At 72.2% G+C, this 57480-nt stretch carries 49 protein-coding genes and 1 pseudogene (2 of these 50 running past the window's edge); 24 read left to right on the top strand and 26 right to left on the bottom strand.

What is annotated here, in order from left to right; genetic code table 11:
- Positions 1-309, bottom strand: the beginning of a protein-coding gene (locus GA0074692_RS10935) for an alpha-mannosidase (RefSeq protein ID WP_091642785.1). The gene continues 2736 nt to the left of window position 1, outside the view; the window shows 309 of its 3045 coding nt (coding positions 1-309); its start codon is at positions 307-309; the stop codon falls past the left edge of the window.
- A gap of 189 nt (positions 310-498) precedes the next feature.
- Positions 499-1239 carry a LacI family DNA-binding transcriptional regulator gene (locus GA0074692_RS10930; protein WP_218106622.1) on the bottom strand — a complete coding sequence of 247 codons (741 nt, stop codon included), beginning with the start codon at positions 1237-1239 and terminating at the stop codon, positions 499-501.
- A 210-nt stretch (positions 1240-1449) separates the two neighbouring features.
- On the opposite strand from GA0074692_RS10930, the gene GA0074692_RS10925 reads away from it, so the two are divergent.
- Positions 1450-2169: a beta-N-acetylglucosaminidase domain-containing protein gene (locus GA0074692_RS10925; RefSeq protein ID WP_091642781.1), complete on the top strand. Its 720-nt coding sequence runs from the start codon at positions 1450-1452 to the stop codon at positions 2167-2169.
- Here the strand turns inward: GA0074692_RS10925 and GA0074692_RS10920 are convergent.
- The gene (locus GA0074692_RS10920) at positions 2122-2670 is read right to left on the bottom strand and encodes a TetR/AcrR family transcriptional regulator (protein WP_176738390.1); all 549 of its coding nucleotides are present in this window, start codon (positions 2668-2670) and stop codon (positions 2122-2124) included. The two genes, GA0074692_RS10925 and GA0074692_RS10920, sit on opposite strands and share 48 nt — an antisense overlap.
- 133 nt (positions 2671-2803) lie before the next feature.
- On the opposite strand from GA0074692_RS10920, the gene GA0074692_RS10915 reads away from it, so the two are divergent.
- Positions 2804-4354: an MFS transporter gene (locus tag GA0074692_RS10915; protein WP_091642777.1), complete on the top strand. Its 1551-nt coding sequence runs from the start codon at positions 2804-2806 to the stop codon at positions 4352-4354.
- Between the two features lie 43 nt (positions 4355-4397).
- On the opposite strand, the gene GA0074692_RS10910 is transcribed toward GA0074692_RS10915, so the two are convergent.
- Complete coding sequence (locus GA0074692_RS10910; protein ID WP_091642773.1) at positions 4398-4655, bottom strand: hypothetical protein; 258 nt, start codon at positions 4653-4655, stop codon at positions 4398-4400.
- Positions 4656-4709: 54 nt separating this feature from the next.
- Positions 4710-6110: a short-chain fatty acyl-CoA regulator family protein gene (locus tag GA0074692_RS10905; RefSeq protein WP_245730265.1), complete on the bottom strand. Its 1401-nt coding sequence runs from the start codon at positions 6108-6110 to the stop codon at positions 4710-4712.
- A gap of 240 nt (positions 6111-6350) precedes the next feature.
- Here GA0074692_RS10905 and aceA point away from each other — a divergent pair, with 240 nt between their 5' ends.
- The 3 genes from aceA (at position 6351) to GA0074692_RS10890 (ending at position 9951) form a co-directional block, all read left to right on the top strand.
- The gene (aceA, locus tag GA0074692_RS10900; protein ID WP_091642769.1) at positions 6351-7622 is read left to right on the top strand and encodes an isocitrate lyase; all 1272 of its coding nucleotides are present in this window, start codon (positions 6351-6353) and stop codon (positions 7620-7622) included.
- Positions 7619-9235 carry a malate synthase A gene (gene aceB, locus GA0074692_RS10895; RefSeq protein WP_091642764.1) on the top strand — a complete coding sequence of 539 codons (1617 nt, stop codon included), beginning with the start codon at positions 7619-7621 and terminating at the stop codon, positions 9233-9235. Before aceA ends, aceB begins: the two co-directional genes overlap by 4 nt.
- 119 nt (positions 9236-9354) lie before the next feature.
- Positions 9355-9951: a hypothetical protein gene (locus tag GA0074692_RS10890; protein ID WP_091642760.1), complete on the top strand. Its 597-nt coding sequence runs from the start codon at positions 9355-9357 to the stop codon at positions 9949-9951.
- A 119-nt stretch (positions 9952-10070) separates the two neighbouring features.
- Here GA0074692_RS10890 and GA0074692_RS10885 read toward each other — a convergent pair whose 3' ends face one another.
- Both GA0074692_RS10885 and GA0074692_RS10880 read right to left on the bottom strand, forming a co-directional pair.
- Positions 10071-10664, bottom strand: coding sequence for a bifunctional 4-hydroxy-2-oxoglutarate aldolase/2-dehydro-3-deoxy-phosphogluconate aldolase (locus GA0074692_RS10885; RefSeq protein ID WP_091642758.1), 594 nt, complete (start codon positions 10662-10664; stop codon positions 10071-10073).
- A gap of 272 nt (positions 10665-10936) precedes the next feature.
- The gene (locus GA0074692_RS10880) at positions 10937-14671 is read right to left on the bottom strand and encodes a S8 family peptidase (protein WP_091642754.1); all 3735 of its coding nucleotides are present in this window, start codon (positions 14669-14671) and stop codon (positions 10937-10939) included.
- A 310-nt stretch (positions 14672-14981) separates the two neighbouring features.
- Between GA0074692_RS10880 and GA0074692_RS10875 the strand changes: the two genes are divergently transcribed.
- The gene (locus GA0074692_RS10875) at positions 14982-15944 is read left to right on the top strand and encodes a LuxR C-terminal-related transcriptional regulator (RefSeq protein ID WP_141725231.1); all 963 of its coding nucleotides are present in this window, start codon (positions 14982-14984) and stop codon (positions 15942-15944) included.
- Positions 15945-16109: 165 nt separating this feature from the next.
- Entirely contained in the window at positions 16110-16637 is a 528-nt protein-coding gene (locus GA0074692_RS10870) for a P-loop NTPase family protein (RefSeq protein WP_091653231.1), read from the top strand.
- 58 nt (positions 16638-16695) lie between these two features.
- Here the strand turns inward: GA0074692_RS10870 and GA0074692_RS10865 are convergent, their stop codons facing one another.
- Both GA0074692_RS10865 and GA0074692_RS10860 read right to left on the bottom strand, forming a co-directional pair.
- A complete protein-coding gene (locus tag GA0074692_RS10865; protein ID WP_091642746.1) occupies positions 16696-17142 on the bottom strand; it encodes a hypothetical protein in 447 nt (148 codons plus the stop codon).
- Positions 17143-17273: 131 nt separating this feature from the next.
- Positions 17274-17726 carry a glutaredoxin domain-containing protein gene (locus GA0074692_RS10860; RefSeq protein WP_091642742.1) on the bottom strand — a complete coding sequence of 151 codons (453 nt, stop codon included), beginning with the start codon at positions 17724-17726 and terminating at the stop codon, positions 17274-17276.
- 278 nt (positions 17727-18004) lie between these two features.
- On the opposite strand from GA0074692_RS10860, the gene GA0074692_RS10855 reads away from it, so the two are divergent.
- From GA0074692_RS10855 to GA0074692_RS10845, 3 genes are all read left to right on the top strand, one after another.
- Positions 18005-19207, top strand: coding sequence for an RNA ligase RtcB family protein (locus GA0074692_RS10855; RefSeq protein WP_091642740.1), 1203 nt, complete (start codon positions 18005-18007; stop codon positions 19205-19207).
- The gene (gene prfH / locus GA0074692_RS10850; RefSeq protein ID WP_091642736.1) at positions 19204-19911 is read left to right on the top strand and encodes a peptide chain release factor H; all 708 of its coding nucleotides are present in this window, start codon (positions 19204-19206) and stop codon (positions 19909-19911) included. Before GA0074692_RS10855 ends, prfH begins: the two co-directional genes overlap by 4 nt.
- A 179-nt stretch (positions 19912-20090) precedes the next feature.
- Positions 20091-21464 carry a glycosyl hydrolase family 18 protein gene (locus GA0074692_RS10845; protein WP_091642732.1) on the top strand — a complete coding sequence of 458 codons (1374 nt, stop codon included), beginning with the start codon at positions 20091-20093 and terminating at the stop codon, positions 21462-21464.
- Between the two features lie 53 nt (positions 21465-21517).
- Here the strand turns inward: GA0074692_RS10845 and GA0074692_RS10840 are convergent, their stop codons facing one another.
- Complete coding sequence (locus tag GA0074692_RS10840) at positions 21518-21823, bottom strand: amphi-Trp domain-containing protein (RefSeq protein WP_091642729.1); 306 nt, start codon at positions 21821-21823, stop codon at positions 21518-21520.
- A gap of 108 nt (positions 21824-21931) precedes the next feature.
- Complete coding sequence (locus tag GA0074692_RS33910; protein WP_176738389.1) at positions 21932-22108, bottom strand: DUF2071 domain-containing protein; 177 nt, start codon at positions 22106-22108, stop codon at positions 21932-21934.
- A 240-nt stretch (positions 22109-22348) separates the two neighbouring features.
- On the opposite strand from GA0074692_RS33910, the gene GA0074692_RS10830 reads away from it, so the two are divergent.
- The gene (locus GA0074692_RS10830) at positions 22349-24049 is read left to right on the top strand and encodes an amidase (protein WP_091642726.1); all 1701 of its coding nucleotides are present in this window, start codon (positions 22349-22351) and stop codon (positions 24047-24049) included.
- A gap of 93 nt (positions 24050-24142) precedes the next feature.
- Here GA0074692_RS10830 and GA0074692_RS10825 read toward each other — a convergent pair whose 3' ends face one another.
- Both GA0074692_RS10825 and GA0074692_RS10820 read right to left on the bottom strand, forming a co-directional pair.
- Positions 24143-24331 carry an acyl carrier protein gene (locus tag GA0074692_RS10825; RefSeq protein WP_218106620.1) on the bottom strand — a complete coding sequence of 63 codons (189 nt, stop codon included), beginning with the start codon at positions 24329-24331 and terminating at the stop codon, positions 24143-24145.
- An 84-nt stretch (positions 24332-24415) separates the two neighbouring features.
- On the bottom strand, positions 24416-24619 hold the full coding sequence (locus GA0074692_RS10820; protein WP_342672865.1) for an acyl carrier protein: 204 nt from the start codon (positions 24617-24619) through the stop codon (positions 24416-24418).
- 409 nt (positions 24620-25028) lie between these two features.
- Between GA0074692_RS10820 and GA0074692_RS10815 the strand changes: the two genes are divergently transcribed.
- Positions 25029-27989 (top strand): tetratricopeptide repeat protein, encoded by a 2961-nt coding sequence (locus GA0074692_RS10815; RefSeq protein ID WP_091642719.1) that lies wholly within the window; start codon positions 25029-25031, stop codon positions 27987-27989.
- 43 nt (positions 27990-28032) lie between these two features.
- Here GA0074692_RS10815 and GA0074692_RS10810 read toward each other — a convergent pair whose 3' ends face one another.
- The 7 genes and pseudogenes from GA0074692_RS10810 to GA0074692_RS10785 all read right to left on the bottom strand — a co-directional run bounded on the left by GA0074692_RS10810 (position 28033) and on the right by GA0074692_RS10785 (position 40447).
- The gene (locus GA0074692_RS10810; protein ID WP_091642715.1) at positions 28033-28776 is read right to left on the bottom strand and encodes a YqjF family protein; all 744 of its coding nucleotides are present in this window, start codon (positions 28774-28776) and stop codon (positions 28033-28035) included.
- Between the two features lie 118 nt (positions 28777-28894).
- Positions 28895-29851 carry a hypothetical protein gene (locus tag GA0074692_RS36470; protein ID WP_218106619.1) on the bottom strand — a complete coding sequence of 319 codons (957 nt, stop codon included), beginning with the start codon at positions 29849-29851 and terminating at the stop codon, positions 28895-28897.
- A 55-nt stretch (positions 29852-29906) separates the two neighbouring features.
- Positions 29907-30155, bottom strand: coding sequence for an acyl carrier protein (locus tag GA0074692_RS10800; RefSeq protein WP_091642710.1), 249 nt, complete (start codon positions 30153-30155; stop codon positions 29907-29909).
- Complete coding sequence (locus GA0074692_RS10795) at positions 30155-33319, bottom strand: non-ribosomal peptide synthetase (RefSeq protein WP_218106618.1); 3165 nt, start codon at positions 33317-33319, stop codon at positions 30155-30157. The genes GA0074692_RS10800 and GA0074692_RS10795 overlap by 1 nt, the downstream gene beginning before the upstream one ends.
- 26 nt (positions 33320-33345) lie before the next feature.
- Positions 33346-33720: a class I adenylate-forming enzyme family protein gene (locus GA0074692_RS35935; protein ID WP_245730659.1), complete on the bottom strand. Its 375-nt coding sequence runs from the start codon at positions 33718-33720 to the stop codon at positions 33346-33348.
- 123 nt (positions 33721-33843) lie between these two features.
- Positions 33844-34850 (bottom strand): annotated as a pseudogene (locus tag GA0074692_RS10790) (class I adenylate-forming enzyme family protein); the annotation flags it as partial.
- Positions 34851-34861: 11 nt separating this feature from the next.
- Entirely contained in the window at positions 34862-40447 is a 5586-nt protein-coding gene (locus GA0074692_RS10785) for a non-ribosomal peptide synthetase/MFS transporter (protein ID WP_245730264.1), read from the bottom strand.
- Positions 40448-40710: 263 nt separating this feature from the next.
- On the opposite strand from GA0074692_RS10785, the gene GA0074692_RS10780 reads away from it, so the two are divergent.
- Together GA0074692_RS10780 and GA0074692_RS10775 are read left to right on the top strand one after the other, a co-directional pair.
- A complete protein-coding gene (locus GA0074692_RS10780) occupies positions 40711-42135 on the top strand; it encodes a condensation domain-containing protein (protein WP_141725230.1) in 1425 nt (474 codons plus the stop codon).
- Positions 42136-42143: 8 nt separating this feature from the next.
- Positions 42144-43514, top strand: coding sequence for a condensation domain-containing protein (locus tag GA0074692_RS10775; protein WP_091642702.1), 1371 nt, complete (start codon positions 42144-42146; stop codon positions 43512-43514).
- Positions 43515-43658: 144 nt separating this feature from the next.
- On the opposite strand, the gene GA0074692_RS10770 is transcribed toward GA0074692_RS10775, so the two are convergent.
- Positions 43659-44858, bottom strand: coding sequence for a nucleotide disphospho-sugar-binding domain-containing protein (locus GA0074692_RS10770; RefSeq protein WP_176738387.1), 1200 nt, complete (start codon positions 44856-44858; stop codon positions 43659-43661).
- 138 nt (positions 44859-44996) lie between these two features.
- Between GA0074692_RS10770 and GA0074692_RS10765 the strand changes: the two genes are divergently transcribed.
- The 4 genes from GA0074692_RS10765 to GA0074692_RS10750 all read left to right on the top strand — a co-directional run bounded on the left by GA0074692_RS10765 (position 44997) and on the right by GA0074692_RS10750 (position 47585).
- Positions 44997-45863, top strand: a complete 867-nt coding sequence (locus GA0074692_RS10765) for an LLM class flavin-dependent oxidoreductase (protein ID WP_091642695.1) — start codon at positions 44997-44999, stop codon at positions 45861-45863.
- The gene (locus GA0074692_RS10760) at positions 45860-46558 is read left to right on the top strand and encodes an SDR family NAD(P)-dependent oxidoreductase (RefSeq protein ID WP_091642691.1); all 699 of its coding nucleotides are present in this window, start codon (positions 45860-45862) and stop codon (positions 46556-46558) included. The genes GA0074692_RS10765 and GA0074692_RS10760 overlap by 4 nt, the downstream gene beginning before the upstream one ends.
- 179 nt (positions 46559-46737) lie before the next feature.
- On the top strand, positions 46738-47091 hold the full coding sequence (locus GA0074692_RS10755) for a metalloregulator ArsR/SmtB family transcription factor (protein WP_091642687.1): 354 nt from the start codon (positions 46738-46740) through the stop codon (positions 47089-47091).
- Complete coding sequence (locus GA0074692_RS10750) at positions 47088-47585, top strand: SRPBCC family protein (RefSeq protein ID WP_091642685.1); 498 nt, start codon at positions 47088-47090, stop codon at positions 47583-47585. The genes GA0074692_RS10755 and GA0074692_RS10750 overlap by 4 nt, the downstream gene beginning before the upstream one ends.
- Positions 47586-47852: 267 nt before the next feature.
- Here GA0074692_RS10750 and GA0074692_RS10745 read toward each other — a convergent pair whose 3' ends face one another.
- A complete protein-coding gene (locus GA0074692_RS10745; protein ID WP_141725228.1) occupies positions 47853-48575 on the bottom strand; it encodes a hypothetical protein in 723 nt (240 codons plus the stop codon).
- 148 nt (positions 48576-48723) lie between these two features.
- On the opposite strand from GA0074692_RS10745, the gene GA0074692_RS10735 reads away from it, so the two are divergent.
- The 3 genes from GA0074692_RS10735 (at position 48724) to GA0074692_RS10725 (ending at position 51278) form a co-directional block, all read left to right on the top strand.
- On the top strand, positions 48724-49605 hold the full coding sequence (locus GA0074692_RS10735) for a response regulator transcription factor (protein ID WP_141725227.1): 882 nt from the start codon (positions 48724-48726) through the stop codon (positions 49603-49605).
- Between the two features lie 214 nt (positions 49606-49819).
- A complete protein-coding gene (locus tag GA0074692_RS10730; RefSeq protein WP_091642672.1) occupies positions 49820-50515 on the top strand; it encodes a hypothetical protein in 696 nt (231 codons plus the stop codon).
- A gap of 202 nt (positions 50516-50717) precedes the next feature.
- Entirely contained in the window at positions 50718-51278 is a 561-nt protein-coding gene (locus GA0074692_RS10725) for a DUF4240 domain-containing protein (protein ID WP_091642669.1), read from the top strand.
- 55 nt (positions 51279-51333) lie between these two features.
- On the opposite strand, the gene GA0074692_RS10720 is transcribed toward GA0074692_RS10725, so the two are convergent.
- Positions 51334-51792: a GNAT family N-acetyltransferase gene (locus GA0074692_RS10720; protein WP_091653224.1), complete on the bottom strand. Its 459-nt coding sequence runs from the start codon at positions 51790-51792 to the stop codon at positions 51334-51336.
- 113 nt (positions 51793-51905) lie between these two features.
- On the bottom strand, positions 51906-53207 hold the full coding sequence (locus GA0074692_RS10715; protein ID WP_218106617.1) for an MATE family efflux transporter: 1302 nt from the start codon (positions 53205-53207) through the stop codon (positions 51906-51908).
- A 242-nt stretch (positions 53208-53449) separates the two neighbouring features.
- On the opposite strand from GA0074692_RS10715, the gene GA0074692_RS10710 reads away from it, so the two are divergent.
- The 3 genes from GA0074692_RS10710 (at position 53450) to GA0074692_RS10700 (ending at position 56119) form a co-directional block, all read left to right on the top strand.
- Positions 53450-53920 carry a hemerythrin domain-containing protein gene (locus tag GA0074692_RS10710; RefSeq protein WP_091642664.1) on the top strand — a complete coding sequence of 157 codons (471 nt, stop codon included), beginning with the start codon at positions 53450-53452 and terminating at the stop codon, positions 53918-53920.
- 563 nt (positions 53921-54483) lie between these two features.
- The gene (locus tag GA0074692_RS10705; protein WP_091642659.1) at positions 54484-55545 is read left to right on the top strand and encodes an IS110 family RNA-guided transposase; all 1062 of its coding nucleotides are present in this window, start codon (positions 54484-54486) and stop codon (positions 55543-55545) included.
- Between the two features lie 19 nt (positions 55546-55564).
- Complete coding sequence (locus GA0074692_RS10700) at positions 55565-56119, top strand: hypothetical protein (RefSeq protein WP_141725226.1); 555 nt, start codon at positions 55565-55567, stop codon at positions 56117-56119.
- A 30-nt stretch (positions 56120-56149) separates the two neighbouring features.
- Here GA0074692_RS10700 and GA0074692_RS10695 read toward each other — a convergent pair whose 3' ends face one another.
- Complete coding sequence (locus GA0074692_RS10695) at positions 56150-56974, bottom strand: shikimate dehydrogenase family protein (RefSeq protein ID WP_091642651.1); 825 nt, start codon at positions 56972-56974, stop codon at positions 56150-56152.
- Positions 56971-57480: the 3' portion of an ROK family protein gene (locus GA0074692_RS10690; protein WP_091653216.1), read on the bottom strand. Its footprint extends 429 nt past the window's final position; only the last 510 of its 939 coding nucleotides appear in the window; its start codon lies beyond the right edge, outside the window — the gene reads right to left on this strand; the stop codon is at positions 56971-56973. Before GA0074692_RS10690 ends, GA0074692_RS10695 begins: the two co-directional genes overlap by 4 nt.

Raw genomic sequence — 57480 nt, 5'->3', positions numbered from 1 at the left:
GGAGCGGAAGCCCGGCCCGGCCTTCTCGAAGCCGAGGTCGACGAGGAGTTCGACCCGCCCGCCGCGCATCCGCGCCGGCACCTCGCCGGTGAGGCGGAACCAGGTGGTGCTCCAGGCCGGCCCCCACGGCTGACCCACGGTGAACGGCTCGTACGCCAGCGCCAGCCCCTCGCCGGCCGGCACCGGCTCGCCGGGCAGGTGCGCCGCCTCGACGCGTACCGGCTCGACGTCCCGGTAGATGGCCGGGACGAGCCGCTCGTCGAGGGCGCGTTCGATCCGCTGGGTCAGGCTGGACAACGACCGGTGCATCCGGAACTCCGCGAGGGGTGTTGGGAGACCGCGATGTGGAATCGTGGCCGCACTCCGACCAATGGGCGCATGTCTATTGCATGCGGCGCGGAGAGTCAACGGTCTGGGCGAGATTGATCCGATGCCTTCGATGTCTTGCCGGACCGGCCGCCGGGGCCCGCGATGCCTTGTTCGGGCGGGGCGCCCGGCTCAGTGCGGGTGACCGGGTGGTGGCGCGGTGGACCCCCGCGAGGTCACCGTTGCCGAGAGCAGCACCGTCCGGGCCGGCGCGAGCGGGGAGCGGATGCGGTCGAACAGTTGGGTGACGGCCGCCTCGCCGAGGGCCGCCGGGTCCTGCGCCACGGCGGTCGCGCCGGGCCGGACCAGCCTCATCCACGGCACGTCGTCGAACGCCACCAGGCTGAGCTGGTCCGGGATCGACAGGCCCCGCTCCGCGGCGGCCCGCCAGACCGCCTCCGCCAGGACGTTGTTGGCCGCGAAGATCGCCGTCGGCGGCTCGGCCCGACCGAGCAGGACGTGGGCCTCCTTGCGGGCCGCCTCGACGTCCCACCCGACCCGCACCACCAGCGAGTCGTCGGCCGGGATTCCGGCGGCGGCGAAGGCCGCCCTCATCGTGTACTGACGGTTGCGTGCCTGCTGGCTGATACCGGCGGCGAGCCCGGCGTAGAAGGGGTTGTTCAGGTCCGAGACCAGCACCCCGATCGACCGACTGGCCTGCTGGCGGAGGTGGCGCGCCGTCGCGTCGGGCACATAGCCGAGCTTGCGGGCCACCTGCCGTACCCGGTCCCGTACCGGCGGCGCCACGTAGCCGCGACCGCTCAGCGCCCGGGACACCGTCGACCGGGACACCCCAGCCGCGTCGGCGACCTCCCGGATGGTCGGCCGCCCCGCCGGGTCGACTCCGGCGGGCGTCGCCAGCCCACTGCTCACCCGATCACCCGTCCGCCCGTCGGTCCTGCCACTGCCCACCCACCAGCGCCTTCGCTCCGGAAGCGTGCCGACGCCGCGACCGGCGGCCACGTCACCCGGGCAAGTCTGCGCCCGGGGGCGGGCGGGGCGCAATTCGGGCGGGCACCCGCCAAGATCAGCTCCTGATAACGTTCCCCCACGCCTGCCGCCCCGCAGCCCCGCGATCCGGCGCTGTCGCTGCGGGGCACCGTCGAAGGGTTCTACGGTCCACCCTGGACGCACGCGGAGCGCCTGGCCCACCTCGAGTTCTCGGCCCTCGTCGGCCTCGACACGTACGTCTACGCGCCGAAGAACGACCCGTACCACCGGTCGCGCTGGCGGGAGGCGTACCCGGCGGAGGACCTCGCACACCTCGCCGAACTGGTCGAACGCGCCCGCGTGCTGGGCATCCGCTTCGTCTACGCGATCAGCCCGGGGCTCGACATGCGGTTCGCCGACCACGGGCTGGTCCCGCTCGGACTCGCCCGGGCGAGCGCCGTCCTGCTCCTGCACGACCGGGTGCGGATCGTGGCCCCGGACGACCCGCTCGCGGCCGGGTTCGACGGCCACGTGCCGGTCTACCGGGGACCGGGAAAGCTCACCGTCGCCGACGTCGGGCCGCAGGCCAGGGTGGTGGCCCGGGTGGCGGACGAGGACCGGGCGGTCCTCTTCCACTACCCGGCCGGTATCGACCTGGCCGACGGGACAACCGCGCCCGCGTCCCGGATCGGCATCTTCCTCGGCGCGGACGCGGCAGCCCCGTGGCTGGTCACCCCCGAGGGGCACGCGATCGTGACGGCGGCCGTGGACGTGCTGCTGGCCGGGATCTCCGGACCGGCCGTCCCCGCGCCGCGCGGGACAGGGTCAGAGGTTTACGAGGGGGCCGTCGTCGCGGCTGAGTGCCAGAAGTAACTCTCGGGCATGTTGTAGTTCCTCGGGATCGCTGCCTCCTTCGTAGAGGCCGGCGATGGCTGCGCCGTCCGCGGCGCGGACGATGAGCAGGGCTCGTTGAGGGTGTAGCCCGTCGGCGTCGAACGCTTCCTTCCACCGTTGCTTGTCGCGTTGCAGCACCTCGGCGACGCCGGGGACGGTGGACAGGGTGGCGGCCAGCACGGCCTGCTCGGGGACGGTTGATCCGTCGAGGAGGTCGTCGAAGGTGGCGTTGACGTAGCCGCGCACGAGGCGTCCGGGAGCGTGGTCGCGGGGGTCGACTGCCGCGTACACGGCGGCGGTGAACTGCTCGGCGAGGTCCTCGGCCAGGGCGAGTAGCAACTGCTCCCGGGAACGGAAGTGGTGCAGCAGGCCACCCTTCGAGACCCCGGCCTGCCGGGCGATCGCGTCCACGCTGGCACCCGAGCCGTGTGTGCCGACCACCTTCGCGGCGGCGTCCAGCACCACCCTGCGAGTTCTCACCGTGTCGCGTTCTCGACCTTCCACGGCAGCCTCCGGCCTGTCCGAAGCAGTGGAACCCTTCCACCGCTGCGTCGATCTTAAGAGTCGACCATATGGTTTGCTCAGCCGACCATATGGTCGGTAGCGTGGAGGTATGACGTCCGCGATGCCATCCCCGCCGACCGGCGCCACGCCCGACACGTCCCACCAGCCGGCCCGTGCCGGAGCCCAGCAGTGGGCCGCGCTGGGGGCGCTCACCCTGGCGGTGATCCTGTTGGCTGTGGACGGCACCGTGCTGGCGTTGGCGATGCCGGCCCTGACCGCCGACCTCGGAGCCACCTCCACCGAGGTGCTGTGGATCGGTGACGCCTACTCCTTCGCCCTGGCGGGCCTGCTGATCAGCATGGGAACAGTGGCCGACCGCATCGGCCGTAGACGGCTGCTGCTGATCGGTGTGGCCGGGTTCGGTTCCGCCTCGCTGTTGGCGGCCTTCGCGCCGACCGCCGGTTGGCTGATCGCCGCCCGGGTCCTGCTGGGCGTGGCCGGGGCGACGTTGATGCCCTCGACGCTGTCGATCGTGCGCAACCTGTTCACCGACCCGGTCCAGCGCACCCGCGCCATCGCGGTGTGGTCGGCCGGCGCCTCCGGCGGCGCGGCGCTGGGTCCGCTGGTCGGGGGTGTCCTGCTGGAGTACTACTGGTGGGGATCGGTCTTCGTCATCAACCTGCCGATCATGGCGCTGGTGCTGATCAGCGTCGCGCTGCTGGTGCCCGAGTCGCGTAACCCCACTGCCGCCCGCTTCGACCTGGTCAGTGCCGCGCTGTCGGTGGCCGCGATCGTGCCGCTGGTGTGGGCGGTCAAACACACCGCCCAGAACGGCGTCGACCAGGCCGGCCTGCTGGCCGCCGCGCTCAGCGTGGGCGCCGCGCTGGTGTTCGTACGCCGCCAGCGCACCCTGCGGACGCCCCTGGTGGACGTCACCCTCTTCGCCCGGCCGGCGTTCACCGGCACCATCCTCGTCTCGCTGATCACGATCTTCGCCTTCAGCGGGCTGCTGTTCTTCTTCTCCCAGTACCTACAGTTGGTCCGCGGTCACTCGCCGCTGCAGGCCGGGCTGCGGGAGATGCCCGCCACGCTGGCGTCCATCGCCGTGGTCGTCGTCGCCGTCCGGGTGATCGGCCGGCTCGGTGTCGGACGTGCCCTGGCCGCAGCGCTGCTGGTGGCCGCCGCAGGGCTGGGCGTACTCGCGATGGCCGAGGATGCCCCCGGCTACGCCGCCCTGGCCTCGGGCCTGATCCTGGTCGGACTGGGGATCGGGATGGCCTTCACCGCCTCCACCGACGCGATCCTGAGCGCGGTTCCCCGCGAACGGGCCGGAGCCGCCTCGGCGATCTCCGAGATGTCCTACGAGTTGGGCGTCGCGCTGGGCATCGCCCTGCTGGGAACCCTGCACATCGCGGTGTACCGCGCTGGTCTGCCCGACCTGTCCGGCCTGACCGGCCCCACCCGCGAAGCGGTCACCGACTCGCTGGCCGCTGGCACCCAGGCCCTCAGCGGCACCGGCGGGCAAGGCGTCCAGGTTCTGGCAGCCGCCCGCGACGCCTTCGCCCACGGGATGCAGATCACCTCGGTTATCGCCGCGGTCCTGCTGGTGGTGTCCGCACTGATCGCCTGGAAGGCCATCCCCTCCGGTCGGCGTTCCTAACCTGCGACCGGCTAAGACCGGGTCGGCGGCGTAGCGGTGGCGGTCAGGCGTTGCCCTGCCGGTGGATTCGCCGCTCCCGGGTGACCTTGGAACGGCCGTGGTCCCGTTCGCTTCCCGAGGTTCCGGTCGCCGTCCGGTCGTGTCGCTGGTGCGGGGAGTTCTCGATCCCGGAGCCCTGGCGGCCCGGCGCCCCGCTACCCGGGTGGCGCCGTCCGCGAACCGACTCGCCGCCGCTGTCGTGCTTGTTGTCCTTGTGGCTGCCCATGGCCGGCGCGTACCCGGTCGCCTCCGGGATAGTCACCGCCCGGCTCGGCGACCGGGGGGGCGGCCGTCCCGGTCCCGCCTCTCGTACCGGTCAATCCCGCAGCGGGTACGGGATGAAGGTGCTGCGGTTCTCGTCCAGGTCGAGCTGCCGGCTGATCGGTGGGGCGGCCCGCTGCGGGCAGCTCATCCGTTCGCAGGTCTTGCAGCCGGGGCCGATCGGCGTGGCGGCCTCGGCCGCGTGCAGGTCCATCCCGGCGGAGTAGACCAGCCGCCCGGCGTGCCGGGTCTCGCAGCCCAGCCCGATCGCGTAGACCTTGCCCGGTTGCCCGTAGCCACCGTGATGGCGGGTGATCGTGCGGGCGATCCACAGGTAACGCTGGCCGTCCGGCATGGCGGCGACCTGGGTCACCACCCGGCCCGGCGCGCTGAACGCCTCGTAGACGTTCCACAGTGGGCAGGTGCCGCCGGTGCGGGAGAACGGGAAGCCGGTGGCGGACTGGCGTTTCGACATGTTGCCGGCCCGGTCGACCCGGACGAAGGAGAACGGCACGCCGCGTGCCCGGGGACGCTGGAGGGTGCTGAGCCGGTGGCAGACCGTCTCCCAGCCCATCGCGAAGTGCTCGGTGAGCAGTTCGATGTCGTACCGGCGACGCTCGGCGGCGGTGAGGAACTGCTCGTACGGCAGGATCAGCGCCGCGGCGAAGTAGTTCGCCAGACCGACCCGGGTGAGGATCTGGGTCTGGGTGTCGTCGAACCCCTCCTCCTCGACGATCTCGTCGATCACGTCGGCGAACTCCAGCAGCGCGATCTGCGCGGCCATCCGCATGGCCTCCTGCCCGGAGCGCAGCGACGTGGACAGGTGCAGGGTCTGGGTCTGGGGGCGGAAACGGTGCAGCTCACCGCCGAGGGAACCGGCGTCGTCCCGGGAGACCCGTATCCCGTGCCGCTGCGCCAGCCGGTCCCGCAGCACCGCGCGGACCTCGCCGCGCCGCAGCCCGATCTGCCCGGCCAGTCGCTCGGCCGCCTCGTCCAGGTCCGGTACGTAGTTCTGCCGGCGGTAGAAGAACTCGGTCACCTGGTCGTGTGGGCTGCGGCCGACCCGTCCCCGGTCGCCGACGAGTTCGGCGAGCTGCTCGTCCACCTGCTGGTAGCGGCGGTGCAGCTCGATCACGGCCTCGGCCACCTCGGGCAGCCGGCCGGCCAGTTCGGTGAGGTCGGCGATGCCGGCCCGACTGCTGAGCGCCTCGCGTAGCCCGGCGACCAGCCGTGGCGTGTCGTGCGGCGCGAAGACGGTCGGGTCGACGCCGAACACCTCGGTGATCCGCATGAGCACCGGGACGGTCAGCGGCCGGGTGTCGTGTTCGATCTGGTTGAGGTAGCTCGGCGAGATGTTCAGCAGGCGGGCCAGTTCGGTCTGGCTGAGCGCGCGGTCCTCGCGCATCCGGCGCAGCCGGGCGCCGGCGAAGGTCTTGTCGATCGCCCCCACCTCCATACTGGATCGGCCGCGATTCGATCACATTAACACCACTGTAAAGCAGAAGATTCGCAACTTAACAAGATGGCGTGGAGACTTTTCAATAATTGGCTGATTTCGTCTCTCGCCGATCCGCCCGGAGCTGTGTGACCGTGGGCGTACACCGGTTCACCAGCGCCGATCCGTTCGGCCCGCAGCGCGCCAGCGTCGACTCGCGGCACACGGTGTCCGGCAGCACCGACACGGAGGGACGAGAACATGAACACCGCAGTCGAGCAGTTGCGCCAGGAATGGGACACCGACCCGCGCTGGCAGGGAGTGCGGCGCAGCTACCGCGCGGAGGACGTGGTCCGACTGCGCGGCGCGATCCAGGAGGAGCACACCCTCGCCCGGCACGGGGCGAACCGCCTCTGGCGGCTGCTGCACAGCGAGGACTACGTCCACGCGCTCGGCGCGCTCACCGGCAACCAGGCCGTGCAGATGGTCCGGGCCGGCCTGAAGGCGATCTACCTCTCCGGCTGGCAGGTGGCGGCGGACGCCAACCTCGCCGGGCACACCTACCCCGACCAGAGCCTCTACCCGGCCAACTCGGTGCCGGCGGTGGTGCGCCGGATCAACAACGCCCTGCTCCGGGCCGCCCAGATCACCACCGCCGAGGGAGACGTCAACGGGACCGACTGGCTGGCCCCGATCGTCGCCGACGCCGAGGCCGGGTTCGGCGGCCCGCTCAACGCGTACGAGCTGATGACCGCGATGATCGCGGCCGGCGCGGCCGGCGTGCACTGGGAGGACCAGCTCGCCGCCGAGAAGAAGTGCGGCCACCTCGGCGGCAAGGTGCTCATCCCCACCGGGCAGCACATCCGCACCCTGGAGGCGGCCCGGCTCGCCGCCGACGTCGCCGGCGTGCCGTCGGTGGTCATCGCCCGGACCGACGCCCAGGCCGCCACGCTGCTCACCACCGACGTGGACGAGCGGGACCAGCCGTTCGTCACCGGCGAGCGGACCGCCGAGGGCTTCTACCGGGTCCGCAACGGCGTCGAGCCGTGCATCGCCCGCGGCCTGGCGTACGCCCCGCACGCCGACCTGATCTGGATGGAGACGAGCACCCCGGACCTCGAGGTCGCCCGCGGGTTCGCCGAGGCGATCAAGGACCAGTACCCGGACCAGCTCCTGGCCTACAACTGCTCGCCGTCGTTCAACTGGCGCAAGCACCTCGACGACGCGACCATCGCCAAGTTCCAGCGGGAACTCGGCCACATGGGGTACAAGTTCCAGTTCATCACCCTGGCCGGCTTCCACGCCCTGAACTACTCGATGTTCGACCTGGCCCGCGGTTACGCCAGCGACGGCATGTCCGCGTACGTCTCGTTGCAGGAGCGGGAGTTCGCCGCCGAGGCGACCGGCTACACCGCCGTCAAGCACCAGCGCGAGGTGGGCACCGGCTACTTCGACCTGATCAGCACCGTGCTCAACCCGGCCGCCGAGACCACCGCCCTGCGCGGCTCCACCGAAGAGGAGCAGTTCGCGTGAGATACGAGATCATCGGTCCGCTGGCGGACCGCTTCGACGAGGTCCTCACCACCGAGGCGCTGGAGTTCCTGGTCGCGCTGGACAGCGAGTTCTCCGCCCGCCGGGTGGCGCTGCTGGACACCCGCCGGGCCCGCCGGGCCCGGTTCGCCACCGGCCAGCTTCCCGACTTCCTCCCGGAGACCGCGCACATCCGCGCCGACCCCACCTGGCAGGTGGCACCGCCCGCCCCCGGACTGGTCGACCGCCGGGTCGAGATCACCGGGCCGACCGACCGCAAGATGACCGTCAACGCGCTCAACTCCGGGGCCCGGGTGTGGCTCGCCGACTTCGAGGACGCCACCGCCCCGACCTGGCACAACGCCATCGGCGGTCAACTCAACCTGATGGACGCCCTGGACCGGCGGATCGACTTCACCGACCCGCGCGGCAAGCGGTACGCCCTCGGCACGGAGTTGGCGACGATCGTGGTCCGGCCCCGGGGCTGGCACCTGGTGGAGAAGGGCATCGCGGTGGACGGGCGGCCGATCTCGGCCAGCCTGGTCGACTTCGGGCTCTACCTCTTCCACTGCGCGCGGCGGCAGCTTGACGCCGGGGCCGGGCCGTACTTCTACCTGCCGAAGCTGGAGTCCCACCGGGAGGCCCGGCTGTGGAACGACGTCTTCGTCTTCGCCCAGCATTACCTGGGCCTGCCGCAGGGCACCATCCGGGCCACCACGCTGATCGAGACGATCACCGCCGCGTTCGAGATGGAGGAGATCCTGTACGAGCTGCGTGAGCACTCGGCGGGACTCAACGCCGGCCGGTGGGACTTCATCTTCAGCGTCATCAAGAACTTCGGGCAGTGGCCGGACTTCGTCCTGCCGGACCGGTCGGAGGTCACCATGACCGTCCCGTTCATGCGCGCCTACACCGAGCTGCTGGTGCGGACCTGCCACAAGCGTGGCGCCCACGCCATCGGCGGGATGGCCGCGTTCATCCCGAGCCGCGACCCGGCGGTCAACGAGACCGCCCTGGAGCGGGTGCGGGCGGACAAGCAGCGGGAGGCCGGCGACGGGTTCGACGGCTCCTGGGTGGCCCATCCGGGCCTGGTCGGCATCTGCCGTGAGGTGTTCGACGCGGTGCTCGGCGACCGTCCGGACCAGCGGGACCGGCTCCGCGACGACGTGCAGGTCACCGCAGCTGACCTGCTGGCCGTCGACAAGACGCCGGGGCAGGTCACGGCCGTCGGAGTCCGGTCCAACGTCGCGGTGGCGCTGCGCTACGTCGACGCCTGGCTCGGCGGCACCGGCGCGGTGGCCCTGTGGAACCTCATGGAGGACGCGGCGACCGCCGAGATCGCCCGCTGTCAGGTGTGGCAGTGGCTGCACCACGGCACGCCGCTGGCCGACGGCGGCTGCGTGACCGAGCAACTGGTCCGATCGATCCTCGCCGAGGAACTGGCCGCGCTCTGCGAGGGGCGCGACGACGCCGGTCGGGACCGGGCCGAGGCGGCGGCGCGGATCTTCGAGGACACCGCGCTCGGTGAGGACCTGCCGGCGTTCTTCACCACCGAGGCGTACGCCCGGCACCTCGGCCCGTCCAAGGTGCCCGGGGGTCGCCCGACCGCTGGCTGACCGGGAACCCGGGCGGCGGGAGGAACCGGGGAGGGCGCGCCGCCCTCCCCGGTTCCGCGTGGAGCGGACGTCGCAGCGGCGGTCGGAAGTGTCCGCCGGCTGTGGCAGCATCCGGTGCCATGATCGAGACCACTGGGCTGTCGATTCCCGACCCGTTGCCCGAACGGGTCGGGCACGTCGGCGGCATCGAGTCGTTGGCCCTGGACGGCGTTCGTTACTACTTCGGCTTCGATTTCAGCAGTGACCTGGTCGTCTCACCGCTGATCGACGACCCGGCGGTGATGGCCGCGTTCGCCAGCCGGCACCTGCGGCAGACCACCGGCGCGCACGACGCGGCGTACTGGGCGGAACTGGTCGGTTGGGCCACGGAGGAGTCGAGCCTGGTGCCGACCGAGGAGGACCGGCGGTTCACCACGGACGGCGTACGCGCGAACCGGCTCACCCCGGACGACCATCTGCTCTACCTGCTGGCCGCCGCGACGACCTGGGACGGCTCGCTGGCCGGCTCGCCGCAGGCCGGCCCGGCGTACGCGCGGTTGGGGTTCGCCGAGGACGAGCTGCCCGACTGCCTCGACCACTGTGTGGCCGTGATCCGCGCTGACGGCCCGGACGCCCGACCCGACGAGGTGACGGTGGTCAGCGCCTACCTGGAGCACGCGGCGGGTCGGGTCCCCGGTAACTGGGGCCTGCTGTTCGGTCCGCTCCTGCCCGCCTGACAGAAACCCCGCCTGACAGAGACCCCGCCCGCCGGCGGCGGCACCCCGACGTGCGATCCGGTGCCGTCGCCGGGCCGGTCGGCCCGTTCCCGGCCCGGTCGGGCCGAGTTGCCGGCCCGTCAGGTCAGGGCGGCCATGATCTCGGCGAGGCCGCCGGGGCGGGTGAGCGCGTTGCCGATGCCCAGGCACCGGGCCCCGGCGGAGCGGAACTCGGCGGCGTTGGCGGCGGTGACCCCGCCGGTGGCCACCAGGAGCGCGTCGGGGAACGGGCCGCGGATGTCCCGCAGCCAGGACGCGCCGAGCGAGCCGGCCGGGAACGCCTTGAGCCATCGGCAGCCGGCCCGCATCGCCTGCTGGACCTCGCTGGCGCTGCCGACGCCGGGCAGGTGCGGCAGCCCGGCCGCGACGCTGGTCCGCAGCACGTCGAGATCCAGACCCGGGGCGACGGTGTAGACGGCGCCGGCCGCCTTCGCCAGGGCCACCTGTTCCGGGGCGATCACCGTGCCCGCGCCGACGACCTCGCCACGGGCCGCACCGGCCCGGGCCACGGCGGCGAGGGCGTCCAGCGCCTCGGGCGTCTGGATCGGCACCTCGACGGCCCCGATGCCGGTGTCCCATACGGCCTCGGCGAGCGTCACGGCCTCGGCGGGCGGCACCCCGCGCAGGATGGCCATGATCGGCCGGTCACCCAGGATCTCGTCGAACGTCGGCATGCTGGTCCTCTCCGGTCCGCTGGGCATCGGAGAGCGGCGATCCACAGTCTGGCCGCTGCCTCCCCTATGCGCCGCCGTCGCGGTTTTTGTGGAAGTGGCTTGCATATTACGGGAGTGCGTCCCGTAGAGTGCAAGAGGCCGGTGGATAGTTGACGCGACCCTGCGAACGGGCGTGCGCCGGGCGGGAACGCCCGGCGCACGCGTGTTCGGGTGTCTCGGAGTCCCAGTCGGATAGGTCGACGGGTCCGTCCGACTGGTCGGTCAGTGCGACGTCACCGCGCCTCGAGCCCGAAGGCCCGCTCGACGGTCTGGTCGACCGAGTGTCCCGTGGCGTCGGTCGCCGTGGTCCGCAGGCTCACGTACCCCGACGACGTCGCGCCGGCCGGCACGGTGAAGGTGGCCGTGTAGGCGCCCGCGTCACCGGTCGACTTCAGCGGAAGCCGGGTCCACGTCTTTCCGCCGTCGTACGAGGCCCGCACCGTGACGTCGACGACGGCGGCACCGTCGGCGCGCCACGGGCGAGCGGTGACCGTCAGGGTCTGCGGGATGCCGGCCCGTACCCGGTTGTCCAGCCCGGCGTCGATGTCGTAGCCGACCTGCGGCATCGAGATGGGGCTGTTGGACGCTGTGCTGCCGCCCGCCTCGAACGTCCACTTCGTGGTCGACCGGGTCGCGAAGCCCCAGCCGGGCAGGGAACGGGACGCGGCCAGGACCGCCTCGTACCGCGCCTTGTCCGTCGGGATCGTGAAGTTCCCGTACCAGTAGGTCGCCCGGCCGACCGTCTCGCCGTCCCGGGACAGGGTCAACGAGTACTCGTCGCCGAGGTCCGCGAACTCGATGTGCGTCGGATCGGTGTCCGGGAACGGCCGCGCCGCCAGGGTCAGCGACGCCCGCCCGCTCCAGCTCTGGTAACCCTGGGCGAACCAACCCGGCTGGTTCTCGACGATCTGCGGGCTGCTCACCCTGAGCCAGTCCACCGTGTGGTGGCTGCCGGGCTGGTAGGACCGGTAGGTCTGCTCGTAGGTCAGGAACTTCGCGTCACCGAGGGCCAGACCCTTCTGGACCTGGGTGCGCGGGTCGGCGCTCACCCACTGTTCCTGCACCGCGCCGAGGCGGGTGGGCACCTCGCTCGTCACCCAGTAGTAGCTCGAGGCGCGACGGTTCCAGAAGACACTCGTCCCGGTGGTGTCCTGACGGGCGTGGTTCCGGGCCGTGATCCGGGCCGTGTCGAGCTGGTCGACCGACTGCCGCAGCGGCCCCTCGGCGACCGAGGCCAACGGCGTGACCAGGCTGTACGCGAACGGGCTGTACGGCGTGCCGGCGAGCTTGACGACGACGTCGTCCCGCGTCGCGGCGAGGCGGGACAGGGCCGCGCCCTGCTCGCCGTAGAGGGCGAAGGCCGGCAGGGAGCGCGAACCGGCCTGGGCCACCAGCCGTCCCGGGCGGCCGTTGCCGATCGCCACGGCCTTGGCCCCCCGGGTGGCGGCGGTCTCGATGACCTGGGCGATCGGTACGTCCGAGCGGGCCGCGAGCACCAGCTTGCCGCGTACGTCGACCCGCCGGAACTCCTCGGCGGTGCCGGTCCCGACGTCGGCGAGTTCCAGGGACGCCTGGCCCTCGAACCGCTGGGCGCCGTCGAGTTGCGTCGGGGTGAGGGTCAGCCCCTGCCCACCCGCCACGGTCGCGGTGAGCTGCGGCGCGACCAGGGTGGAGTGAATCGTGATCTCCTGGGAGCCGGTGGACGGGGCCGCCGACGGGAAGAGGTGGACGTGCTTGACGTCCGGCGAGACGAGCGTCATCCAGTCGTGATAGCCCCGGTTCTGCTGTACGCGGAGGTAGCCGATCGCGCTGCCGAGGCGCTCGGTCGGGCGGCCGGCGTCGACGACCACCTCCGCCGCCGTCCGCGCGTCGAGGAGGTAGCCGGTGTCGCCGTTGGTCAGGTCGACCTGCGGCCGGTACGACATGGCGACGCTCTCGATCCACGCGCCCGAGGTGTCCGACGTGTAGATGGACGTGATGATCGTGTAGACGCCCGGCTTGACGCGCGCGGTGGCGACCCCGTTGACGAACTGCGCCCGGGTGGGGGCGGCGGCCGCCGACTCGTTGAGCAGGACCACCTGGCTCGGGCCGCCGGCCTTGGCGCCGTCCCGTCCGACACCGGTGATCCTGACCTCGTGCAGGACCGGCTCGAGGTAGACCGAGAACGGCACCCGCAGACTGGCGGTCGAGTCGCTCGAGACGGCGGTGACGAACCCGCTGTAGACCCGTTCCCGGGTGAGCGGGTTGGGGTCGAGGGTCAGCGTGACGACGGCCGTGCCACCACCCGGCACGGTGACCGTGGACTGGTCGAGGGCGAGCGAGCCGGCCGGCATCTGCTGGCCGGTGGCGGCGACCCCGGTCGCGGTGAGCGCGAAGGTCCGCCCGGTCGACGCGTCGTTGTGGAGGGTGACCTGACCCCGCAGCGGGGCGTAGCCGCCGTCTGGGGCGTACCGCACGGCGCCGAGGTTGAGCGTGGCGGGGATGGCGCGGGCCTGTTGCGTCGCGGCGCGGGCGACGTTGAGCTGCCCGGAGCCACCCTGGTCGGCCCGGTACGCTCCCTGGTCCGTCGAGTTGACCAGGGTGGTCTTCAGCCGCCCGTCGTCCCACGTGGGGTGGGACTGCTTGAGCAGCGCCGCCGCGCCGGCGACGTGCGGGGTCGCCATCGAGGTGCCGCTGGCCAGGGTGTAGTGCTCGCCGGACGGGGTGCCCATGGTGGTCCCGTTCGCCCGGGCGGCCAGGATGTCGACGCCGGGTGCGGTGAGTTCGGGCTTGACCGCGAAGTCACCCACCCGTGGCCCCGTGCTCGAGAAGCCGGCGAGGGCGCCGGACTTGGACACGGCGCCGACGGTGAGCGCGCGGGCCGCCGAGGCCGGTTCGCCGATGGTGTTCGGGCCGCTGTTGCCGGCGGCGACCACGAAGAGGGTGCCGTGCCGGTCCGCGAGCTGGTTCAGCGCGGAACTGAGCGGCCCGTTCCCGTTGTCGGGCTGGGAGGTGCCGAGGCTCATGTTGACGACGTCGGCGCCGCTCTCCGCGGCCCACTCCATGCCGTCGATGATGCTGGAGTATGTTCCGGAGCCACTGTCGCCCAGCACCTTGCCGACGATGAGGTCCGCGCCGGGGGCGACCCCCTTGGCGCCGTTGCCGGCACCGCTGCCGCCGATGGTCGCTGCGACGTGCGTGCCGTGCCCGTGGCGGTCGACCGCGTCGGCGGAGTCGGTGAAGTTGCGCGCCACGGAGACCCGACCCCGCAGGTCGGGGTGGTTCGTGTCGACGCCGGTGTCCAGCACGGCGACCGTGACGCCCGTGCCGTCGACCCCGGCCTGCCACAACTGCGGCGCCTTGATCTGCGGGACCGAGTCGGCGAGCGTGACCCGGACCGTCCGGTCGAGCCAGATCTTGCCGACGGCGGCGGCGTCCCGCTCGGCCACCGTGTCCGTGGCGCGCCAGAAGGCCGCGGTCTGGCTCTTGGCCACCCGCGCCCCGACGGAGTGGATGCTTTCCAGCCGGTTCTTCACCCGGGCCTGCCCCGGTGGGACGGGCTGCCGCCGGCCCGTCCGGTTGTCCAGCAGTACCGGCACCGAGTCGGTCGACCTGTCGTCGTGGCGATTCGTGATCAGGCCCTCGATCTCGAAGAGCGCCAGGTCGACGGCGTCGCTGGCGACCGCCTCGGTCGCGGCGGTGGGCACCACGTAGGTCGCGCCGTCGGTGTGGTTCACCTGGGCGTTGCCCCGCGACGGCCCGGTCGGGTCCAGGCTGATCGCCGGGCGGTCGTCCCCGGCCCGGGTCGTCACGGTGACGATGTCGCCGGTGATGAGGGTGATCCGGTGCGTGCTGACCTCGGCCTTCGTCGGCCCCGCCCCGGTCGGCCCGGTGGCCGACGCGGCGGGCGGGCCCACCATGACCGTGGAGGCCACCGCCGCCACGGCGACGGTGGCGGTGACCCAGGGGCGCCTTCTTCTCGCTGCCATGTTCGTCCTCCCACTCCACGCACGTGTCGCCGTGCGGGCTGGCCAAAGACTGTCGGAGTAGGGGCCGGGCGGAACAGGTGTCCGGGGTTCACCTTCCGGACACCGTCCGCTTGAGGAAGGCCGTGGTCGGCCCGGGGGGAGCGGGGCCGCCGGCAGCGTCGCGTACGCCGGAAAGTGCCTGCCACGTGCTGCGATAGGGTTCCAGTCGATCTACGGCCCGGGTGGACGTGGTCGACCGGGGAACCTGCTCGTCACCGGCCGGTGCCCGACCGTGGTCCGCTTCGGGGAGCCCTGGGGGAGAGGTGGGCGGGTGACGGCGAGGGAGTCCATGTCCGCGGGGCTCGGCATGCCGGAGCCGGCGGCCGCGATCTACCTGTTCCTGCTCGACCGTACGACGGCGACCACCACCGAACTGGCGACCGGGTGCGGCCTCGACGTCGACGAGACCGTGGCCAACCTGGCCTGGCTGCGGGACCACGGGCTCGTCCTGCGAGCCAAGGCGATGGCCCTCGCCGGGGTCGCCGAACAGTGGTCGGCCGCCGAGCCCGACCACGCCCTGCGTGATTTGGTGGGTAGCCGGGAACGCACCCTGCACGACGTCCGGGCGACCCTCCCTGAACTGCAGAAACGCTTCCGGCAAGCGCACCACGACCCGGTGGTCGGGGGTGTGCTGGAGCACGTGCACGGTTGGGAGAACGTGGGCGCCCGCTACCACCAGATCCTCCGGGACGCGACCGAGGAGGTCGCGTTGCTGGACCATGCCCCCTACACGCCGGGTGCCGCCCCCACCGAGGAGTCGATCCTGGGGCGGGGCGTCCGGTTCCGGGTGATGTGTGATCCGGCGGATCTGCCCCAGCAGTTGGCGGACGAGTTCACCGTGCTGCGCGGGCTGGAGGCGCGCCTGCACCCGGACATCCCGTTCCGCGGGGTGATCGCCGACCGCCGGATCGCCCTGGTCACCATGGACCGCGAGGCGCAGAACGGCTCCGCGATCGTGGTGCGTCCGTCGCCCCTGCTCGACGGGCTGGTCCTGCTCTTCGACGCGTGCTGGAGCCGGGCGGTGCCGCTCGGCGCGGACGCGATCACCCTGGAGGGGCAGGGCCGGCAGGTCCTGACGCTGCTGGCGGCGGGACTGAAGGACGAGGCGATCGCCCGGCAGTTGAACACGACCACCCGTACCGTCCGGCGCCGTGTGCAGGAGGTGCTGACCGCCCTCCAGGCGAAGTCCAGGTTCCATGCCGGCGTCGAGGCCAGCCGACGCGGCTGGGTCTGAGTGGGTTCCCGCCCGCAACGCTGGCGGGAATTGTCCTAGGATGCTCTACGCGAGGTGGGGGAGGCCACGGTGGACAGCCGCGATCCCGGGCAGGGGACAGGCCATCAGGGACGGGACGACAGGGGTCCGAGAGCAGTCGGCCCGACCGCCGCGACGTCGCGCGTCCTGGTCTACGGGGTGTACGGCGCGGGCAAGTCAACCCTGGCGGAGCGGCTGGCCGAGCGCCTCGGGCTGCCCTGGTACCCGGTCGACGACCTGCTCTGGGAGCCGGGCTGGGTCGAGGTGCCGGTCCCGCAGCAGCGCAGCCGGATCGAGGCGATCTGCCGCCTCGACCGGTGGATCCTCGACGGGGCGTACCACGGGTGGCGGGACGTGCCGCTGGCCCGCGCCGACCTGGTGATCGGCCTGGACTACCCGGGCTGGCTCTCCTTCTGGCGCCTGCTGCGCCGTACCCTCCGCCGGCTGGTGACGGGGGAGGAGATCTGCAACGGCAACCGTGAGTCGCTGGGCAGCGTGCTGTCCCGGGACTCGGTCCTGGTGTGGCACCTGACCGGGTTCGTTCGGGCCCGGCGACGGATGCGGGCCTGGCAGGCCGACCCGTCCGGACCGCCGGTCCTGCTGTTCCGGTCCCCGGCGGCCCTGGACCACTGGCTGGCCGACCTGCCCGCGTCTCGTCGGCCAGGCGCCGGGTAACGGCCCACGGGCGACCACCGGCGTGCCGCCCGGGACCGGGCCGCCGGTACGCGTGGTATCAGACCACGTGTCGGTTCGCCCGCTTCCGGGCCCGCGACGCGGTGGGCATCCGGGACCGGCTCAGCCAGGACTCGGCTGCGCAGTTGCGACAGGCGCGGACGGAACCGATCCGGCGGTGCGTCTGCTCGCCCCGCATACAGGTGATCTCCTGGGTCTCCGCCACCGGTCGTCCACAGATCTCGCACTCGTCCAGCGAGCTGTGGGTGGTGGTGTAGGCGATCTGGCCCGTGGTGTAGCGGACGGTGGCGTAGGACCTGTCGCCGTTGTCGACCCGCAGGTCGGGGTTACGTGGCGCGCCCGCGTAGGGGCCGGTGTCGGCGTGGGAGACCGCGCCGGCGACACCACCGAGGACCCGGAAACGACGCCGGAGCCAGGCCATGACCGTGGACCGCCGCTCCGCCAGCCACTCGTCGTTGGCCTCGGCGTGCCACTGCTGATCCGGCATCTCGCGCCATCTCGGGGTGCTGGGTGGGTGGGGCGGGCCCGTTCCGGGTCGCCTGCCACCCGCCAGCCCAGTATCGTCGGCCCCCACCGCACCCGCCAGCCCGTTCGGTGCGACCCACGCGACTGTCCAGGCTAGGCGGCCTTTTGGTTCGTTTGCTTCCGGAGTTGGTCGCGCAGCCAGCGGGGGGCGGGGTTGACGTACGGCTGTCCGTCCACCACGACGGTCGGCACGGTCTCGTTGCCGCCTGCTATCCGCCTGACCGCAGCCGCACCAGCGGCGTCCCGCCAGATGTCGACCCAGTGGGCGGTCCGCGCGTCCCGGCCGAGCCGTGCTCGCAGCCGCAGACAGTAGCGGCAGCCGGGCCGCCAGTAGACGATCGGCCGGCCGTCCACCGCGCCGCGCTCCTGCGCCTCGGCAGCGCTCACCGAACGGGGGAAGGGCAGCGGCGAGAACAGCACCGCAAGCGCGGCGAACAGCAGGAAGTCAAGAGCGCCGGACCCGGGTGAACCCTGGGCGAGCTGCGGGGTCGCCGCCGCCAGCCCCACCGCCAGCATCGCGCCCGCCAGGCGCCAACTTCGCCACATGGTGCCGCAGCCTATCCACGCGCCCCCGCAACGACCGCAGGTCGTGGCCAACCACACGGTGGCTGGCCTGCCCTTTTCCCGCTGACTGCGCGCCCGGTCAGCGGCTCGCGGGCGAAAACCGGTTGCCGGCCGGGAACGGGCTCCGGGAAGGTGGGACCCATGACGTTCTGACGGGCTGTATCCCCCTGTTGAGTCGACGCCCCGACCGCGCCGTGTCGCGCCTCGGGTGAGCCGTCGCGTCCGTCCGTTTTCTTTTCCGCGTAGAAGCGAGCGTCGTTTTGTCGCAGCAGCAGTCCCTGCCCTCGTCCGTCCCGACCCCCGGAGCCGCCACCGTCACCGTCTTCGCCTCTGCCCGGAGCTGGATCGAGTCCGACGCCGTCGACCAGTGCCACCATGTGGCCGCCCTCGACGGCATGATCCACGTTGCCGGGATGCCGGACCTGCACCCCGGAAAGGGCGCCCCGATCGGCGCGGCCATGACCTCGACCGTGTTGTACCCGCACCTGGTGGGCTCCGACATCGGCTGCGGCATCGCCGTGTTCCCGCTCGACCTGAAGCGCGTCGTGCCGGAGCGGCTCGCCAGCCGGTTCCCCGACCTCGACCGCGCGCTGGACCCCGATCAGGACGCCGACGACCCGGCCTGGGCGGCCCTGACCGGGGAGATTCCCGCCGGTCACGTCGAGGGTCTGGGGACGGTGGGCCGGGGTAACCACTTCGTCGAGCTGGCGCGGATCCGGACCGTCCTCGACTCGGGTCACGCGGCCCGGCTCGGGCTCGCCGCCGATGACGTCGTCCTCATCGTCCACAGCGGATCGCGGGGCCTGGGCGAGCGGATCCTGCGGGCGCACACCGAGCGGCTCGGTGCGGGCCCTGCCGCCGATCCCGCCGACTACCTGTCCCGGCACGACGATGCGGTGCGTTGGGGTTCGCTCAACCGCCGGCTCATCGCCGCCCGGGTCGCGTACGCCCTGGGGGCGAAGCCCACCGAGCCGGTCGTGGACCAGTGCCACAACCTGGTGGAGGTCCGCGACGGGGTGTACCTGCACCGCAAGGGCGCCGCGCCGGGGGACGGCCGGGACGTCCTCGTCGCCGGCACCCGGGGGACCAGCTCCTACCTGGTCGCCGGCCACGCCGGGCCGGACGCCAACTTCTCGGTGGCGCACGGGGCGGGCCGCAAGATGTCCCGGGCCGACGCGTTGCGCCGGGGCCGGGCCAAGCACACGGTCGAGGAGTTGCGCCGTACGCCGTTGGGGTCGCTGGTGGTCTGTGGGGATCGTCAGTTGCTGTTCGAGGAGGCGCCAACGGCGTACAAGCGGATCGAGCAGGTGATCACCGACCTCACCGAGCACGGTTTGGCCAGCCCGGTGGTCGAGACGGTTCCGCTGGTCACGTACAAGACGGCGGACCGGGCCGCCGGTGATGTCCGGTCCGGCGGCCGGCGGGACCGTCGGGACGACCGCCGTGCCCGGGGTCGGTCGTGAGCACGGCGGGGGAACGGCACCACCTGCTGCTGTCCGCCGGGCGGGGTCCGCAGGAGTGCGCCTGGGCGGTCGCCCAGTTGCTGCGCCGGCTGGAGGCGGACGCCGCCCGGCGGGGTCTGACGACCTGTCGGGTGGAGACCGTGCCCGGCGACCGGCCCGGTACGTACCGGTCGGTTCTGGCGCGGATCACCGGGGAGGGGGCCGAGGCGTTCGTCGGCTCGTGGACCGGGACGCTGTGCTGGCAGGCGCCCAGCCCCTACCGGGCGGGCGTCGGCCGGAAGAACTGGTACGTCACCGCCCAGCCCTGCCAGGTCGACGTGCCGCGTACGCCGTTCGTGGAGTCGGACGTCGACATCGTGGCGTGCCGGACCGGAGGGCCGGGTGGGCAGCACCGGAACAAGGTGAGTACCGCGGTACGGGCGACCCACCGTCCCACCGGACTCGTGGTGGTGGTCGACACCGAGCGGCAGTTCAGCCAGAACCGCCGTCTCGCCCTGGCCCTGCTCCGGGACCGTATCGAGCGCAACGACCAGGCAACGGACCGCGCCGTAACTACCGCCCGCTGGCGCACCCACGACCAACTCGTACGAGGCGCCCCCACCCGCGTAGAACGCCCAGCCCCCCGCCCCCGCCCCGTCGATCATGGAGTTGGGGCACCAGACAAACCACGTAATAGCCGTAAGTCAGGCGCCACAACTCCATGATCGACGCGGTGGTGATTTATTGATGGGTGTCGTTGACTGGTGTAGTTAAGAGTCTTTAGTATTTGGGCTGCCTCGAGGTGACCGTTCCTGCTCCGCCGTACGTCCGGCCGGCGCGCTGGATCGACCAGCCGCTGGCCGGGACCCGCGGCGCTGTGCCCTGTCCCACGGGAAGGCCCTCGATGTCCTCACCACGTCCCCGCCGGTCGGCCCTGGCCGCCGGCCTGCTCGCGCTCGCCACCGCCGGCGCGACTCTCGCCCTGACCCCGGCCCCCGCCGAGGCGGCCGTCCTGCCGAACAACTTCAAGAGCGTCGGCTACATGCCATCCTGGAGCGGCAACGTCAACACGGTCCAGTACGGCAAAATCACCCACATCAACTACGCCTTCGTGCTGCCCAACGGGGACGGCAGTCTCCGTCCGGTGGAGAATCCCGGCAAGCTCTCCTCGCTGGTGTCGCTCGCGCACGGCAACAACGTCAAGGTGTCGATCGCGATCGGCGGCTGGAACAACGGCGACGACTCGGCCTTCGAGGCGCTCGCCGCCAACTCCGGCACCCGTACCGCGTTCGTCAACAACGTGGTCAACTTCGTCAACCAGTACGGCCTCGACGGCGTCGACATGGACTGGGAGTACCCCGACCCCGGCGCCTCGGCCACCAACTTCAGCCTGCTCATGCAGCAACTGAGCGGGGCCCTGCGCAGTCGGGGCAAGCTGCTCACCGCCGCCGTCGTCTCCGAGGGCTACTACGCGCAGGGCGTGCCGACCGCGGTGTTCGGCTACGTCGACTGGCTGAACATCATGGCGTACGACGGCGGCAGCCCACACGCCAACTACGACTGGTCGATCAACGCGGTGAACGGTTGGAAGGCGCGCGGGCTGCCGGCCAGCAAGGCGGTCCTCGGCGTCCCCTTCTACAGCCGGCCCGGCTACTACACCTACTCCGCGCTGGTGGGCATGGACCCGGCCAACGCCAACCGGGACTGCACCACGGTCGGCGGCGTCCAGCAGTGCTACAACGGCATCCCCACGGTCAAACGCAAGACGCAGTGGGCGCTGGCCAACGCGGGCGGGATGATGAACTGGGAACTCTCGCAGGACACCACGGGCTCGACCTCCCTGGTCACCGCGATCTACGACACCGTCATGGGTGGCACCCCGCCGCCGGGCGGGCGAACCGGCCCGATCACCGGCATCGGCGGAAAGTGTGTGGACGTCGCGGCGGCCGGCACCGCCAACGGCACCGCGATCCAGCTCTACGACTGCAACGGCACCGTCGCGCAGAGTTGGACCGTGGCCACCGACGGCACCCTCCGGGCCCTGGGCAAGTGCGCCGACGTGACCAGCGGCTCGACCGCCAACGGCGCGAAGGTCCAACTCTGGGACTGCAACGGCACGGGAGCCCAGGTCTGGCAGGCCCAGTCCAACGGCACCCTGCGTAACCCGCAGTCGAACAGGTGCCTGGACGCCACCGACAACAGCTCCGCCAACGGCACCCGGTTGCAGATCTGGGACTGCTTCGGCGGCGCCAACCAGGTCTGGCGCCTGCCGGCCTGACCCGACCGGTGACCCCGGCCGCGCCCGTCGGCGCTGCCGGGGCCGCTGCCGGACTACTCGCCGGTCGTGTCCTCCGGCGACTCGGGTTCCTCCGTGGCGGCTTCGGCCTTCTGGACGCCAGCGGCGTCGGTCGCGGTGGCGGCCTTCGGGTTCACCCAGGAGAACTCGATCTCGATGGAGAACTCGTCCTGGTCCTCCTGCTCGATCTCCAGCTCGCACCGCACCTGGTCGGCGACGGCGATGGTGCCCGCAGCGCCGTAGAAGACCTGTCCGGTGGTCTCCAGCTGACTCGCGAGCTGTCGCAACCATGCGGCCAGATCCGCCCGGGAGACGGTCCGGGCGTCCTCGTAGATGTCCATGCCGTCATGATCCCATTCCACCGGCGGCGGGCGGCGAGGAGGCGTCCGGTCAGCGGACGACGACCGGTGGGCCGGACATCGCCGGTACGCCGGGGGAGTGGAGCACGCTCACCGGTGGTCCGGACGGTGCCGGGAGCCTGGCGGCGGTGACCAGCTCGTCGTCGAGGGCGCGACGACCTCCGGCGGCACTGCCCAGTGCAGGAAGGTGGCGTCCTGCCACCGCTGCCGCAGGGCCGCCCGGCGGAACGCCTGCCCGGGCGCGGCGGCGATCGGCTCGATGTCCACGTACCCATCGTGCCGTCTGGTCGTGGCCATCCCGGCCGGCGGCCTCGTCACCCCGCGCTGCGACGCCCCGTAGCCGGACGCCCCCTGACGGTGTCGGTGGCCCGCGTCGCTCGGCGAACCGGGACCCAGGGCGCTGTCCAGCAGGTGAGGCGACCATGGACAGTCCTCTCAGGGCGGAGTAGGACAGCAGGGAAACCCCGCCCCCCTCACTCTTCGTGCCTTTTCAGAGAGGACCCCTCCATGCGGTTGACCCGTAGGCGCGTCATCGCGCTGGGAAGCTCGGCGGCTGCTGTCGCCGGCTCGGGATTGGTGTCCCAGCCGGCAAGCGCCGGGCCGGCGTCTGACAACTGGAGCTGGCTGCTACGGCAGTTCGCTCAGTACGGCAACGTCAAGAAGGCGATACCTGCGGCTGACGAACTGGTGTTCCTGCCTGCGTACGAGCAGCTGGCGCTGCTGGGCCGCAAGGAGAACCGCGTCTCTGCGGTGGATCTGACCGAGGCGCACCTGCGCCGGCTGCGGCAGGTGAATCCGCGACTGAACGCCTTCGTGCACGTCACGGAGGAATTGGCGCGTGAAGCCGCGGTACGGTCCGACGAACGGTACCGGCAGGGCCGGCCGCGGATGCTGGAGGGGTTGACCTTCGGCGTCAAGGCGCTGTTCGACTTCCTGGCGGGCGTCCCCAACGACTTCGGCTCCAAGCCGATGGCCGACCTGGGTTTCGTGCCGCCCTTCACCGCGGTGTACGTCCAGCGCGCACTCGATGCGGGTGTGGTGGTGCCGGGCAAGACCAACACCCCCGAGTTCGGCCACAAGGGCACCACCGACAACAAGGTCCACGGCCCGACAGGCACCCCGTTCGACCCCCGGTTCAACGCCGGCGGTTCCAGCGGCGGGGCGGCTGCGGCCGTGGCATCCTTCATGACGGCCCTCACCCAGGGCTCCGACGCGGGCGGCAGTGTTCGTATCCCGGCGGCCATGTGCAACATCGCGGCACTGAAGCCAAGTGTCGGCCGCTGGCCGCAGGATGCTCCACCGATCGCCGCGGCGCCGTTCTTCACCCCAGGGCCCATGGCACGGACGGTGGCGGACGTGGCCATGCTGATGCAGGCGATCAGCGGTCCCTCCGAGGGCGATCCGTTGAGCATGGACGGTGTGCTGGACTACGTCGGCGCGTTCCGCAAGGGTGTGGACGGCGCGCGTCCGCTCGCGGGCAGGCGCATCGCCTACTCACCGGACATGGACCTGTTCCCGGTGGAGGCGCCGGTCGAGCGTGTCGTCCGCCAGGCCCTCCAGGCCTTCGAGCAGGCCGGGGCAAGGGTCGACCAGGTGAAGCTGGGGCTCGACGAGATCCAGGTCACCGATCTGGGCGGCCGGAAACGGCGGCCACTGACCAGTCAGCACTTCGCTGACACCTGGGTCCTCATGCAGGCCGGCCTGTACGGCCACGCCCGGGACCTGTTTCTGGAGTTCGGCATTCCGATGGACCTACGCGAGCACAAGGAACAGTTGACGCCACAGTTCGCCGCCATGCTCGACCGGTCGGAGCGGCTCCTGGCCGAGGAGTACCGGCACCTGGACTTCCTGCGCGCCGACGTGCTGCACAAGCTCAACGTCGTCCTGGGGACGTACGACTACATCGTCACGCCGACGGTTGCCGTCGTGGGCGTCCCGAACGCGGACGACGGCAACACCCTCGGCCCGTCGGCCGTCAACGGTGTCGCCGTCGATCCGCAGATCGGTTGGTGCCTGACCTATCCGGTCAACTTCAGCGGCCATCCGGCGATGAGTCTGCCGGCCGGCTTCGCGCCGAACCCCCTCAAGGGCCCGGATCTGCCGGTCGGTTTGCAGGTCATCGGTCGGATGAAGCGGGACGACGAGGTCATTACCGCCGCTGCTGCCTTCGAAAGGCACAACCCCTGGTACCACCGCTACCCGCGGTAGTCGGGAACGGTCCTGCCGCAGCCTGTCGTCCGTCCGGAGGGGTGCCTCCTCGCGGCCGCGAGGAGGCACCCCTGCCGTACTGGCTAGTCCCGCCTACCGGACGGCCGCCCTCTGCTCCGGGCGGGCCTTGGCCACCAGGGCGACCATGTCGTCCAGCGTGTCCAGGCCCCGGCCCGGGGCCTGGAGGTCGACCTCGACGCCGTACTCCAGCTCGATCGCGTCGACGAGACGCAGCAGACCCAGCGAGTCCAGGCCCAACGCGACCATCGATCCGCCGGCCATCAGGTCGGCGACGGAACACCTCGCCGCCGGTCGCCGTGCTGACCAGCTCGGCGACGCGTTGCCGCATCTCGTGGGTGGCCCCCATCAGAACTCCTTTCCGGACTGCCGGATGATCTCGGCGATCTCCGCGATGGTAGGGGTGTCGAAGAACGCGTCCAGCGGTACCTCGACGCCGAGTCGTTGCACGATCCGGCCACTGATCCGGGTGATCGTCAACGAGTGCCCGCCCAGGTCGAACAGGTCCTCGTGCGGGCCGATGTCCGGGATCTTCAGCACGTCCTGCCAGATCTCCCGGAGCGCTCCGACCAGCGGGTCGGCATCGTCACCGCCGCCGACGGCGGCGTCCCTCTGGTCGACCCGACCTGCTCCCGCGGTGGCTGCGCCGCCACCGGTCCCGCTGGTCGTGGCGTCGACCGACGCGCCTGGCGAGCAGCAGCGTGACGAGGGGCGCCAGGGCCGAGGCGAGTCGCAGCCCTTCTGTCAGGACAGTCGGCAGGAAGTCGGGAGAGTGCATCGGGGCCTCCGGTTCGGGATGCGGTGTTCGGAGCACACCCGTCCGGGTGGGTGTCCGGCCAGCCGCTCCGGACACCTCCGGAACCCCTGTCCGGGGAGGCCACGTCATGCCGTAGCAGGTCCGAAGAACAAGCAGCGCCACCCGGACGGACCCGGACAGCAGCAGGTCGGAGAAAATGGACCGATGGTGCGGTCGTTGGACGGCTACGCGGACCTGCCAATCCAGGTGTCGACCCGGCGGGAGCTTGCCGAGGCACTGCGGAAGGTCAAGGACGGGGCGGGGCTCTCCTACCGGGAGATCCACGACGAGTCGGACAGGCTGTGCCGGGCGACCGCAGGACGCGCCCCGGACGGCTGGCCCCGGATCAGGTTGCCGCGCTCGACGGTCGAGAGCGTCCTGAACGGCCGGAACCTGCCATCGGCCGAGGTCCTTGCCATGTTCCTGCTGGTCTGCCGGGTGCCGCCCGAGCAGGTCCATGCCTGGCGGGCGGCCGTGGACCGGCTGCGCGGGGCGGCCGAGCGCCCGCCGGCAACGCCACCGGTGTGGACCGTGGCGGAGTTCCCTCCGAGCGCGGCCGGGGTGCATCGCGCGGTCACTCCACCGGGCCGGGTCGGGGCCGTGCCGGACGACGAACCTCGACCGGAACACCCGGGGGAGTGGTGGACCCGTCCGTCGTACGTGGTCCGTGACCACGACCACGAGTTGCGCGAGCGGCTGGCCGCCGCCGCCACCGCCGGCGGCGGGTTCGTGTTGGTGACCGGTCGGTCCTGCGCTGGCAAGACCCGTTCGCTGTGGGAGGCCGTCCGCGACAACCATGCGGGGTGGCGCGTCGTGCGGCCCCGGGACGCCGAGCAGCTCCGGGCCCTGCCCGGGGCGGGTTCGCTCGGGGCACGGACGGTCGTGTGGCTGGACGAGTTGCAGCGGTACCTGGCCGGAGACGGCCAGCGCGGGATCGGCGCAGACGAGGTGCGGGCGTTGTGGGCGGCCCGGAAACCCGTGGTGGTGGTCGCCACCCTCTGGCCGACCCTCTACGACGAGTTGGTCAGCCAGGGAACGCAGACGTTGTCGGATCCGCACGAGCCGGCCCGCAACCTGCTGCGGCTGGCCGGAACACCGGTCCGTGTCCCGGACCGGCTGCAGGCCTCGGAGCTGGACCGCGCGTGGGAGGCCGCGCGCGACGACGCTCAGCTCACCGCCGCGCTGACCGACCCCGACCACGGCATGACCCAGGTGCTGGCGGGAGCGCCGTGGCTGGTGCAACGCTGGGAACAGCCACGATTCGCCTACACGAGGAGCGTGTTGAGCGTCGCGGTGGCGGCGCGCCGCCTCGGCGTCCGTGGTCCGGTCTCCGCAGACCTGCTGCGACACTGCGCACACGCTTACTTTCCGGACCGACGACCGGCTCCGGCCGGCTGGTTCGACCGTGCCCTGGGCGAGGCCACCGACCTGATCCGGGACACCGTCTCCGCGCTCGTCCCGGAGCGGGATCCGGACGACGACGAACGCGCGGCCGGGTACGGCCTCACCGACTACCTGGCCCAGTACACCGCCGACGGGCGCGACGTCGAGCCGGTGCCCGAGGCGGTGTGGCGAGCCCTGACCCGGCACATCGTCGACCCCGGGGACCTTCTTCATCTCGCTCGCGAGGCGAAGAGCAGGCTGCTCTACCGCTTCGCCGAAGGGCTCTACCGTCAGGCGCTCGCCGCCGGGCACGAATGGGCCCACGGGGAACTGGTCGCCCTGCTGGCGGAGCAGAAACGGTTCGACGAGGCCATCGCGGAACAGCGCTCGGCGCGGGCCGAGGACCGCTCCGCCCAGTCGGTGCTGGTGGACCTGCTCGTCGCTGCGGGACGGAAGGACGAACTCCGGGCGCTGGCCGAGACCGACTCCTTCGCCCGCATCCGTTTCCAGCACATGCTCGCGGAGCACGGTGCTGTCGACGAGATCGTCGACCTGCTGGGGATGTTGGAGGACGATCAGCCGGCCATCCAGTTCGTGGCCATTCAGGCGCTGGCCGCGCATGGCCGCCGCACCGGGACGTTCGACGAGTTGCTCGGCCTGGCCGAGTCCGGCGACAGTTGGGCGGCGGGTGCCTCCGCGCAGTTGCTGTGGGATCAGGGCCGCCGCACCGCAGCGGTGGATCTCGTCCGCCGCCGCGGCGCGGATACGCACGGGTACCTCCTGGCGCGGTGGCTGTTGCACGACGGCCGCGTCGACGAAGCCCTCGAGGAGCTGCGGCGGCATGGAGCGACTCCCGACGTGGTCGCGCTTCTCGTCGAGTTCCGTCGCGTCGACGAACTGCGTGCCCTCTCGGCCGACCCGCACGCCCTGCGGAGCCTGGCCTGGCTGCTGCACGGCGACGGACGCACGGACGAAGCGCTCGGTCTGTTGCGCGGCGCGCCGTCCGACGAGTACTGCCAGTGCCCGCTCAGGATGCTCGCGACCATCCTCGCGGATTCCGGCCGCCAGGTGGAGGCCATCGAGGAGTTGCGTTGGGCCGGACGAACTCACGGTCCTGTCGCCGACCTGCTGGCCCGGCTGCTCGCGGAGAGCGAACGTCTGGACGAACTCAAGGCGATGGCCGACGCCGGTAACGCCTGGGCCCGTCGAGAGTGGGCGCGGCGGCTTGCCGCGCGGGGGCGCATCGACGAGGCCGTCGAGTTGCTGCTGCTGGAGGCCTACCGCACGCCAGAGGCCGTCGACGACCTGGGCATGATCCTCGCCGACCACGACCGGGTCGAAGAGGCGTTCAAGATCGTGCGAAGGTACTCGGAGCCGGTCTATACCGGCGACAGGTGCGCCCGGCTCGCTTACCTGCTCGCCGAACAGGAACGACTCGGCGACCTGCAACGAGCCGCCGCCGAGAACGTCGAGGCGGGACGGTACCTGTCCGTGCTGCTCGCCCTGCGCCAACCACCGGAGCAGCTCGCCCGAGCGACGGTGGGTGGGGATCGGCGGGCCCGGGACGCGTTGATCCGTCTGGCGGTGCTGGGCAACCTCCGCGACGGAGCGCACCTGAGGCGTTTCGGCCTGAACCCGGACGGCAGCATGGCGCTCAACCGTGAGAACTCGCGCTCCGCCATCCCGATCATCGAGCGGCCGCCCCGTAAGGACGAGCTGCTGTTCGCGATCTCCCTCTGGTGATGTCCCGCCGGGCGTTCCGCCTTTCCGTCGAGTCGCCGGGCGGTCAGCCGGTCCGGCGTACGGTGACCGGCGGGCCGAACCGGACCGGCACGCCGGGGGAGTAGAGCACGCTCACCGGTGGGTCTGTCGGTGACGGCAGTCCGGCGGCGGCGATCAGCGCGTCGTCCAGGTCCAGCAGTTCGGCCCGGTGCAGCGGCCACTGGGGATGCCAGTTGGGCAGGCGTAGCGTGTGCCCGTACGCCCGGGTGTGCAGCGCCCACCGGGCGGTGAGGAAGTGTTCCAGCGGGGTCGGCTCGTCGATCGGCTCGCCCACCCGGATCGTCATCCGGCTCGTGGCGCCGGCCGGGCCGGGCCAGCGGCGCCGGCAGCGGTAGGTGTAGCGGTCGCCGTCGCGGTCCAGCCGCATCGCCGACCACAGGTACGGCAGGCGCAGCGACGCCCGGGCGACCAGCACCGGGACCAGCCGGGACGCGTCGAGGGAGCGGAACACCACGGCCCGCCGGCCGGCGTCGTCCACCGAGTAGACCCGGACATTGGTCTCCCAGAAACTGCCGAGGTACGGCACGCCCGGCCCCCGTCCGAGGCCCAGCCCGACCATCCGGAAGCCGACCAGGCCGACGTAGGTCACCCCGTCGAGGGTGTCCGGGTGGGTGCCGGCGGGCAGCAGCGGCGCGACGCGGTCCGGCGCGACCGCCCAGTGCAGGAAGGCGAGGTCCTGCCACCGCTGGCCGAGGATCGCCGGGGCGAATGCCCGGCTCGGCGCGGGAGCGATCGGCTCGATGTCCACGTGCCCATCGTGCCCTGCCGGGCGACGACATCGACGATCTTGGGCCGCCCTCGCCGCACCGGCGGCGGCCACACCCGGGCGCACCGGCGGCCGGTGAACCCGCGGGGCATGAGGCTGGTCATCGCCGCTCGTGGGGCGAGGTGCTCGCCGACGTGGGCAGCAGTGACGCGCTGTCGACGAAGGGCGGGAGCAGCGCGGTGAGTTCGGGGTCGCCGGCACCGACCAGCTCGTCGGAGGCGATCTTCCGGACCGCGCCGGCGACGATGTCGGCGACCTGCACGCGGGGGTCGTTCTCCGAGCTGACCAGGGTCAGCCCGGCCAGGGCGGGTATGCGGTCACGCAGCGCCGCGACCCGGTCCGGTCGCAGGGTGTTCTGGCGGTCGTGGACGATCGTGACCGGGCGTCCCGGGTGACCCCAGAACCGTACGGCCCGCTCGATCGCCGGGACCAACGGGTCGAGCAGGGGGAGGGCCGGCGGGGAGGTGTGGACGGCCATCCGGTGGGCCTCGGCTCGTGAGCGGGCCGCCGCCAGCAGCTTCAGGGTCTGGTCGGCGGGTTCGGCCGGGCCGCCGCGGCGCAGCGCCTCCACGGCCCGGACGAATCCCTCCACTGGCGGCACCGCGTCGGGGCGTTCCTTGGTGCGCAGCAGGTCGTTGGCGCTCTGGAGAAACGGCCGCCAGTGCACGGCGGTTCGCGCCTCCCGTGCCAGGATCACCTCCCGGCACAGGACCGCCGCCTGCGCCGGGTCGTCGAGCAGGACGGTGACCAGGCGGTCCAGGAGGAAGGTCGTCTTGTCGACGAGGTAGACGTGGGTCGCGCCGAACGCCGGGCTCGCCGGGCTCAGCAGCCAGACGAGGACCCGGCGGTGCTTCTCCCGTAGCAGGTGGTTGGCCTTGTACTCGGTGGCCGGGGAACGGATCCGGGCGCGCAGTTCCGCCATGCACTCGGCCGCCGCCGCGTACGACAGGTGCACGCTGCCGTGCGCGAAGACGTCGGTGGTCGTGCCCACGAGCTTCTCGCCCTCGTAGCCCGACTCGTCGCAGGCGATCTCCAGGGGTGCATGGTCCGTCGCCACCGGGTCACCTTGCCACGGCATGGGCGTCCCGGCCCACCCGATAAGCAGACGATGGTCACGAACTGGCCGCCACCAGCGTGACCAGGTCGTCCAGGGTGTCCAGCCCTCGCCCCGGAGCCTGTAGGTCGACCTCGACCTCGTATTCCAGCTCGATGGCGTCCACGAGACGCAGCAGGCCCAGCGAGTCCAGGCCCAACGCGACCATCGATCCGCCCGCCAGCAGGTCGGCGACGGCGACGTCCCCGCCGGTGGCCCCGCTGACCAGTTCGGCTACCCGCTGCCGCAGCTCCGGGTCGGTACGCATCAGAACTCCTTTCCGGACTGCCGGATGATCTCGGCGATCTCGGCGATCGTGGGGGTGTCGAAGAACGCGTCCAGCGGCACCTCGACGCCGAGCCGCTGTTCGATGCGCCCGCTGATCCGGGTGATGGTCAACGAGTGTCCACCCAGGTCGAACAGGTCCTCGTGCGGGCCGATGTCCGGAATCCCGAGCACCTCCTGCCAGATCCCGCGCAGCTGCTCGATCAGCGGGTCGGCGTGGGTCGCCGGTTCGGCCGTGCCCGGCGCGGTACGGGTGGCCGGTGGCGGCAACGCCGATCGGTCCACCTTGCCGTTCGGGTTGACCGGCAGGCGGTCCAGGACGATCCAGTCGGCCGGCAGCATGACCGTCGGCAGGGTGAGCGCCAGATGCCCGCGCAGGTCCGCCGGCTCCGGCACACCGACACCCGGGCGGAGCACCAGGTATGCCACCAGGCGTGCCTCGTCACCGTCGGCGGGATCGTGCCGTACCACGGTCGTCTCGGCGACCGCGGGGTGCTCGAGCAGCCGGGCGGTGATCTCGCCCAGTTCGACCCGGTGTCCCCGGATCTTGACCTGGTCGTCGGCCCGGCCCAGGTACGCGATCCGGCCGTCCGGCAGCCACCGGCACCGGTCCCCGGTCCGGTAGATCCGCTCCGCGCCCTCGTCGGACCTGGCGCCTCCATCGATCCCGGCGCCCTCGGCGCTGGCGGCACCGGGGCCGACGGCATCGGCGGGGACGGTGACGAAGCGTTCGGCGGTCAGGTCGTCCCGGTTCAGGTAACCGGCGGCCAGTCCGGCCCCGGCGAGGCACAGTTCACCGGGCAGCCCCACCGGCACCGGCCGTAGGTCGTCGTCGAGCAGGTACGCGCGGGTGTTGGGCAGCGGCCGGCCGATGGTCACCTCGTCCGGGTCGGCCGGGATCTCCGCCATGGTGGCGTAGATCGTCGCCTCGGTCGGTCCGTACCCGTTGACCAGCCGGCTGACCCGGGCCCGCAGCTCCCGGGCCAGGGGCACCGGCAGCGCCTCGCCGCCGGTGACCGCCACCAGCGGCTCCGGCGGCTCCGGCGTTACCCCACCGGCGGTACGGCCGAGCCCCGCCTCCAGCAGCACCCGCCAGCCGGACGGGGTGGCCTGCACGTGGGTGACCCCGGTGTCGCGGACCAGCCGGAGCACGCCGGCGCCGTCGAGGGCGCTCACCGCCGAGGCGACCACCACTCGGCCGCCGGTGACCAGGGGCAGGAAGATTTCCACCCCGGAGATGTCGAACGACAGTGAGGTCAGGTGCAGCCAGCGGTGTTCCGGCCGGCTGCCCAGGGTGTCCCGGACGGCGAGCAGCAGGTTCGCCAGCGCGCCGTGCCGGACGGCGACCCCCTTGGGGCGGCCGGTCGAGCCGGAGGTGTAGAGCACGTAGGCCAGGTCGTCGGCGGTCGGCTCCTCGGTGGGGGCCGCGTCCGGGGCGTCCGGGGTGTCCAGGTCGGTGACCTCGTCGAGGACGAGCAGCGGCCGACCCGGGGCGAGCCCGGCGGCCGTGCCCGAGCTGGTCACCACCAGCGTCGGGGCCGCGTCGGCGAGGATCAGCTCCTGCCGGGCCACCGGGTGACCGGGGTCGACCGGCAGGTACGCCGCCCGGCGGCGCAGCACGGCCAGCAGCGTCACCACCGACTGCCAGGACCGGTCCAGGGCGACCGCGACCAGGGTTCCCGGACCGACGCCCCGGTCCCGCAGCAACCCGGCCAGTCGGGCGCTGGCCGCGTCGAGCTGGGCGTAGCTCAGCGTCCGGTCGCCGTCGACCACGGCCACCGCCGCCGGGTCGACGCGGACCCGTTCGGCGATCAGCGCCGGCACGGTGACGTCGTGCGGGTAGGGCCGCCCGGTGTCGTTCCAGGCCCGCAGCACCAGGTCGAGTTCGTCGGCGGGCAGCAGCGGAAGCCCGGCCACCGGCTGCCCGGGGTCGGCGACGGCGGCGGCCAGCATGGTCCGCAGATGCCCGCCGATGCGGGCCACCGAGGCGGCGTCGATCGCCGCCGGGCTGTACTGCAACCCCACGGCCAGCCCGGTCGGCGCGGCCACGATCTGCACGTGCAGGGCGTTGCGGGCCGAGCCGCCGAACAGCGTCCACTCGACGCTGCTCGACACGCCGTCGAAGGTCGGTTCGGTGCCGCGTCGCCGGTAGCCGACCGAGACGGGGGTCAGCGCGGGTGCCGGACGCAGACCGGAGACCGTGTGGGCCAGCGGCACGCTGCGGAACCGGTACAGGTCGCGTACCCGGTCCCGGACCGCGCGGGCGTATCCGGCGAAGTCACCGCTGGCCGGGGCGACCGCGACCGGCAGTTCGTTGACGAACAGCCCGATCTGGTCGGCCTGCGTGGGCGTACGGGTGGAGAGTCCGACCCCGACCGGGGCACCCTGGTTGCCGTACCGGGCGAGCAGCGCGTGCACCACGGCGAGCAGCAGCTCGAACCGGGTCACCCCGAGCGACCGGGCGGTCCGGTCGATGCCCTCGACCAACTCGCCGGGCAGGTCGACCGCGACCGTGGCGCCCGGTTCGGCGGCGGTCGGCACCCGCCGCAGGCCGGGTAGGACCACATCACCCGGGCCGGACCAGTGCCGCGCCCAGTGCGACCGGGCGGCCGGCAGCTCCGCGTCGACCCGTTCCCGCTCGACGGCCGCGTGCCCGGGGTACCCGTCGCCGAGCGGCGCGAGGTCGGCCGGCGTCCCGGTGCGCGCGGCGGCGTAGGCGGCGGCCAGGTCCCGGGCCAGCACGTCCTTGGACATCCCGTCGAAGACCAGGTGATGGGCGGTGACCAGGAGCAGGTGCGTGCCGTCCGGCCCGGTCAGCAGGGTGAACCGGGACAGCGGCCCGGCGGCCGGGTCGTAGCGGCGGGCGATCTCCTCGGCGACCCGCTCGTCGGTCAGTTCGCCGAGAGTCACCACCGGGCGCCCGTCGGCCGGGACCAGGCGGGGGGTGCCGTCGTGGTCGGCGACGACCCGGGTGGTCAGGACCGGGTGCCGGGCGGTCACCGTCGCGCACGCCTCGACCAGCGCCGGCCGGTCCAGTTCGGCGCCGAACCGGATGCCGAGCGCCATGTGGTAGGCCGTCCCGGCCACCCCGGCCTGCTCGGTGAACCAGACGGCGTGCTGCGCGTATGTCGCCTCGGCGGTGCCCACGTGCTCTCCCAACGATCTTCGGGTGGTCAGTTGTCGAACTGGCTGGTCAGCTGGCGTTTGAGGACCTTGCCGCCCGGGTTGCGGGGCAGTTCGTCGACCAGCAGCACCCGTGACGGCAACTGGTAGTCGGCGAGCCGGTCGGCGAGGAACCCGCGCAGCGCGGCCAGGGACAGCCCGGTCGGGTCGGTCCCGGGTCGGGGCACCAGCACGGCGGCCACCGCCGAGCCGAGCACCGGATGCGGCACGCCCACCACGGCCGCCTCGGCGACCCCGTGGTGCTCGTGCAGGGCCGCCTCGACCTCCAGCGAGGAGATCTTGAACGCCCCCGACTTGATCACGTCCTGGTGCCGGTCGGAGAGGTAGAGGTAGCCGTCGGCGTCGATCCGGCCGATGTCGCCCATCCGGACCCAGCCGTCGCGGAAGGTGGACCGGTTGGCCGCCTCGTCGCGGTAGTAGGCCCGGGGGTGCGGGGCCCGTAGCCACACGTCCCCGGTCGCGCCGACCGGCAGCGGAGCGCCGTCGCCGTCGGCGATCATGAGCTGCCCGCCGACCGGCCGGCCCACCGCGTCCCGCCGGGTCGGGTCGTAGATCATCGTGGTCTGGGCCGGCGCCGCCTCGGTGGAGGTGTAGTAGTTGACGATCGTGGCGGCGGGGAAGGCCGCCGCCAGCCGGGCCGCCACCGCCGGTGGCAGCGCCGCGGCGGTCGACCCGATCAGGTGTACGCCGGACAGGTCGCGGTCCCGCAGCGCGCCCGAGTCGAGCAGCTCGATGGCGACCGACGGCACCACGAACACCGTCCCGACGCCGGCTGTCTCGATCAGTCGGGCGAACCGCAGCGGGGTGAACCGGGGCAGGGTGAGCGCGGCCGGTCGGGCGGTGAGCGCGTTGAACAGCATGGTCTGCCCGGCGTTCGTGCCGATCGCGAAGGCGTGCAGGAACCGCTCGGAGTGGGCCAGCGCCAGCCGCCGGGGGTGGTTCGGGGCGCCGACGGTCAGGTTGGCGTGGCTGGCGCCCACCCCTTCGGGCGGCCGGTCGTGCCCGAGGTGTAGAGGATCTGGGCCAGGTCGGCCGGGCGCACCGCCGGCAGCTCCACCTCCGGGCCGGTGTCGGACCGCAGCTCGGCCACCGTCCACACGGGCACGCCGGCCGGCGCGGTCGGCGCGGCGGTGTCGCCACCGTGCACCAGGGCGCCCGCCGCGCAGTGGGTCAGCGCGTGCTCCAACTGTCCGGCGGCCAACCGCTCCGACAGCGGCACCGCCACCGCGCCGGCGCGCAGCACCCCGCAGTACGCCACGGCGTACTCCGTCCAGTCGCGGGGACCGAAGACCAGTCCGACCCGGTCGCCGGGGCGTACCCCACGTCGCCGCAGCGTCCGGGCCACGGCGGCCGCCCCGGACTCCCACTCGGCGAAGGTCAGCGCGGCCACCCCGTGCACCTCGACCGCCACCCGCTCGGGGTGCACCTCGCGGCGCCAGGCCAGCAGGTCCGGCACGGTCCGGGCAGCCGGCGGCGCGGGCCGGCGTACCGGCATCGTGCTGCTCATCAGGCGGCCCTCCGTCCCGGCGTCTGGCTGGTCGTCGCGTTCATCGGCGTTCCGGCCGTCGCACCGCTTTCGGCGGCGGCCGTACCGCTTTCCGCGAGGGACGCACCGGGTTTGGCGACGGCCGTACTGCTTCCCGCGACGGCCGCACCGTCCCCCGCAGCGGCGCGGGCCTGTCGGGCCGCGATGCCGATCAGATCGTCCGGTGGGGCGTCGGGCACCTCGTCGTCGAACCGGGCCAGCACCGGCGTACGCAGCGACACCAGCGCGGTCAGCGCGATGCACCCGGCGAAGAGCAGGTAGAGCAGGGCGATGCCCCGGCCCGGCCCGACCCCGATCACCGCGCCGACGGTGCCGGCCAGCGCGCCGCCCGGCATCAGCAGCGGCTCCAGCGTCTGCGCGGCGAACGGGGCGATCACCCCCCAACCCAGCGGCATGGTGGACCAGGCCACCATCTGGTTGAGCGCGAACACTCGGCCGTGGAACCGGGGCGGCACCTTGGTCTGGATGATCGTGTTGTAGACGCCGTTGACGACGCCGAGCGCCAGGTACATGCCGAACGCGCCCGCACCGACCAGCACCAGGTTGGGCCGCAGCCCGGTGACCAGGCAGGCCACCGCGATGCCGAGGGTGCCCAGCAGCACCGCCCGCATCCGGTAGCGGCGGGGACCGCCCCAGACCAGCATCACCAGGCCACCGACGGCGGCGCCCACCCCGCCGGCCAGGGCCACCTGCGCCACCTGCGCCAGGTCGGCGAAGCCGAGCACCAGCGGAGAGAGCAAATAGAGCACCGGGAACAGGAACAGGTTCAGCGCGGCGAAGAAGACCAGCATGGACCGGAACTCGCGGCGTCGTACCGAGTAGCGCAGGCCGCCGAGGATCTCCTGGCCGATGCCCTCCCGTCGGTGCAGCGCCAGCGTCCGGGGGAACCGGATCGCCAGCAGCACCCCGAGTGCGAAGACGTACGAGGCCACGTCGATGAGCAGGATCCCGGCGAGGCCGACCGCCTCCAGCAGGGCCACCGCGATCAGTGGCACCAGGAACTGGGTGACGCCGGTGGCGGTCTGGGCGAGACCGTTGGCGTGGCCGAGGAAGCGTTTCGGCACCAGTTGCGGTACGGCGGAGACGAACGCCAGCCGTTGGAACGCCAACGCCACCGACAGCCAGCCGACCAGCAGGTAGATGTGCCAGACCTGGATCCGGTCGGTGAGTACCAGCCCGGCCAGCGCCGCGTTGGCCGCCCCGGCGGCGACACCGGCGAACAGCAGCATCCGTCGGCGGCTGGTGCGGTCGACCAGCGCACCGGCGAGCGGGGCGACCAGCAGGCCGGGCACCAGCCCGAGTATCGCGAACAGCGCGAACCGGGCCAGCGACCCGGTCTCCAGGTAGATCCAGAGGGGAATGGCGAAGTTGGTCAGGGCGGTGCCCGTACTGGACACGATCTGCCCGGCCGCGACCAGGCCGAACCGGGCCATGCTCGGCTGCGGGTCCCGGTCGGCGCCCCGGCGGCGACCCGTGGGAGCAGCGGGTGGCGGTGGTTCGGTGCCGCGGTCGGAGACGGCGGCCAGCGTCCACGCCGGGTCGGCTCCATCCACCCCGACCAGGTCGGCTACCCCGGCCACCGGGTCCGGGCCGCCCAGCCGGTGGTGCACGCCGGTGACGATCTCGGCTAGTTCCCCGGCCCGGTACTTGAGGAAGTAGTGCCCGCCCTCGTCGATCACCGCCAGCGCGGTCCGGTCGCTGAGGAAGTGCCACTCCCGGAACCGCTCCTCGTGGTACTCGGTGCCCCGGTCCCGGTCGCCGACCACCGAGACGACCGGCGCGCGCAGCGGGCTCACCCGCTGGTGCACCAGCTCGGTGAAGTACTCCTCGGAGACCCGGGCGTCGTGGCGCATCGCCCGGATCAGGAACGCCATCTCGTCCGGGTCCAACGCGCCGACCGAGGTGCCCTGAGCCTGCAACCAGGTGCGGTAGATCCGGTCACTGCGGACCCGCTCGGCCAGGCGCAGCCGCAGCAGCGGCCCGAGCACCCCGCCCACCGGCCGGGCGAACGGGAACACCGCACCGAGGTAGACCGCGGTCAGCTCCCGGCCCGCCGCTTCCAGCCGCCGGGCCACCTCGACGGTGAGCGCCGCACCGGGACCGCAGTGCCCATAGAGGACCAGCGGACCGTCCACCCGGGCGAGGATCTCCGCGACCACGTCCCCGGCGACCTCGCCGATCGGCGCCGGGTCGTCGGCCAGCCCGATGTCGTGCCCGGGTACGGCCACCGACAGCAGCCGGTAGCCGGCTGGCAGGGCGTCGGCGAGGGGTTGGTACACCACCGCGCTGCCCCCGCCGTACGGGACGCAGACCAGGGTGGCGATCCGTTCGGCGGCCGGCACCGGCGCGGTCAGCTCGTGCAGCAGCGCGGCCGGCTCGGCGTCGGCCACCGCGATCCGGGCGGCCAGCTCGCGGACCGTCCGGTGCCGGAACAGGTCCATCACACTGACCCGGGACGCCCCGTCGGCGGCGGGCAGTTCCCGCCGCAGTCGGGCCACCACCTGGGTGGCCAGCAGCGAGTGCCCACCGAGGTCGAAGAAGTCGTCGGTGGCGCCGACCTCGGCCAGGCCGAGCACCTCCCGCCAGATCCCGGCGACCAGGTGCTCCACCGGGCCGGCCGGGGCGACCCGCGCACCCGTCGGTACCTCGGCGGTCGGCTCCGGCAGCGCCCGGCGGTCCACCTTGCCGTGCTCCTGCAACGGCAGCTTCTCCAGCCAGACGAACCGCTGCGGGACCATGTGCTCGGGCAGCCGGTCGGCGAGGGTCCGGCGCAGCTCGGCGGCCTCCGGTACGTCCGCGCCGGGCACCGGCTCCAGGTAGGCGACCAGCCGGTCGTCGCGCAGCAGCACCACGGCCTGCCGCACCGGCGGACAGTCGCGCAACCCGGCCTCCACCTCGCCCAGCTCCACCCGGTAACCCCGGATCTTGACCTGGTGGTCGGTCCGGCCGAGGAACATCAGCTGCCCGTCGGCCCGCCACCGGCCCCGGTCACCGGTGCGGTAGAGGCGGGCGCCGGGCGGTCCGTACGGGTCGGGCACGAAGCGTTCGGCGGTCAGCGCGGGACGGTTCAGGTAGCCCCGGGCCAGCCGGTCCCCGCCAAGGTAGACCTCGCCGGGCACCCCGACCGGCACCGGCCGCATCCGGTCGTCGAGGACGTACACCCGGGCGTACGGCAGCGGACGGCCGGTGGGCACCGGCCCGGTCGGGGCCGCGTCGGCGGTGACCTCGTGGGTGGCGACGCCGACCGTCGCCTCGGTCGGGCCGTAGTGGTTGAACACCCGGGCCGGCCCGGCGGCGGCCAGCGGCGCGATCCGGTCCAGATCGGCGGCCTCGCCACCGAGGATCAGGGCCCGAGCCGGCAGGAGGTCGGCCGGCTCGGCGTCGGCGGTCAACGCCGCCAGGTGCGACGGGGTGATCTTCAGGTAGTCGATGTGCTCAGCGCGCAACTGTTCGGCCAGTTCGGCGCCGGTGCCCCGGCGGGGCAGCAGGTGCACCACCCCGCCGGTGGCCAGGGCCAGCCAGAAGATCGTGACGCTGAAGTCGAACGACATCGACTGGAGCAGCGCGTACCGGCCGGCCGGTACGACGTCGAACCGGTCGGCCACCCCGTCGAGGTAGCGCAGGACCTGCCGGTGCGCCACGGCCACCCCCTTCGGGGTGCCGGTGGACCCGGAGGTGTAGATGACGTAGGCCAGGTTGCCGCCGTGCACGGCGACGCCCAGGTCGGTGTCCGGGCCGGCGGCCAACTCGTCGGCGATCTCGTCCAGACACGTCGGCGCGATCGGCACCGGTACCGCCGGGTCGGTCGGGGTGAGTCGGTCGCGCAGGTCGCTGCTGGTCAGCACCACCACCGGCCGGGCGTCGGCGAGCATGGCGGCCAGCCGGTTCGGTGGCTGCTCCGGATCCAGCGGCAGGTACGCCCCACCGGCCCGCAGCACGCCGAGCAACGCCACGGCCAACTCCGTCGACTGTTCCAGCAGCACGCCGACCAGCGCGTCCGGGCCGACGCCCGCCGACCGCAGCCAGTGCGCCAGCCGGTCGGCCCGCCGGTCCAGCTCCCGATAGGTCACCGCGTCCGGCCCGCAGACCACTGCCGGCGCGTCCGGGGTGGCGACCGCGTGCGGTCCGACCAGGTCGGCGAGGTTGGTCGCGGTACCGGTCACCGGGGTGACCCGTGTCGTCGGTTCGTCCGGCGTGCCGAACGCCAGCACCCGGTCCCGTTCGTCCGCGTCGAGCAGGTCCAGGTCGACGATCGGCAGGTCCGGCCGGGCCACCGCCGCGCGGAGCAGGGTGGTGAACCGCTCACTCAGCCGGGCCACCGTGGCCGCGTCGAACAGGTCGGTGTTGTAGACGAACATGCCGCGCAGTTCGTCGTCGACCTCGCCCAGGTACAGCGACAGGTCGAACCGGGCCGCGTCGCCGTCGGCACCGAAGCCCTCGGTGACCAGCCCGTCCGGCCACCGGCCGCCGCTGCGGGCGTAGTTCTGCAGGGTGAACAGCACCTGGAACACCGGCGAGCGGCTCACGTCCCGGGTGACGTTCAGGTCCTTGACCAGCCGCTCGAACGGCACCTCCTGACGAGCCAGCGCCTTGACGACGCCGGTGCGGGTCCGCCGCAGCAGCGTCGCGAAGCTGGGCTCCTCGCCGGGGGAGTCGGCGGTTCCGCCGGTGGTGGAGAGGTCGGCGCGCAACGCGAGCGTGTTGACGAAGAGCCCGATCAGGTTCTCCAACTCGGGCACCACGCGGCCGGCGACCGGGGAGCCGATGGCGAAGTCGCGCTGGCCGGTGTGCCGGAACAGCAGCGCCTGTAGGCCGGCGAGCAGCGTCATGTAGAGCGTGGCCCGCTGGCCGCGCGCCAGCCGGCGTAGCCCGTCGGTCAGTTCGGCGTCGATCCGGAACCGGCGGGTGGCCCCGGCGTACGTCTGCACCGCCGGGCGGGGCCGGTCGGTGGGCAGTTCCAACGCCGGCACGCCGGCCAACGCCTCGGTCCACCAGGCCAGCTCCGCGCCGGCGTCCGGTCCGTCCGCGCGGGCGCGCTGCCAGGCGGCGTAGTCGACGTACGAGACGGCCGGCGGCGCGGGGACGGGACCGCCGTCGCGCAGCGCGCCGTAGCACGTGGCGATCTCGGTGAGCAGCAGGTCCAGCGACCAGCCGTCGCTGACGATGTGGTGCATGGCCAGGTGCAGCACGTGGTCGTCGTCGGCCAGCCGGATCACCAGCGCCCGGAGCAGGGGAGCGGCGGCCAGGTCGAACGGGGTACGCGCCGACTCGGCCACCAGGGCACGCGCCGCCGCCTCGTCCGTCACCCCGACGACGGTGACCGGGACCCGCACCGCCGCCATGACCTCGACCACCGGTTCGCCGAGGTCGTTCTCGGTGAACCGCATCCGCAGACTGTCGTGCCGGCGGGCGCTGGCGTCGATGGCGGTGGCCAGCAGGTCCGGATCGAGCGGGCCGATCAGCCGCAGCGTGGTGTGGACGAGATATCCGGCCGTACCGGGCGTCAGTTGTTCGGTGAACCAGATGCGTTCCTGTCCGAACGACAACGACGGTTTCGTGCCGGTGGTGGCGGAGATCCCATTGGTGGAGGGACGGACAACCCGGGCCGGAAGGTCTACATTGGTCACGCGGTGGGGCCTCACGTCGATAGCGGGCGAGAAAAGCAGTGTCCCGAATGCGAACGGCCCAGGTAATCAACTGAACGGCGCACCGGCGGACACCTGTCCGGCGTGGGAAAGAGTCCTGCCGGTGCACTGTGGAAAGCCCGAACGAGCGATCCGGGTGACCGGTGGCCGTTTTACGGTCAGGAATGCGAATCGCGGATGCCGTAGTGCCGGACGAGTGGGCCACGCAGACGGTGGTCCTGGCCGAGTTCGGTGGTGGGCGCACCGAGACCGCCCCGCTGACCTGGGCGCAGGGAATCATGTGGCGGTCCGCCGTCCGGTTCGGGTCGAACCACCGGTTCATGAACCTCCGCCGTACCGTGCCGGTGTCCGGCCGGGTCCGCGACGACCTGGCCACGGTGACCCGGGCGGTCGGGGCGCTGGTGAGCCGACACGGGGCGCTGCGGACCCGGATCCGGTCGGTCGGCGGCGAGGCACAGCAGGAGACCGCGGCGGCCGGCCAGTTGCCCCTGCTGGTGGTGCCCGGCGAGGCCGACGGCGCGGCGGCGGCCCGGGGGGCGGCGGCCCGGCTCGCCGACGTCGCGTTCGACCACGCGAACGAGTGGCCGCTGCGCGTCGCCCTGGTCACCGTCGACGATCGGGTACGCCAGATCGTGGTCGTCTTCAGCCACTCCACCGTGGACGCCTACGCGGCCGAGGTGGTGCTGCGCGACCTGCGGCTGATCCTGCTGCGCGGGTCGGTCGCCACCCCACCCGGTCCCCAGTCGACGCAGGTGGCGCGGGACCAGCACGGCCCTGACCAGGAACGCTCGGCCCGCGCGGTGGAGCACTGGGCCCGCGAGTTCACCCGGCTGTCCCCGCCGGCCATGACCCCGACCGGGCCGGAACTGACCCCACGGCTGCACCGGGGGACGCTGGTCTCGTCCGCACTCGACCGGGCGGCCCGGCTGCTCGCCGCCCGCCACCGGGTCAGCGCCTCCGCGGTGCTGCTGGCCGCCACCACCGCCCTGGCGGTCGGTCAGCGGGGACCGGAGGTGGTCGCGCTGTTCAGCATGGCGCACAACCGATTCCGCGCCGAGTACGCGGACGCGGTGGCAAATCTCGGGCAGATTGGAATGGGTGTGGTGGATCTGACCGGTCGGCCCGGATTTACCGAGTTGTTGCCCCGGTTCTGGCGCGGCGCACTCGGCGCCTACCGGCACGCCTATTACGATCCGCTGGCGCTGCGGCAGCGTTTCCTGACGGAAGGTCACGATTTCGAGACCGCATTCCTGCCGTACCAGTATTTCAACGACGTCAGACTTGCCGGCAGTGGCGGTGAGACGATCCCGACGGTGACCGAGGGCGAGCTGCGGGCCGCCATGGCGGAGAGCGCCTTCCACTGGGTCGACGGCCTGGCGCAGGCGGCCTGGCACCGGCTGACCCACGTCGTGGACGAGCCGGGGGCGGTCGGTGTCACGGTCAGCGTCGACACCCGGTTCGTACCCGTCGAGTCGGTCGAGCCGTTCCTGCGCGACCTGGAGGAACTGCTGGTCACCGCGGCCTTCCGGGAGGTGGCCTGGCCCTGGACGCCCTCCTGGCGCGTCCCGCCCGGTCCGACGGCGGGGTAACCTGAGCGGTGCTCATCTCCCAGTCCGTCAGGCAGATCGGCGCGTCGAGCGAGGAGGTCACGTACGCGGACTTCCACGGTGGCCGGGCCGCGACCGGGCCGCTGACCTGGGGGCAGCGCGCGATGTGGCGGACGGTGGCGGAGTTCGCGTCCGTCCAGCACAGCTTTCTCAACCTGCGCCGCGTGCTGGCCGTCTCGGCGCGGGCCGGGGTGGATCCGGCGCGGGCGGTGGGCGCGCTCGCCGCGCTGGTCGGCCGGCACGAGTCACTGCGCACCCGGGTCCACCCGACCGACGGTGACCTGCGCCAGGTGGCCGCCGCCGAGGGACGGCTGCCGGTGCTGGTGCACACGGCACCCGGGGCCGATCCGGACGGCCAGGAGACGGCCGGGACGCTCGCGGCGCGACTCGGTGCCCCCCGGTTCGACCACGCCGTCGAATGGCCGCTACGGGCCGCCCTGGTGGTGGTCGACGGGCTGGTCCGGCAGATCGTGGTGGTCTTCAGCCACTCCACCGTCGACTTCCACGCGACCGAGACGGTGCTGCGGGACCTGCGGATGCTGCTGTTGCGCGGGGTGGTGCCCACCCCGCCCGGCCTCCAGTCGCTGGATGTGGCCGAGCGCGAACGGCAGGCCGAACGACGGCGTTCGGACCGGGCGGTGGCGTACTGGCTCCGCCAGTTCCCGGCGCTCGGCGCGGGTCGCTTCGCCGCCCGGGCCGTGCCCGCGCCCACCCCCCGCTACCGGCAGGGCGCGTTGACCTCCGCCGCGATCCACCACGCCGTCCGGGTGCTCGCCGCCCGCCACGGGGTGAGCAGCTCCACGGTGTTGCTCGCGGCCACCGCCGCCGCGCTCAGCGCCGACGGTCCGGAGGTCTGCGGCATCGTCACCATGGCCAACAACCGCTTCCAACCCGCGTACGACACCGCGATCAGCAAGCTGAACCAGATCGGGCTCTGCCGAGTCGACCTCACCGGACGGCCGGACTTCGCCGCACTGCTGCGGCGCACCCGGCAGGCGTCGTTGGACGCGTACCGGCACGCCTACTACGACCCGATCGCGATGGCACGGGCCTTCGCCGAGCACGGCTACGACCACGGCACCGGGTTCGCGCCGTTCTGCTACCTCAACGACATCCGGCTGCCGCACGACGTGTCGACCAGCACGGTCGGAGCGCTGCGCGCGGCCCCAGCCGGTGGCTTCCGCTGGGTGGAGGACCTGGAGCGGTTCGCCTGGCGGTGCCGGATCCAGGTGGTCGACGCCCCCGGCGCGGTCGAGTTGGTGGTCACCGCCGACACCGCGTACCTGCCGGCGGAGCAGGCGGAACGGCTACTGCGGGCGATCGAGGACCGGCTGGTCGAGGCGGCCCTGTCCGGACGGTGAGCGCGGTTGGCCTGATCCGGCCCCGGGGTGAGGGTCGTCCCCACCCCGGGACCGGGCCGGTTGGCACCGGTTGGTGTGGCGGGCGCGCATCGGGCTGCGTGGCGGGCGTGTGCCCGGCTGGTGCGCGCCGGCCGGACCGGAGAGTCAGGAAGCGTGCTGCTCCAGGATCGGCACGACCTCGGCGGGCAGCGGCTTCTCCTCGATCTGGCCGCGCAGCTTCTCGGCGGCGGTGCGGTACCCGGGCGTGTCCAACACGTCCTGCAACGCCGCGACGACGGTGCCGTCGGCGACCTCCTCGGCGGTCAGCACCCGGCCCGCGCCGGAGGCGGCCAGGTGGCGGGAGTTGAAGCGGTGGTCCGGGAGCACCGGGGCCACCGCCAACTGCGGCAGGCCGTGCAGCAGGCCGTTGAGGATGGTGCTCACACCGCCGTGGGAGATCACCGCGGAGCAGCCGGCCAGCACATGCTGGATCGGCGCCGACTCGGCGACGATCACGCCCTCGGGCACCGACGCCAGCAGGTCGCCCCGCTGGTGGGCGGCGACCACGGCGACGACTTCGACGCCGGTGTTGACGATCCTGGTGATGACCTGGCTCATCAGGGAACGGGTCGGGTCGAGGCGGCCGATCGTGGTGCCCCAGCTGACGCAGACCCTCGGTCGCGTGGGCGCGGGAAGGGCGGGCGGCAGGACGTTGTAGGCGTTGTAGGGCAGGTAGCGGATGTCCTGGCGGTGCGGCGCCGGCTTGGCGACCTGCATGCCCGTCGGGCAGTGGTCCAGCGTCAGGCCCTCCCGAGGGCGGACGTCGCGCAGACCGAAGCGCTCGGCGATGGGCGCCATCGCCTCGACATCCACGTCGGACATGCCCGGCATGGCGTTCACCTCGGACATGATGTCCGCGCCCCAGGGGAAGCGCACCAGCGGCGCGTCCACGGCCTTGGCGGCCAGCGCGCCGACCAACGCGGTGGGATCGCTGATCACCAGGTTCGGCCGCCAGTCGCGGGCCAGCGCGATGGTGTCCTCGGCCATCACGTCGGCCAGGTCGGCGAACATCCCGATCGCGCGCGGGACCTTGCGCGCACCACCCGGGGCGGGCTGGCCGGGGGCTGGTTGGCCCTGGGCGCCGGGAGCCGGGGGCGGAGTGCTGATGAGGCGGCGGAAGGCCCCCTCCATGTCCAGGTCGCGGCCGACCGGGACGAACGGCATTCCGGAGCCGGTGACCGCGTTGGCCAACCCCGGCTGACCGGCCACCCGCACCTCGTGCCCGGCGGAGCGGAGCGCCCAGGCGAGCGGAACCAGCGGGTAGTAGTGCGTGGGCCACGCCCAGCTTGTGATGAGCACTCGCATGTCCGGGGACGCTAGGCAGGCGCGGTGGTGGGCGGCTCGAACCCGCGTCCATTCACGCATCTTCGAGCCGCGTTCTAGTCGCCCTGGGTTGCATCTGTCGGACGAGTACGCGAGCCACAGATAGGGGCCTGAGCGGATATGGACGTAGGTGTTGGACTTCCGTCGACGATTCCGGACGCGACCGGGAGCCAGGTCGTGGAGTGGGCCAGAAGGGCCGACGAACTCGGCTTCTCCACCCTCGGTGTGCTCGACCGGCTCGTGTACGGCAACTACGATCCGCTGGTCGCCCTCGCCGCCGCGGCTGCGGTCACCAAGCGGATCAAGCTCGCGACCACCATTCTGATCGCCCCGTACCGGGCCGACGTGGCGGTGCTGGCCAAGCAGGTCGCCTCCATCGACAAGCTCTCCGGCGGGCGGCTGGTGCTGGGCATGTCGGCCGGCGGCCGCGAGGACGACTTCGAGGCCACCGGCACCGAGTTCGGCCGCCGCGGTCGCGCGCTGGACGCCATGGTGGAGCGGATGCGCGCCATCTGGGCGGGCGAGCACGACGGGCTCGACCGCCCGATCGGCCCGACGCCGCAGAGCGGTCCCCGGCTGGCCTTCGGCGGCCACTCCAAGTACGCGGTGCGCCGCGCGGGCCGCTGGGGTTGGGGCTGGGTCGCGAGCGGCTCCTCGCCGGCGGGCCTGGATCGCCTGCTGGAGTTCGCTCGGGAAACCTGGGCCGAGCAGGGCGTGACCACCGAGCCGCGCAAACTGGCCATCCACTACTACGCGCTCGGCGACGACGCCGAGGCACACGCCGGCCGGTTCCTGCAGGACTACTACTCCTACCTCGGGCCGCAGTTCGCCGGGAAGATCGCGGGGGGCGCGCTGAAGACCGAGGCCGAGGTCGCCGGCACGATCGAGCGCTACGCGGCGGCGGGCTGCGACGAGCTGATCCTCATCCCGTGCAATCCCGATCCGGAGCAGGTGGACCTGCTGGCCAAGGTGCGAGGTGCCGCATGACCGATCGACGTACCGCCCTGATCACCGGGGCCACCGGCGGGCTGGGCGCCGCCGTCGCCGCGCGGCTGGGCGAACTGGGCCACCGGGTCGTGCTGGCGGGCCGGGACGCCGACGCCGCAGCGGCCATCGCCAAGGACCTCGCCGAGCGGACGGGCGCGACGACCGACTGGATCGGACTCGACGTCACCGACCCCGCGTCGGTGGACGCCGCGCGGGACGCCGTCGGCGCGGTGGACATCCTGGTCAACAGCGCCGGAGTGCTGGTGGACCCCGGGCAGAACGCGAAGACCATACCGATGGAGTTGGTGGAGCAGTCGCTCACGGTGAACACGATCGGCACCTGGCGGGTGTCGCAGGCGTTCCTGCCCGGGATGCTCGAACGGCGATGGGGCCGGATCGTGAACATCTCCAGCGGCACCGCCTCCTTCACCCACGGGCTGTTCGGCGGCGCGCCCGCGTACTCGCTGTCCAAGGTCGCGCTCAACGCGCTCACCGTGATGCTGGCCGAGTCCACCAAGGACTCCGGGGTGCTGGTGAACGCGGTCAACCCCGGCCGGGTGCGTACGCGCATGCAGCCGACCGCGCAGCGGTCGCCCGAGGAGGCGGCCGAGGGCATCGTGTGGGCCGCGACGCTGCCCGACGACGGTCCCACCGGCAGCTTCCTTCGCGGGGACCACGAGATCATGGGGTGGTGACCGACAGGTCGGCGTAGGCGCAGCGGCGGAACAGTACCGAACAACCGGGTCGCATCCTCGACCGTGCCCGTGGCTCTTCTGTGGTGACCAGCTTGCCTCGAAGCAAGGTGACCACCAGGAGCCACGGGCATTCGCGTACCTGGGCGCCTGACGCGTAACCTATAGGTTACGCTTCTGCCGTGGACGAGGTGGCCGCGGCGATCGCGGATCCGACCCGACGCGCCATCCTCGAGATGCTGCGCGACGGGCCGCTGCCGGCCGGGGAGATCGCCGCCCGGTTCCCGGTCAGCCGTCCGGCGGTCAGCCGGCACCTGCGGGTGCTGCGGGAGAGCGGCCTGGTCCGCGACGAGCTGGTCGGCCGGCAGCGGCTCTACCGGCTGGACGCGGACCGGTTCGCCGAACTCGCTGGGTGGCTCGCCCTCTTCACCCGGCCGCGCGGCTGGGAGCACCGCCTCGACGCGCTGGAGACCGAGGTGTACCGCGCCCGCCGGGAACGTCGCGTCGACCCCGTTGAGGAAAAGAGGACGGCATGAACCGTGGACCCGTCGGCCGGTTGTTCCGTACGGACGCCGGCAGTGACCTGGTGCTGACCCGCACCTTCCGCGCCCCGATCGAGGACGTCTGGGTGAGTCTCACCGAGCCGGAGCGCACCGCGCGCTGGTTCGGCCCGTGGGAGGGCGAGCCGGGGACCGGCCGCACCGTCCGGGTGCAGTTGGCGTACGAGGAGGGAAAGCCCTGGTACGACCTGCTGATCGAGGCGTGTGAGCCGCCCCGCCGGCTGGCCGTCGCGACGCTCGACGAGCACGGCTCCTGGCACCTGGAGATGCTGCTGGCCGAGGCCGACGGCGTGACCGAGCTGCGGTTCGTCCACCACCTCGCCACCGAGGAGGCGATCGGTGAGGTCGGCCCCGGCTGGGAGTACTACCTCGACCTGCTGGTCGCCGCCCGCGAGGGTGCGGCGGTCCTGCCCAACTTCGACGACTACTACCCGGCAATGAAGCCGTACTACGAAGGGCTGCGCTCCTGACCGATGCTCTGTCGCTCACGCCCGCAACCGGGTGGTGTCGCCGTCTGCCCTGACGCGCCCCTGCCGACGGTACCGCTGGTCGTCGTGACGCGCGGCGGGCCACCCCTTGAGGGGTGGCCCGCCGTTGTCGGTGGATCTGGCGGTGGCGTGGTGTCAGTTTCCGCGTCGGCTGAGCATCCAGCGTCGCCAGAGCAGTGGGGGAGCAGGGCGATCCGAGGCGCTGAGGTGGGGCTCAGCACCCCCGGCGCGTCGGCAGGATTTCCTCGTCTAGGACCATTGGATCGAACTGATCTGTCCATCAAGGGGACCAAGGCTGCTGCGCCCGTAGTCCCACCCGATCGCCAGACCCTGGAATCCGGCATGCTCGAAGTGCTTCGAGAAGCAGAGATGATCATTGGTGAATGCGTTGATCCGGTCGTTCCAGCCGTAGTCGGCGAGGTTCCACACCGAGTACTTGACGTTTCCCAGCGAATTGCTCTCGCAGCCGCCGTTTTCGACCCACCAGGTGAACGTGTCGGTGCCCCAGAAGCCGTAGTCGTAGTCGATCTCGATGATGTTCTGTGCCTGGACACCGGGCTGGCCGGCCAGCTTGGAGAGCCCCCTCAGCTTGGCCTCGAAGGCCGCGTCATAAGCCGCTTTCCCGGCGTCTTGCGGAGCGTCGGTGATCCGGCCGCCGGTCGCCTTGGAGACGGCCACGGTGAAGCTGTCGAAGCACTCGACCTTGGCGATGGGGGTGGTCACATTCGCGATGCAGTGGCGGGGTCCGTCGGTTGCGTCCGTGCTGGCCGGCGATGTTGGCTCGGCGGCGCTTGCCGGGGCGGCAGCCAGGGCGGCGGCGATCAGCCCGATACTCATGATGCCGCTGAGGATTCCCAGCTTCCGCGATGCTTTGATGTGCATTTCTACCTCCAATTCGACGTTTTCCGGGATCGGTACGGTGGCTTTGGTCCGTTGAAGCGCCCACCAGGAATCCACTGTTTCCGGGGGCATCTCGCCCTTCTGCGCCCATCGTGAAGGGGCAGCTCGGTGGAGGAAAGTGCCTGTTCCGCCACCTTGACTACTGGGCAAACGCGGCGCTTTACACGACATCACCCTCCGCTCATACTTGCCACAGGGGGCAGCCTCAAGGGGAACCGCCGTGAACGAGGCAGGTCTGTTGCGTGCCGCGCTCATCGCCGCGCACGCCATCATCAACAACGAGCCGTTCGTGGATGACCTGGCCGCAGGGCTACTCCAGGCCGTTGGCGCGGACTGTGTATGTATCGACATTTGCCGCGCTTGGCGGACCCAGGCGCCATCGGTGACCATGGCCGGGGAACCCGACGCCTTGTCCGCAGGCGAGATCGACCAATGGATGACGCTGTCCGTTGACGACCCGTACGTCGGCAACCTTCTCGCCACCGGCGACGCGCGGCCGTACCGCACGAGTGACTTCATGACCTTCAACCGCTTCCGGCAGACATCCATCTACCGGGAAGTGTTCGCCCAGTACGGCATGCGCCACCTGCTGGTGATGGCACCACGCATCACCGACGAGGACCTGGTGCTCATTGGCCTGACCCGCAGGCTTCACGACTTCTCCGATCGTGAGACCCGCGCGCTTCACCCCGTTCGCGACGTCATCGCCACGGCGTTGGACTACCAAGCCCAGATCACCGCGATTCAAGGCAAGATCGGCGCAAGCCTGCCCGTAGCGCCACCACGCCACTGCACCCTCACCGAACGCGAGAACCAGGTGCTCGCGCTCATCGCCACCGGACACACCAACGACCAGGCCGCTCGCAAACTCGGTATCAGCCCACGAACCATCCGCAAACACCTCGAAGGCGTCTTCGTCAAAGCCGACGTCCCCAGCCGCGCCGCCGCCGTCGCCTGGTGGCTCCGCCAAACCCCCACGGTGACGCCTCGCACGTCATTGTTGTCAGCCCGCTCTTCGCCGGACCGCACTCGCTCTGCGTCGCCCAAGGGCGGTGGGCCCACGCTTGTAGCTACCGAAGCTAATCCGTCTTCTGGTGTGTAAGCGAACGGGCTGGTGTGGACCGTCGGCGGCCGGTTTCGGGCGCGCGAGCGGCAACCGTAATCAATAATTCCTGCACTTCAATTCCCGGCAGTGTCGGAAACCAACCGGAGCGCCCTCCCGAAGCCGGTGGCCACGGTCGAATGTCCCGGTCGGCACGTACGGGGCCGGTTGACCAGTCAACCACAGTGGAGGGCAGACGCACGGCATCGGAAGAATGGCGGCGGACGTCGGTCGCGGCACCAGACGGCGTTGGCTGGCGGGGGCGCTCGCTGCGGTGGCGCTGCTGGCCGGTCTGTTGACCGTTGCCGCACCGGCGCAGGCGGTGGACCTGCCCTGGGGGCCGTACAGTTGCGCGACCGGCTATGTCTGGCGGGAGGCGGTGCCGGGTGACCAGGTCTGCGTGACCCCGCAGACCCGCTCCGACACCCAGACCGAGAACGCCCTGGGGCCGTCGCGTAAAGAGTCCAACGGCTTCTGCAAGGTGGGCTTCGTGTGGCGTGAGACGCGTCCCTCGGACCTCGTCTGCGTGTTCCCGTCCAGCCGCGACCGGGCGTACAGCGACAACGCCAACGCGCCCTGGCGGCTGGTCGACCCGGGTGCGACGCCACGCGGCGGAGTCTCCGTCAGCACCACGTACCACCTACTCGGCGGCTACCTGTACGCCACCGGCAGCGGGCTCTCCCCCAACCGGCCGGTGCGCTTCTACGCGGTGCGGATCAACACGGTCGGCCCGTATTCACTCGGGTCGCTGACCGCGAACAGCAGCGGCGCGATCCCCGGCTGGCAGTACGTCGCGGACATCCGCTGCCGCTCCGGACAGACCGAGCCGGCCATCATCGTCGTCCTCGACCAGGGCTCCGGCGTGGTCACCACCGCCGGCACCACGGAAGCCTTCCGCCGCTGCGGCTGACCCAGAGGGGGCGGAGCGGGCAGGGCGCCGTCGAGGGCGGCCGTCCCGCACGCTGGTGCACTCGCCAAGCGGTCCATGCGGCGGTTGCCCTGATGTGATCGGTCACCGGTCCCGGCGTGCCCACGCCGGGACCAGTTTTGTCGGTCCTCCCGAATAAGCTCGGCGGGCATTCGCATCCCCCGACCGGAGGCGTACCGACCTCATGGACCTCGACACCTTCTGGGGCCTCATCGAACGGGCCCGAGCGGCCGTCGGCGACCGCGCCGACGACCGGGACTCGCCGGACGACCCGCTCGTGCCCGCCGTGGTGGACCTCCTCGTCGCCCTCGAACCGGCGGGGATCATCGCCTTCGGGCAGCGCTACGCCGACGTGTGGTGGTCGGCCTACCGGTGGCCGCTCTGGGTGGCGGCGTACCTGATCGAGGGCGGCTGTGGCGACGACGGCTTCATGGACTTCCGGGCCGGCCTTGTCCTCCAGGGGCGGCGCACCTTCGAGCGCGCGGTCGCTGACCCGGACTCGCTCGCGGATCACCCCGTGGTGCGCCGGATGGCGAACGAGGGGCGCGGTTGGCTCGGCTGCGAGGCGATGCAGTACGCCACCGGAAATGCCTACCAGCGGCGGGTCGGCGAGACCGACTCGTACGAGGCGGCGCTCGCCGCTGTCCGGCCCGAGGAGCCGGCGCTGGGGGAGCAGTGGAATCCGGAGGAGGACCCCGACGAGACGCGTCGCCGTCTGCCCCGCCTCTCGGCCCTCTTCCTTTGACCTATCACCGCAGCTCCTGCCGGTTCCCGGAGCCGACCGCTGACCAACCGGATGATCATTCTTCGCGTACGGTCGAGGTCGGTTCCCGCACCATGAACACGTCCACCGGATCCTCGCGCTCAAGTGTGAACCCGTGCCGTTCGTAGAGCCGCCGGGCCGAACTGCCCTGTAGCACGTTCAGCCGGACCAGGGTGCCCTCGCGGTCGCACTGTTCGAGCAGCCTGCGGAGCACGGCCGTACCGATGCCGCTGCCTTGCAGGTGCGAGGCCAGGTAGAAGTGCTCCAGCCAGTGGGCGTCCTCGGCCGGCCGCAGCGCCACGCAGCCGGCGAACGCGCCGTCCACCTCGATCACCCACGTGTGCGCCGGGGCGAACCCGTCCCGCAGTCGCTGCCGGACCCGCTGTTCGTCGTACCGTCCGAGTCGCTCCAGATCCGCCCGCAGCACCACGGCCCGCAACTCGGCCACCGCCTCGACGTCCCCCGCCGAAGCTGGCCGAATCCGCCAGTCCGCCATGATCATCAGATTACCGGCCAAGCTGCTCCGGTTCGTCGTTGAGGCCTCCTCAACCCGGACTGCCAGTCAGGTACTGGCGATCAGTTCCTCGGCATCCTCGGCCAGCCACACCTTCATGCCTCGTGGCTCCGATCCTGTGCTGGTTCCCTGAGCCGACCGCTGACCCGTAGGAACGCGGTGCCCTGCCCGAGGGCGACCAGTGCGTTGGTCACGACCAGAGCGGTCCAGAGCCCGACGATGCCCGTGGCCGCCGCGACCGGCAGCGCGACCAGGGCGAGGACGCCGTAGAGCGCAGAAAACACCACGAAGCTCGGTATGGTGCGCCGCAGCCCGGTCAGGCCGAATCCGAGGACGGCCTGCAACCCGTCGCCGAGGACCGCCAGCGCCACGACCGGCAGCAGACCGGTCAGGAGCGAACGGACGTCGGGGTCGTCGGTGAATACGGGGAGGAGGGCCGGCCGCAGGACCAGCAGGAGGACGCCCAGGGAGCCGACGGAGGCGGCGGTGACCAGCAGCCCGGCCCGTACGACGCGCCGCACGCCCGGGACGTCGCCCGCCGTGGCGCGGCTGCTGACGAGTGGCACCCCGGCCTGGCCGACCGCGACCGCGGCAGTGAAGGTCAGACCGACCAGCGAGGTGGCGACGCCGTGCGTTGCCGCAGCGGGCGTGCTGATTCGGGCGGCGGCGAAGGCGAGGACGCCGAGCACGCCGAACTTGACCAGGACGGTGCCCGCCATGGGAATGCCGACCATCGCCAGGTCCCGGACCCGACGCAGGTCGGGGCGGGCCATCACCAGACTGACCAGCGGGACCCCGAGCGTCGACCGCAGACCGTGGAGGTTCACGGCGCAGGCGGCCAGGTTGGCGACGACCGTGGCGCCGCCGGCACCGACCAGGCCGAGCGGAGGCACCGGCCCGAACCCATTGACCAGCAGCAACGACAGGCCGGCGGTACATGTGGCGGCGACCAGACCGGCCCACATCACGACCTTGGTGCGGCCCAGCCCCACCAGGCTGGACGAGGCCATCGCCCCGATCGAGCCCAGCAGTACGGACCCTGCCAGCAACAGCGGGAACACGCCGAGCGCGGCGACGGTCTTGGTCGGCACGCCGCCGGCACGGGCCAGCAGCGGTACGCCAGCCACGGCGACAGCACCGAGCGCACCGACCGCGACCGCCAGCCAACTACCGTCGCGGACCAGCCGGAGTACGGCCTCGCGGTCACCGGCGGCCGACGACACGAAAGGCATGATGCCGCGCACCGCGCCGGCCACCGCCGCCGTGGCGGGAAAGTAGACGGCACCGGCCAGGGCGAACGCGGCGAGCGCGGCCGTGCCGAACCGCCCCAGCGTCGCCGTCACCACCAGCGAACCGGCCGACGCGGCGACCATCGACAGGTACAGCGGAGCCGCCACCGCGATGATCCTCCGCACGTCGTTGCCGCCGCGCCCCGCCGTTCGTCGCCCGTCCAGGAAGCCCTCCGTCGTCGCCCCTGATTGTGGTCCGGCCGTAGCTTCGCAGCCCGAGCAGGGTTCCGCGAAGCGCGTGGTAGCCTCAGCCCCAGCGTCGCGTGCCGGTGGCAGACCGTGTCAGGCATGGAGGCGTCGGATCGAAGGGAATACGACGACGATGATCGTTGTCCCTTCGCCTTCGACCTATGCGTGAGGGCGAGAAGAGCAGGCTGGTGGCCTGGCATCGAGAGCTGCACGGCGTTCACGACAGGCTTCGCGACGCGTTGGCTGTGACCCGGGAGGCCCTGGCCGCCGGTGAGCCGGCGGAACCGGCGACCAGAGACCTGCTGCTGTTCTGTCACGGGTTCTGCGCCGCTCTGACCGCTCACCACGAGGGTGAGGACCGCGAGATGTTTCCGGCGATCGCCGAGCAGCACCCCGAACTGCGCGAGGCGCTACGTTACCTGCAACAGGACCACTCGATGATGGCTCACCTACTGGCCGGGTTGCAGGACGCCGTGACGCGGGCGGCTCCGCCCGCAGAGCTGAATCGCCATCTCGAGGGCTTGGCGGCGATCATGGAGTCGCACTTCCGCTACGAGGAACGCCAACTCCTCACCGTGTTGAAGACCCTGGAACTGGACGCGGACCCCGGCACGGTGCTGGGATCTCTGTAGTAGCCCTGACCCCCCTTGGTTGCAAGGAGTTGGTGGACACGCACTGTCGGTTCTGGGTAACCCGTCGGTGCGGCCATCGGCCAAGGGCCTCGGCACCGCGCCCTTCAACCTATTGCTCCCATAGATCCGACCTGACCGCCCCAACACTCCGACGCATCGCATCACACCGTCGATCACGGAGTTTGGGCACCAGCCAGACCTCTGCAAAAGCCGCTAATCGTGGCGCCACAACTCCATGATCGACGAGGTGGACGGCAATCTGCTAGCAGCATGAAACTGGCTGTGAAGGTTGCTCTTGGCTGGCCTGGGGCTGGCTGGCAGGGTCGGCGTCATGATCGCGGGCCTGGGTGTGGCTCATGAAAATGGTGGCCCCCGCAGGGTGCTCTCAGTGAGATCTGCCCACCCGGCTCGAGGTCGGGGCGCCGGCCCTGCCCCTCTCGGTGGCTTGATCAGAAGCTTGCCCGACCCGTGGCCGCGGGTCGTGGCCCATCACAGTCCTGCCGCGAGAGCACATCCCGGGCCGGCGCCGCCACGACGTCTCCCCGGAAAGGCAGGACGCCGCCATGGCCATCGTCGCAGACCACTACGACTTCGTCATCGGCGTGGACACCCACGCCGCCTCACACACCCTCGCGCTGATCACCGCGAGCACCGGCGCGGTCCAGCAGCAGGCCCAGTTCCCGACCAGCCCGGCCGGGCTACGCCGCGCCACCGCCTGGATCCAGCGTCACACCCAGGACACCACAACGCTGATCGTCATCGACGGTGCCGGATCCTACGGCGCCACCTTCACCGAACAGCTCACCGCAACCGGTTTGACCGTTGCCGAAGCACCCGACGTCCCGGCCATCAGCAGGCGCCGCCACGGCAAGAGCGACGCCCTGGACGCCATCGCGATGGCCCAAGCAACCCGCGGCCTGAACATCAACGAGCTGCGCTGGCCCCGCGCGACCGGCACCCGCACCGCCCTGCGGGTCCTGACCGTCGCCCGCGAACAGATGAGCGGCGAACGCACCCGAGCCGTCAACGCGTTGACCGCCCTGCTGCGCACCGTCAACCTCGGCATCGACGCCCGCCGCGCCTTGACCACCACGACCATCACCACCATCGCGGCCTGGCGCACCCAAGACGAGAATCCGACCCTGGCCGTCTGCCGAGCCGAGGCCATCCGCCTGGCCCAGCGCATCCGGGCCCTCGACGCCGAACTCGCCGCCAACCACACCACCCTGCACAAAGCCGTCACCATGCAGGCGCCGCAACTGCTCGACCTGCCCGGCGTCGGCGCCGTCGTCGCCGCGACCGTCCTACTGGCCTGGTCACACCCCGGACGCATCCGCTCCGAGGCCGCGTTCGCCGCCCTGGCCGGCGCATCACCACTACCGGCCTCGTCAGGCAACACCACCCGACACCGGCTCAACCGCGGCGGCGACCGACGCCTCAACCGAGCCCTCTACACCGTCGCACTGGTCCGCATGGGCCACGACCCCCGCACCCGCGCCTACGTCACCCGCCGCACCGCCGAAGGCCGCACCAAACGCGAGGTCATGCGCAACCTCAAGCGCTACATCAGCAGGCAGCTCTTCCGGACCCTGACCGCCGCCCACACGGCAGGAACCACCCCTTGACAGTTATAGAAGCATCTCAGTGGTTGCGCCGATGGCCGCCGCCACCACCGCCGTACGGCCGCTCGACCCGGCACCGACCCGCGAACCCGTACCAGACGACCTCGCCCTGGCCGCGACCCTGCTCACTGAGGCCGCTCTCGCCGCCGCCACCTGCGTGGACACCGTTGCCACGGACGACCTGATCGACCGCGCCGCCCGCCTTGCGGCGAGCTGTGCCGAGCATCCCGACGACAGCAGCGGGTTCGGGCCGGTCGTGGTCGACCTGGCCCGCGCGCTGGCCGCCGCGCGCCTCGGCGACAACCACCTCGCCGTCGCCCTGCACCAGCACACCGCCTGCGGTGACGCCTGGCAGCGGCTCCCCGCCGAACACCGCGCCGCCCACCTGATCGACATCGCCCGAGCCCACCTCGACGTCGGTGACCACCAGTCCGCCGGCCGTGCCCTGGTGACCGCCGACCGCATCGCGCCCGCCGAGGTCCGGCTCCGCCCTGCGGCCCGTTCCGCCCTGGCTGCCGTCCTCCGTGCCGGCCCCACCCCGGCCGATCTCGCCGCCTCGCCACCACCGTCGGCCTGACCCGGTCGAGTGTCGAGTGGGGAGTTCGGCTCACAGGCCGAAGAACTCCAGGTAGGCGTCGATCTGGTGGCTGAGCATGGGCAGGCCGGGTTGCGTCGGCAGGCCACGGACGTACGCCGCGCGCAGCAGGGCCGTCTCCGCCGGGGTCATGATGATGTCGGCGACCACGGCGTGCGCCGGCAGACCGGTCACCGGGAACGGCAGCGGGTCGTCGGGGCGCAGGCCCAGGGGAGTGGCGTTGACCGCGAGGTCGACGTCGGCCAGGAGCGGGCAGGCCGAGGTGCTGATCCGTCCCGGGTAGACCGGGGACAACCGTCGGTACAGCGTGTCGAGCCGGTCGGGATCGGTGTCGACCAGACGCAGCTCGGCCGTCCCGGCGTCGAGCAACGCGACCGCGATGGCGCTGCCCGCGCCGCCCGCCCCCACCACGCACACCCGCCGTCCGCGCGGGTGGTGGCCGGCCTCGACCAGACCACGGACGAAGCCGTCGCCGTCGAAGGTGTCGGCCGTCCAGGTGCCGTCCGGTTCGCGGCGCAACGCGTTCGCGCTGCCGGCCAGGCGGGCGCGGTCGGTGACCCGGTCGGCCAGGGAGAGCACGGCCGCCTTGTGTGGCACGGTGACGAGCAGCCCGTCCAGGTTCGCCACCTGCCGCAGCGTCTGTACCACCCGGTCGAGGTCGGACGCCGCCACCTGCACCGGGACCAGCACGGCGTCGGTGGCGCGTCGGGCGAGCACCGGGTTGAGCAGGGCGGGTGCGCGTACCTGCGCGATCGGGTCACCGAGCAGGGCGTACAGGCGGGTCGTGCCGCTGATCCCCGACACGGCGGTGGCGGGGGCGATCACGCCGGATGTCATCGAACGGGTTCCTTCCGGGCGGTTGCGGTAGGTCGCTCCCTGAGGTGGCGGGCCAGCCAGAGCGCGCCGTGCAGGGAGGAGAGGCCGCCGAGGGCGGCGGCCCGCACCGTCGGGGCCGGTCGTCCGGGGCGTCCTGCGTGCCGGGCGAGGTCCGCGACGAGCGGGACGAAGCCGGGCAGGCCGTCGGCGAAGCCGCCGCCCACGACCGCCACCGGGACGGCCAGCAGTTCACCGAGGCTCACCACCGCCGCGGCGAGGGCCGCGCAGCTGGCGTGGACGGCGTCGACCGCCCAGGGCCGCTGGTCGCGCAGCCCGTCGCGCAGCTGGTCGAAGGTGACCTCGCCGCCGCGTTCGCGGGCCGCCCGTCGCAGGGTGGCCGGGCCGGCGGCGACCGCCTGGAGGCAGCCGGTACGACCGCAGTCGCACCGCTCGCCGTGCAGGTCGACGACCATGTGCCCGACCTCGGCGGACGCCCCGGCCGGCACGGGTCGGCCGGCCAGCACGAT

The organism is Micromonospora pallida (assembly GCF_900090325.1).
Taxonomy (GTDB): Bacteria; Actinomycetota; Actinomycetes; order Mycobacteriales; family Micromonosporaceae; genus Micromonospora; species Micromonospora pallida.
This window is presented reverse-complemented; position numbering and strand designations above follow the sequence as displayed.

What these genes read in the sequence shown, in the direction of transcription:
- GA0074692_RS10915 (WP_091642777.1), top strand. Translation starts at nt 2,804, where the DNA reads ATGACGTCCGCGATGCCATCCCCGCCGACCGGCGCCACGCCCGACACG.
- GA0074692_RS10905 (WP_245730265.1), bottom strand. Translation starts at nt 6,110, where the DNA reads ATGGAGGTGGGGGCGATCGACAAGACCTTCGCCGGCGCCCGGCTGCGC.
- aceA (WP_091642769.1), top strand. Translation starts at nt 6,351, where the DNA reads ATGAACACCGCAGTCGAGCAGTTGCGCCAGGAATGGGACACCGACCCG.
- GA0074692_RS10890 (WP_091642760.1), top strand. Translation starts at nt 9,355, where the DNA reads ATGATCGAGACCACTGGGCTGTCGATTCCCGACCCGTTGCCCGAACGG.
- GA0074692_RS10885 (WP_091642758.1), bottom strand. Translation starts at nt 10,664, where the DNA reads ATGCCGACGTTCGACGAGATCCTGGGTGACCGGCCGATCATGGCCATC.
- GA0074692_RS10880 (WP_091642754.1), bottom strand. Translation starts at nt 14,671, where the DNA reads ATGGCAGCGAGAAGAAGGCGCCCCTGGGTCACCGCCACCGTCGCCGTG.
- GA0074692_RS10865 (WP_091642746.1), bottom strand. Translation starts at nt 17,142, where the DNA reads ATGCCGGATCAGCAGTGGCACGCCGAGGCCAACGACGAGTGGCTGGCG.
- GA0074692_RS10860 (WP_091642742.1), bottom strand. Translation starts at nt 17,726, where the DNA reads ATGTGGCGAAGTTGGCGCCTGGCGGGCGCGATGCTGGCGGTGGGGCTG.
- GA0074692_RS10845 (WP_091642732.1), top strand. Translation starts at nt 20,091, where the DNA reads ATGTCCTCACCACGTCCCCGCCGGTCGGCCCTGGCCGCCGGCCTGCTC.
- GA0074692_RS10840 (WP_091642729.1), bottom strand. Translation starts at nt 21,823, where the DNA reads ATGGACATCTACGAGGACGCCCGGACCGTCTCCCGGGCGGATCTGGCC.
- GA0074692_RS10830 (WP_091642726.1), top strand. Translation starts at nt 22,349, where the DNA reads ATGCGGTTGACCCGTAGGCGCGTCATCGCGCTGGGAAGCTCGGCGGCT.
- GA0074692_RS10825 (WP_218106620.1), bottom strand. Translation starts at nt 24,331, where the DNA reads ATGGCCGGCGGATCGATGGTCGCGTTGGGCCTGGACTCGCTGGGTCTG.
- GA0074692_RS10815 (WP_091642719.1), top strand. Translation starts at nt 25,029, where the DNA reads ATGGTGCGGTCGTTGGACGGCTACGCGGACCTGCCAATCCAGGTGTCG.
- GA0074692_RS10800 (WP_091642710.1), bottom strand. Translation starts at nt 30,155, where the DNA reads ATGCGTACCGACCCGGAGCTGCGGCAGCGGGTAGCCGAACTGGTCAGC.
- GA0074692_RS35935 (WP_245730659.1), bottom strand. Translation starts at nt 33,720, where the DNA reads ATGGGCGACATCGGCCGGATCGACGCCGACGGCTACCTCTACCTCTCC.
- GA0074692_RS10780 (WP_141725230.1), top strand. Translation starts at nt 40,711, where the DNA reads ATGCGAATCGCGGATGCCGTAGTGCCGGACGAGTGGGCCACGCAGACG.
- GA0074692_RS10770 (WP_176738387.1), bottom strand. Translation starts at nt 44,858, where the DNA reads ATGCGAGTGCTCATCACAAGCTGGGCGTGGCCCACGCACTACTACCCG.
- GA0074692_RS10765 (WP_091642695.1), top strand. Translation starts at nt 44,997, where the DNA reads ATGGACGTAGGTGTTGGACTTCCGTCGACGATTCCGGACGCGACCGGG.
- GA0074692_RS10760 (WP_091642691.1), top strand. Translation starts at nt 45,860, where the DNA reads ATGACCGATCGACGTACCGCCCTGATCACCGGGGCCACCGGCGGGCTG.
- GA0074692_RS10750 (WP_091642685.1), top strand. Translation starts at nt 47,088, where the DNA reads ATGAACCGTGGACCCGTCGGCCGGTTGTTCCGTACGGACGCCGGCAGT.
- GA0074692_RS10745 (WP_141725228.1), bottom strand. Translation starts at nt 48,575, where the DNA reads ATGCCCCCGGAAACAGTGGATTCCTGGTGGGCGCTTCAACGGACCAAA.
- GA0074692_RS10730 (WP_091642672.1), top strand. Translation starts at nt 49,820, where the DNA reads ATGGCGGCGGACGTCGGTCGCGGCACCAGACGGCGTTGGCTGGCGGGG.
- GA0074692_RS10725 (WP_091642669.1), top strand. Translation starts at nt 50,718, where the DNA reads ATGGACCTCGACACCTTCTGGGGCCTCATCGAACGGGCCCGAGCGGCC.
- GA0074692_RS10720 (WP_091653224.1), bottom strand. Translation starts at nt 51,792, where the DNA reads ATGGCGGACTGGCGGATTCGGCCAGCTTCGGCGGGGGACGTCGAGGCG.
- GA0074692_RS10710 (WP_091642664.1), top strand. Translation starts at nt 53,450, where the DNA reads ATGCGTGAGGGCGAGAAGAGCAGGCTGGTGGCCTGGCATCGAGAGCTG.
- GA0074692_RS10705 (WP_091642659.1), top strand. Translation starts at nt 54,484, where the DNA reads ATGGCCATCGTCGCAGACCACTACGACTTCGTCATCGGCGTGGACACC.
- GA0074692_RS10695 (WP_091642651.1), bottom strand. Translation starts at nt 56,974, where the DNA reads ATGACATCCGGCGTGATCGCCCCCGCCACCGCCGTGTCGGGGATCAGC.